At 62.2% G+C, this 57,233-nt stretch carries 51 protein-coding genes and 4 pseudogenes (2 of these 55 cut by a window edge); 30 read left to right on the forward strand and 25 right to left on the reverse strand.

Features of this window, described 5'->3' with window-relative positions; genetic code table 11:
• The 3 genes in view from AB3X96_RS13105 to rhaM are tightly spaced (at most 48 nt apart) and all read right to left on the reverse strand, a layout consistent with a single transcriptional unit that may run on beyond the window.
• Positions 1-1,008: the 5' portion of a sugar ABC transporter ATP-binding protein gene (locus tag AB3X96_RS13105; RefSeq protein WP_368590064.1), read on the reverse strand. The gene continues 522 nt to the left of window position 1, outside the view; the window shows 1,008 of its 1,530 coding nt (coding positions 1-1,008); its start codon is at positions 1,006-1,008; the stop codon falls past the left edge of the window.
• Between the two features lie 48 nt (positions 1,009-1,056).
• Positions 1,057-1,950, reverse strand: a complete 894-nt coding sequence (locus tag AB3X96_RS13110) for an amidohydrolase (protein WP_176106218.1) — start codon at positions 1,948-1,950, stop codon at positions 1,057-1,059.
• An 8-nt stretch (positions 1,951-1,958) separates the two neighbouring features.
• On the reverse strand, positions 1,959-2,276 hold the full coding sequence (gene rhaM / locus AB3X96_RS13115; RefSeq protein ID WP_368590065.1) for an L-rhamnose mutarotase: 318 nt from the start codon (positions 2,274-2,276) through the stop codon (positions 1,959-1,961).
• A 121-nt stretch (positions 2,277-2,397) separates the two neighbouring features.
• Between rhaM and AB3X96_RS13120 the strand changes: the two genes are divergently transcribed.
• Positions 2,398-3,393 (forward strand): LysR family transcriptional regulator, encoded by a 996-nt coding sequence (locus AB3X96_RS13120; protein WP_368590066.1) that lies wholly within the window; start codon positions 2,398-2,400, stop codon positions 3,391-3,393.
• A gap of 19 nt (positions 3,394-3,412) precedes the next feature.
• Here AB3X96_RS13120 and AB3X96_RS13125 read toward each other — a convergent pair whose 3' ends face one another.
• The 5 genes from AB3X96_RS13125 to AB3X96_RS13145 form a co-directional block, all read right to left on the reverse strand.
• A complete protein-coding gene (locus tag AB3X96_RS13125) occupies positions 3,413-4,195 on the reverse strand; it encodes an SDR family NAD(P)-dependent oxidoreductase (RefSeq protein WP_368590067.1) in 783 nt (260 codons plus the stop codon).
• A gap of 57 nt (positions 4,196-4,252) precedes the next feature.
• Positions 4,253-5,431 (reverse strand): L-rhamnonate dehydratase, encoded by a 1,179-nt coding sequence (gene rhmD, locus AB3X96_RS13130; RefSeq protein ID WP_368590068.1) that lies wholly within the window; start codon positions 5,429-5,431, stop codon positions 4,253-4,255.
• Between the two features lie 78 nt (positions 5,432-5,509).
• The gene (locus tag AB3X96_RS13135) at positions 5,510-6,262 is read right to left on the reverse strand and encodes an SDR family NAD(P)-dependent oxidoreductase (RefSeq protein WP_368590069.1); all 753 of its coding nucleotides are present in this window, start codon (positions 6,260-6,262) and stop codon (positions 5,510-5,512) included.
• Between the two features lie 162 nt (positions 6,263-6,424).
• On the reverse strand, positions 6,425-6,658 hold the full coding sequence (locus AB3X96_RS13140) for a hypothetical protein (RefSeq protein ID WP_018434370.1): 234 nt from the start codon (positions 6,656-6,658) through the stop codon (positions 6,425-6,427).
• 143 nt (positions 6,659-6,801) lie between these two features.
• On the reverse strand, positions 6,802-7,416 hold the full coding sequence (locus AB3X96_RS13145; RefSeq protein WP_368590070.1) for a copper-binding protein: 615 nt from the start codon (positions 7,414-7,416) through the stop codon (positions 6,802-6,804).
• 786 nt (positions 7,417-8,202) lie between these two features.
• Between AB3X96_RS13145 and AB3X96_RS13150 the strand changes: the two genes are divergently transcribed.
• Positions 8,203-8,481, forward strand: a complete 279-nt coding sequence (locus AB3X96_RS13150; RefSeq protein WP_368590071.1) for a hypothetical protein — start codon at positions 8,203-8,205, stop codon at positions 8,479-8,481.
• Between the two features lie 129 nt (positions 8,482-8,610).
• Here the strand turns inward: AB3X96_RS13150 and AB3X96_RS13155 are convergent, their stop codons facing one another.
• The gene (locus tag AB3X96_RS13155) at positions 8,611-8,919 is read right to left on the reverse strand and encodes a hypothetical protein (RefSeq protein WP_368590072.1); all 309 of its coding nucleotides are present in this window, start codon (positions 8,917-8,919) and stop codon (positions 8,611-8,613) included.
• Between the two features lie 787 nt (positions 8,920-9,706).
• Between AB3X96_RS13155 and AB3X96_RS13160 the strand changes: the two genes are divergently transcribed.
• A complete protein-coding gene (locus AB3X96_RS13160) occupies positions 9,707-10,045 on the forward strand; it encodes an H-NS family nucleoid-associated regulatory protein (RefSeq protein ID WP_368590073.1) in 339 nt (112 codons plus the stop codon).
• Here AB3X96_RS13160 and AB3X96_RS13165 read toward each other — a convergent pair.
• Together AB3X96_RS13165 and AB3X96_RS13170 are read right to left on the reverse strand one after the other, a co-directional pair.
• Positions 10,042-10,680, reverse strand: a complete 639-nt coding sequence (locus AB3X96_RS13165; RefSeq protein ID WP_368590074.1) for an arsenate reductase ArsC — start codon at positions 10,678-10,680, stop codon at positions 10,042-10,044. The two genes, AB3X96_RS13160 and AB3X96_RS13165, sit on opposite strands and share 4 nt — an antisense overlap.
• 365 nt (positions 10,681-11,045) lie before the next feature.
• A complete protein-coding gene (locus tag AB3X96_RS13170) occupies positions 11,046-11,759 on the reverse strand; it encodes a J domain-containing protein (RefSeq protein ID WP_368590075.1) in 714 nt (237 codons plus the stop codon).
• Positions 11,760-12,256: 497 nt separating this feature from the next.
• Here AB3X96_RS13170 and AB3X96_RS13175 point away from each other — a divergent pair, with 497 nt between their 5' ends.
• The 6 genes from AB3X96_RS13175 to AB3X96_RS13200 all read left to right on the forward strand — a co-directional run bounded on the left by AB3X96_RS13175 (position 12,257) and on the right by AB3X96_RS13200 (position 18,460).
• On the forward strand, positions 12,257-12,961 hold the full coding sequence (locus tag AB3X96_RS13175) for an NADPH-dependent FMN reductase (RefSeq protein WP_368590076.1): 705 nt from the start codon (positions 12,257-12,259) through the stop codon (positions 12,959-12,961).
• Positions 12,962-13,285: 324 nt separating this feature from the next.
• Positions 13,286-13,501 (forward strand): transcriptional regulator, encoded by a 216-nt coding sequence (locus AB3X96_RS13180; RefSeq protein ID WP_176106231.1) that lies wholly within the window; start codon positions 13,286-13,288, stop codon positions 13,499-13,501.
• A 191-nt stretch (positions 13,502-13,692) separates the two neighbouring features.
• Positions 13,693-15,147 carry an indoleacetamide hydrolase gene (gene iaaH / locus AB3X96_RS13185; RefSeq protein ID WP_368590077.1) on the forward strand — a complete coding sequence of 485 codons (1,455 nt, stop codon included), beginning with the start codon at positions 13,693-13,695 and terminating at the stop codon, positions 15,145-15,147.
• Between the two features lie 102 nt (positions 15,148-15,249).
• On the forward strand, positions 15,250-16,038 hold the full coding sequence (locus AB3X96_RS13190; RefSeq protein WP_368590078.1) for a CDP-diacylglycerol diphosphatase: 789 nt from the start codon (positions 15,250-15,252) through the stop codon (positions 16,036-16,038).
• A 159-nt stretch (positions 16,039-16,197) separates the two neighbouring features.
• Positions 16,198-17,286 (forward strand): fatty acid desaturase, encoded by a 1,089-nt coding sequence (locus AB3X96_RS13195; protein ID WP_368590079.1) that lies wholly within the window; start codon positions 16,198-16,200, stop codon positions 17,284-17,286.
• A gap of 19 nt (positions 17,287-17,305) precedes the next feature.
• A complete protein-coding gene (locus AB3X96_RS13200; RefSeq protein WP_368590080.1) occupies positions 17,306-18,460 on the forward strand; it encodes a tyrosine-type recombinase/integrase in 1,155 nt (384 codons plus the stop codon).
• A 612-nt stretch (positions 18,461-19,072) separates the two neighbouring features.
• On the opposite strand, the gene AB3X96_RS13205 is transcribed toward AB3X96_RS13200, so the two are convergent.
• Positions 19,073-20,005, reverse strand: coding sequence for a LysR family transcriptional regulator (locus tag AB3X96_RS13205; RefSeq protein WP_368590081.1), 933 nt, complete (start codon positions 20,003-20,005; stop codon positions 19,073-19,075).
• A 234-nt stretch (positions 20,006-20,239) separates the two neighbouring features.
• Here AB3X96_RS13205 and AB3X96_RS13210 point away from each other — a divergent pair.
• The 3 genes and pseudogenes from AB3X96_RS13210 to AB3X96_RS13220 form a co-directional block, all read left to right on the forward strand.
• A pseudogene (locus tag AB3X96_RS13210) lies at positions 20,240-21,016 on the forward strand (putative hydro-lyase); the annotation flags it as partial.
• A gap of 161 nt (positions 21,017-21,177) precedes the next feature.
• Positions 21,178-22,485 carry an MFS transporter gene (locus AB3X96_RS13215; protein ID WP_368590082.1) on the forward strand — a complete coding sequence of 436 codons (1,308 nt, stop codon included), beginning with the start codon at positions 21,178-21,180 and terminating at the stop codon, positions 22,483-22,485.
• Between the two features lie 50 nt (positions 22,486-22,535).
• A complete protein-coding gene (locus AB3X96_RS13220) occupies positions 22,536-26,168 on the forward strand; it encodes a hydantoinase B/oxoprolinase family protein (protein WP_368590083.1) in 3,633 nt (1,210 codons plus the stop codon).
• 298 nt (positions 26,169-26,466) lie between these two features.
• Here the strand turns inward: AB3X96_RS13220 and AB3X96_RS13225 are convergent.
• Positions 26,467-26,804: pseudogene (locus AB3X96_RS13225) on the reverse strand (transposase); the annotation flags it as partial.
• Positions 26,805-26,932: 128 nt separating this feature from the next.
• Between AB3X96_RS13225 and AB3X96_RS13230 the strand changes: the two are divergent.
• Complete coding sequence (locus tag AB3X96_RS13230; protein WP_368590084.1) at positions 26,933-27,415, forward strand: cupin domain-containing protein; 483 nt, start codon at positions 26,933-26,935, stop codon at positions 27,413-27,415.
• Between the two features lie 292 nt (positions 27,416-27,707).
• On the opposite strand, the gene AB3X96_RS13235 is transcribed toward AB3X96_RS13230, so the two are convergent.
• Positions 27,708-29,438 (reverse strand): alpha-keto acid decarboxylase family protein, encoded by a 1,731-nt coding sequence (locus tag AB3X96_RS13235; RefSeq protein WP_368590085.1) that lies wholly within the window; start codon positions 29,436-29,438, stop codon positions 27,708-27,710.
• A gap of 277 nt (positions 29,439-29,715) precedes the next feature.
• Between AB3X96_RS13235 and AB3X96_RS13240 the strand changes: the two are divergent.
• Both AB3X96_RS13240 and AB3X96_RS13245 read left to right on the forward strand, forming a co-directional pair.
• A pseudogene (locus AB3X96_RS13240) lies at positions 29,716-30,039 on the forward strand (cyclic nucleotide-binding domain-containing protein); the annotation flags it as partial.
• A gap of 64 nt (positions 30,040-30,103) precedes the next feature.
• Positions 30,104-30,505, forward strand: a pseudogene (locus AB3X96_RS13245) (NAD(P)/FAD-dependent oxidoreductase); the annotation flags it as partial.
• 20 nt (positions 30,506-30,525) lie between these two features.
• On the opposite strand, the gene AB3X96_RS13250 reads toward AB3X96_RS13245, so the two are convergent.
• The 6 genes from AB3X96_RS13250 to AB3X96_RS13275 all read right to left on the reverse strand — a co-directional run bounded on the left by AB3X96_RS13250 (position 30,526) and on the right by AB3X96_RS13275 (position 36,618).
• The gene (locus AB3X96_RS13250) at positions 30,526-31,236 is read right to left on the reverse strand and encodes a haloacid dehalogenase type II (RefSeq protein ID WP_368590086.1); all 711 of its coding nucleotides are present in this window, start codon (positions 31,234-31,236) and stop codon (positions 30,526-30,528) included.
• A 106-nt stretch (positions 31,237-31,342) separates the two neighbouring features.
• Complete coding sequence (locus AB3X96_RS13255; RefSeq protein ID WP_368590087.1) at positions 31,343-32,188, reverse strand: class II aldolase/adducin family protein; 846 nt, start codon at positions 32,186-32,188, stop codon at positions 31,343-31,345.
• Between the two features lie 12 nt (positions 32,189-32,200).
• Positions 32,201-34,189, reverse strand: a complete 1,989-nt coding sequence (locus AB3X96_RS13260; protein ID WP_368590088.1) for an acyl-CoA synthetase — start codon at positions 34,187-34,189, stop codon at positions 32,201-32,203.
• 141 nt (positions 34,190-34,330) lie between these two features.
• A complete protein-coding gene (locus AB3X96_RS13265) occupies positions 34,331-35,194 on the reverse strand; it encodes an SDR family NAD(P)-dependent oxidoreductase (RefSeq protein ID WP_368590089.1) in 864 nt (287 codons plus the stop codon).
• Positions 35,195-35,256: 62 nt separating this feature from the next.
• On the reverse strand, positions 35,257-36,012 hold the full coding sequence (locus tag AB3X96_RS13270; protein ID WP_368590090.1) for a class II aldolase/adducin family protein: 756 nt from the start codon (positions 36,010-36,012) through the stop codon (positions 35,257-35,259).
• 30 nt (positions 36,013-36,042) lie between these two features.
• Positions 36,043-36,618, reverse strand: coding sequence for an HD domain-containing protein (locus AB3X96_RS13275; protein ID WP_368590091.1), 576 nt, complete (start codon positions 36,616-36,618; stop codon positions 36,043-36,045).
• 132 nt (positions 36,619-36,750) lie between these two features.
• On the opposite strand from AB3X96_RS13275, the gene AB3X96_RS13280 reads away from it, so the two are divergent.
• Entirely contained in the window at positions 36,751-37,437 is a 687-nt protein-coding gene (locus tag AB3X96_RS13280) for a Crp/Fnr family transcriptional regulator (RefSeq protein WP_368590092.1), read from the forward strand.
• A 122-nt stretch (positions 37,438-37,559) separates the two neighbouring features.
• Here the strand turns inward: AB3X96_RS13280 and AB3X96_RS13285 are convergent, their stop codons facing one another.
• The 4 genes from AB3X96_RS13285 to AB3X96_RS13300 form a co-directional block, all read right to left on the reverse strand.
• Positions 37,560-38,696: a porin gene (locus AB3X96_RS13285; protein WP_368590155.1), complete on the reverse strand. Its 1,137-nt coding sequence runs from the start codon at positions 38,694-38,696 to the stop codon at positions 37,560-37,562.
• Positions 38,697-38,743: 47 nt separating this feature from the next.
• The gene (locus tag AB3X96_RS13290; protein WP_368590093.1) at positions 38,744-39,952 is read right to left on the reverse strand and encodes a CaiB/BaiF CoA transferase family protein; all 1,209 of its coding nucleotides are present in this window, start codon (positions 39,950-39,952) and stop codon (positions 38,744-38,746) included.
• Positions 39,953-39,962: 10 nt separating this feature from the next.
• Entirely contained in the window at positions 39,963-40,796 is an 834-nt protein-coding gene (locus AB3X96_RS13295) for an enoyl-CoA hydratase/isomerase family protein (RefSeq protein WP_368590094.1), read from the reverse strand.
• Positions 40,797-40,872: 76 nt separating this feature from the next.
• Positions 40,873-42,255, reverse strand: a complete 1,383-nt coding sequence (locus AB3X96_RS13300) for an MFS transporter (RefSeq protein ID WP_368590095.1) — start codon at positions 42,253-42,255, stop codon at positions 40,873-40,875.
• A 287-nt stretch (positions 42,256-42,542) separates the two neighbouring features.
• Here AB3X96_RS13300 and AB3X96_RS13305 point away from each other — a divergent pair, with 287 nt between their 5' ends.
• On the forward strand, positions 42,543-42,830 hold the full coding sequence (locus AB3X96_RS13305; RefSeq protein WP_368590096.1) for a hypothetical protein: 288 nt from the start codon (positions 42,543-42,545) through the stop codon (positions 42,828-42,830).
• 133 nt (positions 42,831-42,963) lie between these two features.
• Here the strand turns inward: AB3X96_RS13305 and AB3X96_RS13310 are convergent, their stop codons facing one another.
• Positions 42,964-43,926, reverse strand: a complete 963-nt coding sequence (locus tag AB3X96_RS13310; RefSeq protein WP_368590097.1) for a cyclase family protein — start codon at positions 43,924-43,926, stop codon at positions 42,964-42,966.
• Between the two features lie 135 nt (positions 43,927-44,061).
• Between AB3X96_RS13310 and AB3X96_RS13315 the strand changes: the two genes are divergently transcribed.
• From AB3X96_RS13315 to AB3X96_RS13375, 13 genes are all read left to right on the forward strand, one after another.
• Entirely contained in the window at positions 44,062-45,033 is a 972-nt protein-coding gene (locus AB3X96_RS13315; RefSeq protein ID WP_368590098.1) for a LysR family transcriptional regulator, read from the forward strand.
• Between the two features lie 154 nt (positions 45,034-45,187).
• Positions 45,188-45,904, forward strand: a complete 717-nt coding sequence (locus AB3X96_RS13320) for a histidine phosphatase family protein (RefSeq protein WP_368590099.1) — start codon at positions 45,188-45,190, stop codon at positions 45,902-45,904.
• Between the two features lie 65 nt (positions 45,905-45,969).
• Positions 45,970-46,737 (forward strand): SDR family oxidoreductase, encoded by a 768-nt coding sequence (locus tag AB3X96_RS13325; protein WP_368590100.1) that lies wholly within the window; start codon positions 45,970-45,972, stop codon positions 46,735-46,737.
• Between the two features lie 15 nt (positions 46,738-46,752).
• Complete coding sequence (locus tag AB3X96_RS13330; RefSeq protein ID WP_368590101.1) at positions 46,753-47,814, forward strand: phosphotransferase; 1,062 nt, start codon at positions 46,753-46,755, stop codon at positions 47,812-47,814.
• Between the two features lie 31 nt (positions 47,815-47,845).
• The gene (locus AB3X96_RS13335; RefSeq protein ID WP_368590102.1) at positions 47,846-49,048 is read left to right on the forward strand and encodes an acyl-CoA dehydrogenase family protein; all 1,203 of its coding nucleotides are present in this window, start codon (positions 47,846-47,848) and stop codon (positions 49,046-49,048) included.
• A gap of 25 nt (positions 49,049-49,073) precedes the next feature.
• Positions 49,074-50,771, forward strand: a complete 1,698-nt coding sequence (locus AB3X96_RS13340; protein ID WP_368590103.1) for a long-chain fatty acid--CoA ligase — start codon at positions 49,074-49,076, stop codon at positions 50,769-50,771.
• Between the two features lie 196 nt (positions 50,772-50,967).
• Positions 50,968-51,834, forward strand: a complete 867-nt coding sequence (locus tag AB3X96_RS13345; protein ID WP_368590104.1) for a LysR family transcriptional regulator — start codon at positions 50,968-50,970, stop codon at positions 51,832-51,834.
• 263 nt (positions 51,835-52,097) lie between these two features.
• The gene (locus AB3X96_RS13350; RefSeq protein ID WP_368590105.1) at positions 52,098-53,114 is read left to right on the forward strand and encodes an NAD(P)H-quinone oxidoreductase; all 1,017 of its coding nucleotides are present in this window, start codon (positions 52,098-52,100) and stop codon (positions 53,112-53,114) included.
• 36 nt (positions 53,115-53,150) lie between these two features.
• Positions 53,151-53,789 carry a flavin reductase family protein gene (locus tag AB3X96_RS13355; protein ID WP_368590106.1) on the forward strand — a complete coding sequence of 213 codons (639 nt, stop codon included), beginning with the start codon at positions 53,151-53,153 and terminating at the stop codon, positions 53,787-53,789.
• 157 nt (positions 53,790-53,946) lie between these two features.
• Positions 53,947-54,384, forward strand: coding sequence for a MarR family winged helix-turn-helix transcriptional regulator (locus AB3X96_RS13360; protein ID WP_368590107.1), 438 nt, complete (start codon positions 53,947-53,949; stop codon positions 54,382-54,384).
• 70 nt (positions 54,385-54,454) lie between these two features.
• On the forward strand, positions 54,455-54,781 hold the full coding sequence (locus tag AB3X96_RS13365) for a YtcA family lipoprotein (RefSeq protein ID WP_368590108.1): 327 nt from the start codon (positions 54,455-54,457) through the stop codon (positions 54,779-54,781).
• A gap of 22 nt (positions 54,782-54,803) precedes the next feature.
• Entirely contained in the window at positions 54,804-55,841 is a 1,038-nt protein-coding gene (gene mdtN / locus AB3X96_RS13370; protein WP_368590109.1) for a multidrug transporter subunit MdtN, read from the forward strand.
• A 42-nt stretch (positions 55,842-55,883) separates the two neighbouring features.
• Positions 55,884-57,233, forward strand: the 5' portion of a protein-coding gene (locus AB3X96_RS13375) for an FUSC family protein (RefSeq protein WP_368590110.1). The gene runs 774 nt beyond the window's last position; the window shows 1,350 of its 2,124 coding nt (coding positions 1-1,350); the start codon lies at positions 55,884-55,886; its stop codon lies beyond the right edge, outside the window.

Here is a 57,233-nt window from a genome sequence, read left to right on the forward strand (position 1 = left end):
GAGCCCGGCACGCACCGCGGCCGCGGGCTTGCCGGTGTCGAGCCGCTTGCCGGACAGCCACACTTCGCCCGCATCGAGCGGATCGATACCGAAGATCGCGCGCGCGACCTCACTGCGCCCCGCGCCGACCAGACCCGCGAGCGCGACGATCTCGCCGGCGCGCACGTCGAACGAGACGTCCTTGAACACGCCGATGCGCGTCAAGCCGCGCACCGACAGACGCACTTCACCAGGCGTGCAATCGGCCTTCGGATAGAACGTTTCCAGATCGCGGCCGACCATCTTTGCGACGATCGCGTCGGTGCTCAGATCGGCGGTCAGTGCGTCGAACACTTTCGCGCCGTCGCGCATGATCGTCACGCGCTGCGTCAGCGCGAACACTTCGTCGAGCCGGTGCGTGATGAACAGAATCGCGACGTCCCGTTCGCGCAGCTTGCGCACGATCGCGAACAGCCGCTCGACTTCGGGCAGCGACAACGCGGCCGTCGGTTCATCCATGATCAGCACGCTCGCGTTCAGCGACAACGCCTTGGCGATTTCGATCACCTGCTGATCCGCGATCGACAGACCGCGCACCGGTTGATCCGCGCGCAGTTCGACGCCGAGCGACGCAAGCAGTCCGTCCACTTCGCGATGCATCGCGTCGTACTGGATGCGGCCGAAACGATCGACCGGCTGCCGGCCCATGAAGATGTTCTCCGCGATCGACAGATCGAAGAACAACGTCGGCTCCTGATAGATGACCGCGAGTCCGGCGTCACGGGCTTCGGCGGGCGTCGCGAAGCGGCGCGGCTCGCCGTTCACCAGCAATTCGCCGGCATCGGGCTGATGCACGCCGGCGAGAATTTTCACGACTGTCGATTTGCCCGCGCCGTTCTCGCCGAGCAGCGCATGCACCTCGCCGGGCCACAGCACGAGGTCGCCGTCGGACAGCGCGCGCACCCGGCCGAAGGATTTGCTCGCGTGCCGCAATTCGAGTCGCGGCACCGCGGAAGGGGATGGCTGCACTGCGTGTCTCCTTTTTTTCGGCTGTGTTCTGCTCGACGCGGCGGCGCGTCAAATCCGGTAATACCGTTCGGCGTTACGCCGAAACAGCGCGTCTTTCTCAGCCTCGCTCGCATCGCCAACGATCGACGCATACGCGTGCCACAAATCCGTGTACGAACCGAACAGCCGGTCGACCGGAAAGTTCGACGCGAACATCGCGCGTTCGACGCCGAACGTATCGATCGTTTCGAGCACATACGGGCGCAGGCTTTCGACGGTCCAGTGATGATCGAACATCGCGAGTCCGCTGATCTTCACCGCGATGTTCGGACAGGCCGCCAGCAAGCGCATGCCATCGCGCCACGCGCGATAACCGGCCACGCTATTGCGATCGACGAACATGCCCGCATGATTGACGATCAACAGCGTGTCCGCATGCGCACGCGCGAGCGCGGCCGCCTCTTCCATCTGCGATGGATAGATTTGCAGGTCGAACGACAGATCGAACCGGCGCAGCAATGCGAAATGCTCGCGCCACTGCGGCTCGCGCATATAGTGACGGCCGACGTAATCGAACAGCTTGTTGTCGTGCACGTTGAGAATCTGCCGGATGCCGCGCGTATTCGCGAACGACGCATGCGCTTCGAGCAACGCCGGTGCGTTCTGCGCGGACAGATCGACAGCGGCCACGATCGCATTCGGCATGCCGCGCGACGCGTCGCGATCCGCGATCGACTGCAACCAGCGCGTTTCTTCGACGGGATCGGCCGGATCGTGATTCGCTTCGACGTGCACGAGCTTCAGCACGTCAATGTCGCCCGCTTCACCGAGCAGATGCTCGAGCAGATAGTCATGCTTCAGCTCCCGCGCATCGCCGACGAACGACACGCCCGGATTCTCCAGCCACGGATAGCGATGCGTTTTCAGATCCCACAGATGGATATGCGAATCGACAACCTGCATGCGGCACCTCAATGATTGAGATGAAAGACCGGTTCGAGCGTCTGCGACAGCGGCGTGTGATCGGGCGCGGTCTGCATGATGTCGGCCATGTAATCCCACCATTTGCGCATCACGTCGAGTTGCGGCAACTGATCCATCGTGTGATCGCTGGTGCGCGAAAGCACCGCGAAAAGATGATGCGTGTCGGGGTCGAAGAAAATGCGGTAGTCGCGCACGCCGGCGTTGTGCAACGCGTCAACGAGCTCGGGCCAGATCTCCGTATGACGCCGTTCATATTCTTCGCGCATGCCGGGGTTCAGTACCATCCGGAAAGCGATCGTCTCCATTGCGGCCTGTCTCCTGTCGACTTCTTCGAACGACTATAATTCCTGCATCGATAGCCTCTCAATCCGTTGTTGGGATTGGGCGATCCATAAACCGAATCGCACGGGCACCTCTACTGGCACCATGAGCCAACATTCAGCCGCCGTCGCACTGGTCAATCGTCTAAAGTTCAAGCATCTCGCCCTGCTCGTCGCGCTCGACGACACCCGCAACCTGCATCAGGCCGCCGAGGCCGTCAACGTCGCGCAACCGAGCGCGAGCCGCATGCTCGGCGATATCGAGGAAGCGTTCGGCTTTCTGCTGTTCGAGCGCAACGCCCGCGGCATGACGCCGACGCCGCTCGGCGTCGTCACGCTCGCTTACGCGCGCCGCGCGCTTGCCGAACTCACACGCTTCGCCGAAGACCTCGATGTCAAACGCCGCGGCGGTCACGGGCAATTGACCGTCGGCGCGATCATGGGCGCCGCGCCCGATCTGCTGGCGATGTCGGTCGCCGTGCTGAAGACCGAAAGCCCGCTGCTCAACGTGCGCATCCTCGGCGAAACGAGCGACCAGGTCGTGCAATTGCTGCATCGCCGCGAGGTCGATCTCGCGCTGGGGCGCCTGACCAATCCCTTGCAGCACAACGACTTCAGTTTCGAGCCGCTCGCGCGCGAAACGCTGCTGCTCGTCGTGCGCGCCGTGCATCCGCTCGCGCGGCGCACGCGCATCACGTTGCGCGAACTGATTGCGTGGCCGTGGGTGGCGCAGCCGATCACGAGTCCGGCACGCGTGCTGTTCGAGGAAGAACTCGCGCGCGCGGGGCTCGCCACGCCAGTCAATCTGACCGAATGCGCGTCGATCTTCGCGACGCTGCAATTGCTCGAAAACTACGATGCGGTCGCGATGCTGCCGGAATCGGTCGTGCGCGATCATGTGCGCGGCGGGCTGCTCGTCTCGCTGCCGCTGGAAATTGGCAAGAGCCTCGCGGGTTTCGGCATTCTGACGCGCAAGGAAGAGCCGCTCGCCGAGCCGGCGCTGCGCTTGATCGATCTGCTGCGCGGCTTCTCGCGCAACCTCGCGCGCGACAATCCCGCCATCGCACCCGGCACGCTGAGTGCGCCCGCCACGGTCAATTGACGCCCGCATCGCGCGTCGCTTATTGCAGGTTCACGAACAGGCCGCCGTCGACGAGCAGCGCAGCGCCCGTCACATAGCGCGCGCGGTCCGACGCGAGAAACACGACGCAATCGGCGACGTCGTCGGGATGCCCGAGGCGGCCGAGCGGAATGCGCTTCTCGAAGTAGGCCTTCTTCGCTTCGTCGGCGAGATCTTCGGCGTTAAGATCGGTCGCGATCGTGCCCGGCATCACCGAGTTGCAGCGGATGCCGTACGGCCCCAACGCAATCGCGCACGACTGCATCAGCGAATGCACGCCGGCCTTGGTCGGCGTGTAATGCGTCTGCATGCCGCCGCCCACCAACGCGCTGATCGAACTCGTCGCGACGATAGCGCCGCCGGTGCCCTGCTTTTTCATCTGCTGCGCGGCCGCTTGCGTGACGAAGAACGCGCCGTTCAGATTGACCGCGACCGTCGATTCGAGCACATCGGCCGGCATGTCGAGAAACCCGTGGAACGGGCAGATGCCGGCATTGCTCGCGAGCACGTCGACCTTGCCGAACGCGTCGACCGTACGGCGCACCAGCTCCTGACCAGTATCGCGCGCTGCGACGTTGCCTTCCACCGCGATCACGCGCCGTCCCAAAGCCTCGATTTCGCCGACCACTTCCTCGACCGCCGAGCGGCGGCCATACGATGCGTCGTTGTCACCCCAGTAGTTGATCGCCACGTCCGCGCCTTCGCGGGCGCAGGCCACCGCGATTGCGCGTCCGATGCCACGCGAGCCGCCGGTGACGATCGCGACTTTGTCCTTGAGCAGCACCTTAGTCTCCTTTGCCAGGGTTCGCTGTTCGGCATACGTTCAAAGCATTCAACTCGTTCAATGCTGATAAGGCCGCACCAGCGCGCATTCCGGATTGAGCCGCACGCCAAAGCCCGGCGTATCCGGCACCTTCATGCGCCCGTTCACCGGCACAGGCTCGTCGAGCAGCAGCGGGTTGAACATCGGCACGACTTCGTCGGCTTTCGGCGCCATCATCAGAAACTCGGAGAACGGCGAGTTATGGCGCGTGACGACGAAGTGATAGCTGTACACCGACGAACCGTGCGGCACCACCATCACGTTGTGCGCATCGGCGAGCGCGGAAATCTTGATTAGCTCAGTGATGCCGCCGCACCAGCCGACGTCGGGCTGGATCAGATCGCAGCACTGCATCTCCAGCAGCATCCGGAAGCCCCAGCGCGTCGCCTCGTGCTCGCCGGTCGACACCATCATGCCGCTTGGCACGTTGCGGCGCAGTTCGGCGTAACCCCAGTAATCGTCGGGAGGAAGACATTCCTCGAGCCATTTGAGGCCGTATTCGTGCGCGCCTTGCGCGAGCCGCGTCGCGTAGCGCACGTCGAGGCTCATCCAGCAGTCGTACATCAGCCAGAAGTCGTCGCCGACGCGCGAACGCATGTCGGCGAGCTTCTCGAGGTTCTGCCTGAGTCCGTCTTCGCCTTCCGCGGGACCGTGCTGCAACGGCAGCTTGCCGCCGATGAAGCCCATCTCCTTCGCGAGATCGGGCCGCGCGCCGGTCGCATAGAACACCAGCTCGTCGCGCACCGGGCCGCCCAATAGTTGATACACGGGCTCCTTGCGAACCTTCGCGAGCAGATCCCACAGCGCGAGATCGACGCCGGAAATCGTATTGAGCACGATGCCCTTGCGCCCGTAGTACAGCGTCGCGAAGTACATCTGGTCCCACATCTTCTCGATGTCGGTGACGAGCTGCCCTTCGAGAAAACGCGCGAGATGCTTCTCGACGATGAACGCGCCGATCTCGCCGCCGGTCGTCACCGCGAAGCCCACGGTGCCGTCGCTCGCCTCGATCTCGACGACCAGCGTGCCGAGTACGTTGATGCCGAATGACTGGCGGCTCTGACGGTACTCGGGATAACGCGCCATCGGCGTCGCGATGTGATCGTCGATCCAGTGCCCGCCGGCCTGGTCGTGATAGTCCGCGCCGCCGCCGCGAACGATGAAGGCACGCACGTGCCGGATGGTAGGCATGGCCATGAAAGGACTCCGTGAGAGAGGCGTCGAAGCGGCTCGACAACGCGCGTTCGACGCGTATGCAATGCTCGAGCAGCGCGATTAATAAGTGGCGCGGCCGCCGGACAGATCGAACACCGAACCGGTGCTGAACGCGCAGTCTTCGGAAGACAGCCACAGGATCAGCGACGCCGCTTCTTCCGGCAGCAGGAAACGATTCATCGGAATCTTCGACAGCATGTAGTCGATGTGCTGCTGCGACATCGAATCGAAGATCTCGGTCTTGGCCGCGGCCGGCGTGACCGCATTGACGAGGATGTTTCTGGTCGCAAGTTCCTTGCCGAGCGACTTGGTGAGCCCGATCAAGCCCGCCTTCGACGCGCTGTAGTGCGAAGCATTCGGATTGCCCTCCTTGCCCGCCACCGACGCGATATTGACGATGCGGCCATAGCCCTGCTTCAGCATCTGCGGCACGACCGCGCGGCAGGTCAGGTACGGGCCGATCAGATTCACGTCGATCACGCGGCGCCACAGGTCCGGCTCGAGCTCCCACGTCGTGCCATTGCCGCCGGTGATGCCCGCGCAGTTGATCAGCACGTCGATCGAGCGGTGCTCGGCGACCGTTTGCGCGGTGGCTTGCTGGACCGCGGCTTCGTCGGTCAGCTCGACCATGACGGCGCTGACCTTGCCGAGTTCGCTCAGCTCGCGCTGGCTGCGCGCGAGGCGTTCGCTATCAACGTCCCACAACGCCACCGACGCGCCCGACTGCAACGCCCGCTGCGCGACCGCGTAGCCGATGCCGCGCGCGCCGCCGGTGATGACGACCGCGCGCCCCTCCAGATCGATCCGATTCATTGCTGTGCTCCTGTGGGCCGCCGTGCGGCGCGCCGTCGAGTTGTTGTATATCGCTGCAGTCAATATACGGGCGGTGCGATGCACCAACAATTCGACTATCGGAGGGGGCGATAGCAAAAGTGAATCGGCAGCGGGATCGAGCGCTAATGGGAAGCGAAGATGCTAGTCATCGGCAGCGACGAAAAGCATCGACACATACAGAATGGTCGACACGACGATGATGCCGACGCCGACCAGCACCTTGGTCCGGTCGAAGTTGATGCCGCCGATGATCGCTATGCCGATCCCGAACACCGACGACAACGTGCCGACCGCCGCGAGGCCCACGTGGATCTTGCTGCGGACGAGCCTTTTGCGCTCCGATTCGGCAGTGGTTTCCGTTTCGCTCTGTTCCATTTCCCGCTCCTCGCGCGACGCGATGACCCTGGTGAAACTTGAGCCGCGATGGCCGGCGCGCGCCATCGAACCACCGGTTGCGGTTCGACGCCGCGCGCCTCGATACGCTTCAGCGTAGTTTATTTAAGCCTTCCCGAGCGCCGTTATTTGACGTCCGCGCCGTTGCGCGACACCGACGCCGCGATAGCCGACACGAACACCGCGCGCACCGAATCGCCGACCTTCAGTTTATCGAGCGGAATGTCCGGCGCCACGTCGAGCGTTTCGGTGCGCGACGGCCCGCGCAGCGTGATCGTGCGCTGCTTGCGATCAATCTTGCGCACCGTCGCCACGACTTCGACGCGCCGCGCCGATGCAACCACACCGTTGGCCGCGGGCTGCGTGACTTCGGTATCGATGCGCTGGCGAATTCCGCTCGGCGCGAGTTTGTCGACGCCGACCAGTAGCGCCTTTTTGTACGCAATCGTCACCATGTCGCCGATATGCAGTTTGCTGACGTCGGCGGCTTGCGGATTCACGTCGAAGGTTTCGTCGCCGCCGTGGGGGCCGCGCAGCGTCACGCTGTTCGCCGCGGGATCGATCGCGACGACGCGCGCCTGAACGTGCAACAGCGCGGCAGCGCCGATTGCCCGCTGTTCCGGCGCGGACGCCGCGTTGTCCTGCGCGAACGCCGAACCCGCCGCCGCAACCAGAACCGCTAACGCAACCGTGATCGCCTTCGCCCGCATGAGCCCAAAGCCCGTTGTATTGGAAGCCATGAAATGCTCCTTTTGATTGCGTCGTTTTTACGGCAAATGGTTTGTCGCAGATCGCGTACTACGCGCAGCAGCGACAACTGCGGTCGCTTCGATTAAAAACGAAAACGGACTATTAATTTCTTTTATCAGACGGGGTACGCATTTTTTGAAACCAATAACGGTTCGTTTTCTGATGCGCCGATTTGTCTCGCAGAACTGCGCGTGAAAAGCGCGTGGTGGCGGGTGACCGCGCAGAGAGCCGCGCGGCTTTGCGCACGCGTTCGCGGAGCGTCAGCGGAGGGGTTGAGAGCTAGCCATAACAGATGCCTCGCAACGAGATGGACCACCGGGCGACCCAATGTAAGCGGGTCCGGAAATTGCCGTACGTTATGACTATTTCAAACTGTCTCGGGGATGCTAGCAAACGGGTAAAGGAATGGCAAGATAAGGGATCGTGCATCGCTATTCCGGATTAATCGGGCTTGCTGCGTCAAATCTTTTATGACGAGTGGCGATTCATTTGCCTTAAACATATGATGCTCGTCGTTTCGACTGTGGACGAATTGGCAATCGGCGAACGACTCAGCATAAACCCTTAATGGATGACACTGACGCGATTGCGCATCACTTCGCGACGAATACAAAAAAATGTCGTCAATCATGGGAATACTGCGCACACGGCCGGATCGATCGAGCGAATTTTGCCGTCGAGGTCACAGTCATGTGGCATCGCAGGCACAGCGTTTGCTGTAGCTCGCGTCGGCGTTTAACGCACAAACATTGGAATATCGAAAGGACACCACCCACATGGTCACGACTCGCCCCTGCACCGCCGCCTGCGTCATCGACGGCCGTCTCGTCACGCTCACTTTCTATCCGGACAACGGCGTATTGCGTATTGCCGATCCGACCGGCGTCTGTCTACGCGAAACGCGCTGGCATGGGTCATGGCGCGCTCTGCTGGAAGTGTTCCGCGGTTACTACGATCCGGCGGAAAACCGCGCCACGGCACGCGGCGTCGACGATATCGTCGCGCGCCTCGGCGAGCGCAGCGCTGATGTTCCGCGGGAATTGGCATTCTCGTGAAATGGCATGCGCTTGCGGTCAAGCGCATGCACTGCCGCCGCCGCGCGCGGCGCCAGTTCGCTGCCTGGAAACCCCGCGCCACTGCGGGTGCCCCTCATCCGGCGCGCCCTGCTGCCGCTCGCAGATCGGTCATTGACCAAAATAGGTTTTGCACTCAGTGCTGAACGAGCAGGACTGGCTGCGCCGGCCACCCGCTTGCGACTCGCCCGCCGCAACACCGCCATACGACGCGTTGCGCACGCCCTGCTCGCGCGGGTCCCAGCTCCGACCGTAGGACATGTCGGTCGTCGCCTGCGCCGATTCGTTCGCATTGAACTGCATCGTCGCGCGACCTGACATGCCGGGGTCCGCCTGGCCGCTCAGTTCCTCCGCGGCGGCTGTTCCCGGTACCAGAAACAGGACGGCGGTCGCGGCAATCATCAATATACGTGCTCTCATTTCCGGACTCCTCGATCCGGCGCAGCAGTGTTCGTCCTCCACAAGAATTGATCCGCGAACAGCCAGTCTGCCCAATGGGGCCGAGGAACGGGTCGATGCCAATGCGCTACTGCTGCGACGGGTCACCGAACTAAACAGATGAAGAATGACCGCGCTGGCAACCGAGGCTCGACGCGTTCCCGGAGCGTCGGCGGAATCGGTGTGCATAAGGCGGTTGTAAGTCTGCGTTGCGCAGCTTTTCGTCTTTCTTTTATAGGTCGCGCCCCCCGGAATTCAATCCAGGAGCTTCCAGCAGAGTAACCGATTGTCCGCACCGTTCGATAAACCGCATTCACTGACAAATTCAATGTGAACTAAGCGTGCTTTGCTCGCGCATTGCGTTATGATGTTGCTACAAAGCACAAAAAGCGAACCCGCACATCGACGAAAGTCCAGTGAAAGACGGACAGCGTGGAGTGACTCCATCCATTCGCAATCATTGCATCGAGACTCAGAGTTTTCATAGCGAACGTCAGGCTTACCGGACTCGTTCGCCGCGCTGCGACATGCTGAAATATTTGCTGATCGAGACTCTCAGTTCGAGGGTCGGTTGTTCCAGCGGCCGTCTTTGTCCGAGGCCGTATTGCAATTCGGGGAGCAACGTTTTTTAACCCGGCACATGGCATCTCCGTCAATCGACAACCCCACCGCGGGGCGGCCCCATCCAGTCGGGCTCGACGCTTCGCAGCTTTTTCCCCGCAATCTGTCTTCGACAGTACGCTGCACGTTTTAGAAGGACAAATATCCTATGGACGAAAGGAAGCGAGATAGCATGATTGCGTATCTCCGCCATCGCATGGAAGAGTTTGGTATCAGGCCAGAAGACCTCGCCGCGGCGCTGGCAACCGAGTCATTGGCCAAAAAAGCTGAGCGCTATCGCAATGCGACCGGAGACAGTTGGGATGGCAATGGCGAAATGCCGCAATGGTTGAAGCAAGCCATTAGTGCCGGCCAGAGCATTGAGCATTTCGAATTGGCCGCAAAGCCGGCGCCCGCCCCCCCACCAAAAACCCAACCGAAAAAACAGGTGGACTGGTCGAATGACCCGTTCGCCGGCACGCGGCTCGCGCGCCCGAATAACCGCTAGGTGCAGGCCGCCGCGCTTGAAGGCGCGGACACCATGGCTGCGGATTCGAAACGAACCGCCGTGCCACGCACCGGTTTTGCGCCACCGCCTGGCATATTCACGGTATTCGCGGCATTCACCGTATTCCCCGCATTGATGGCATTCGCCGGATCGGCGATATTCGCGTGATTCGCGTGATTCGATGCAGGCTGCGCATATTGCGGCAGCTCGATAAACGCGCTGACCTGGCGCACGATCTGCCAGAAGGTCTTGTCGAAAAGACGGGCCTGCTCGTCAGCGAACCCGTGGCCGCCCGCGAGCGGATCGGCAATGGTCCAGTAGACGAACGCCGGCGCGCCGGGAAATACCGGCGCATGCAGTCCGCCGACGAATTCGTCGAGCGCGATCACGATATCCATGCGCGGCGCCCATTCACCGGTGAATTCCAGCCAGCTTTTGGGGCTCAGCACCGCGCGCCCCGAAATGCCAGGCTGCAATTGCGCGACCGCAAGTGGATGAAGGCGCGCGGCCGGTTCAGGGCCCGCGCTGAACGCCTCGAACCGGTGCCCCGCCAGTTCGCGAAGTAAAGCTTCTGCAATGATGCTGCGGATCGAATTATCGCGGCAGAGAAACAACACCTTATATTTTCTGGACACGCTTACCCCGTACCGATGTTTTTTTATTTAGCCTCTGGGCGGAATTGTGCCGCTCCAGTCTTGCGCCCCCGTGACACTACTGCGTCTTTTTTATTTGCGCCACGGGATTCGCGCCAGCTATCTCGAGTCCCGGGCACAGAGCACAACTTTGCGAACGATGGGCAGTGTACCAGTGTCCTGCCCCCAGTTTCAGCACCCTTTTTGAATATTTGCCAGATCAAGCGATGCTGCCGCCGTACCGGCGATTAGGCGCGCTCGGCTTGTCCGGTCGAAGTCGGCAGCGCGCGGACCTGGGCGTAGGGGTATACGCGGCAGGCGTCGCCTCGAATGAGATTGCCGCGGGCGACCCGGGTCGTCGCGACACGTCAGAATTTCAGGCTGTTGAGGAACTGGAACCACAGATTGCCGAGCGCGCCGGCCGGATGGATGTCGCTCGCGGTTTCGTCGCGCTTCGCGTGATTCGCGCGTTTGACATGCGGCGTGTCGTGAGAAGCGGTTTCTGAAGCCGTGCCGGTATCGTGCGCGGTTTTCGCCAGTTCGGGCTCGGCCGCCTCAGCTTGCGCCGCTTCCGCGCCCTTCGCCGCCTTCCCTGCGCGTCGGGCATTTTGCGAGGCGTCCGCCTCATCACGGCGGGCCGCCTGCAACGCCGCGACGCTGTCGGCGATCTGCGCGGCGCGCTGGGGTTCGCATTGCCGTCCGAGCAGCACGCCGAACAGCACGTCGCGATTGTGGCCCTGGTCGGCGAAGCGGATCGCGATCGACACCATCTCCGCGTACGCGGCTTCGTCGGCTGCGCGCGCCGCCGCCTCACGCTTCGCCTGCGCGCGTTGCCGACGCGTGTGCTGCGCCTCCCACTCGCGCATCTGCTCAGCGTAGACAGTGTCGTAGACCTTGCGCTGCTCGGCATCCGACAGGATCGCGTACGCGTCCTTGATTTCCTGGAACGCCGCGCGCGCCACGTCCTCGGCACCGTGATTACGATCCGGATGCCACTTCATCGCGGCCTTGCGGTAAGCCCGCTTGATTTCGTCGTCGGTGGCGTGCGCGGGCACGCCGAGCGTGTCATACAGGGTTGCCATGCTGGGCTCGATCTCGCGGAAAATCACTGCGGGCATCGTAGCATGCAAAAAGCAGCGTCATCGTGAAGCGGCTACCACGCACGCGCATGCAATCGGCATTGCCGCAATGGCACATCGTCCGCCGGCGACCCACGAAAAAAAGGCCCCACCACTTCCGTAGCGAGGCCGAGTCCCATGTCTAAGGAGATTTATGGAGGAGACGAGTCCATCTTAGGGTCTTGCCCGCACGCGCCCAACCAACGATTCGCCATATGCTTATCGGCCGCGTGCTCAGGTGCAATGCAGAGCGACTCGGCGAGCTGTGGCCGCATGGTTATATCGTTAGAACAAAAAGTCGCTTAGCCGCGCGGCGCTCGCTCATTAAGATGACACTTCAAAGTCCGGTTCGCTCCGGCCGGTCCGTTTACGGCCGTGCACGTGCGTTGCTGACGCTGCATGAGTCCCGCATCGACCGCGCCGTCAACCGCAGCGTGAACCGCAATCGAAGGAGCATTTCGTTGAGCAGATCCGATCATTCCCGCCCGCCGCTCATCGTCGGTATTGGCGGTACGACGCGCGCGGCCTCGTCGACCGAGCGCGCGCTGGCCTTTGCGTTGCGCGGCGCCGAAGCCGCCGGCGCGCAAACCCGCCTGTTCGGCGGCAGTTTCCTGCATAGCCTGCCGCACTACGCGCCGGAACAGCCGGCCCGCACAGACGAACAGCTCGAGCTGATCGACGCTGTGCGTCGCGCGGACGCGGTGATCATCGCGACACCCGGCTATCACGGCGGCGTATCCGGGCTCGTGAAAAACGCGCTCGACACGCTCGAGGAATTGCGCGCCGACGAGCGCCCCTATCTGGATGGCCGCGCGGTGGGCTGCATCGTCACCGCCTACGGCTGGCAGGCGGCGGGCTCCGTACTGACGTCGCTGCGCTCGATCGTGCATGCGCTGCGTGGCTGGCCTACGCCGTTCGGTGCCGGCATCAATACGCTGGAGACGCGCTTCGATAGCGTCGACAGCTGTTCCGATCCGAAAGTGATCGAGCAACTCTCGACCGTCGGCCAGCAAGCCGCGCAGTTCGCGCTCGCGTTCAATGCACAGCGTGCGCACGGCGCACCCACCGCGTCCAGCCATTCGGCCGCGAGCCGGGCATCCGCACAAGGCACCACCACCCCGATCGCCGCGGACAGCCGTTCCGCGCGCGTCCTGCACGCGGTCTGAAACACTCTCCCGGGCACCGTGACGCCGCCGCCATCGCGCACGGCGCCACGCTTTGCGCCGAGCGACCGTGCGCCACATAACAGACATCGCGACCCCGCGCGAATAGAGTCACCGAACACAGCGACTTTGATCCGATCCGGGCTTCTGCTTACCACTCCCGCCCCGCGCTGATTTGCTTCCGACGAAAGATTGGTTCACCCGCTGCGCAGCGCGCCCTACGCTTGACCCTGCCCGCCGCTTCACACACCTTCGGCAACGACAGGGCCGCGCCGCACGCATTGGTATTCCGCACGACACGCGCGGACACACAGACAAGTCAAGATCATGAACTCACACATCCGCTACAAGGGCTACGAGGTCGAAGCGGCAACGCAACTGCTCCCCAACGGATTATTCGCCGCCAATCTGACGATCGAGCAGCGCGACGAGAATACGCGCAAAGCTTATTCGTTCGACGCGCTCGACTACTTCTTCGACGAAGAGCATGCGCTCGCCTATGCGTCCGACTGGGGGCGCATGTGGATCGACAATCACCGGTAAGCGCATCGATATCGATGGCAGCGAGCGCGACGCGCGTTGTGCATCGCCCGGCATCGACCTTCAGGCGGATGTGCCAGAATAGCTGAACCCTTGCGTTCGCTGTCTGCCCGCGTGACCTGTCCGCTTCTTCGACGGATGCAGTCGAACTTCGCGCCGCCCGCGACGCATCCATCGATACGGAGACGCCCGTAATGACATGGACCGTCGATGCACAACTCGCGCTCAGCGCGGCACAAGCGGTCGAGGCGCTGCAATCCGGCCGGCTCAAAACCGCCGACTATGTCGCCACCCTGCTCGCGCGCGCCGCCGCGCTCACTCAGCTGAACGCGCTCACCACGCTCGACTTCCACGGCGCGCTCGCCGCCGCGCAGCGCATCGACGCATTGACGCCAGCGGAGCGGGCGCGTTTGCCGCTTTGCGGCCTCGCAATAGTCGTCAAGGACAACATCAACACCGCCGGCCTGCCGACGACGGCCGGCACGCCCGCGCTCGCCGGCTTCGTGCCGAACACCAACGCGCCATCGGTGCAACGCCTCGTCGACGCGGGTGCGATCGTGCTCGGCAAGGCCAATATGCACGAGCTCGCGTTCGGCATCACGAGCACCAACCTGTCCGCGCACGCGGGGCCGGTGCGCAACCCGTACGATCCGTCGCTGATGCCAGGCGGCTCGTCGGGCGGCACCGCGGTGGCGATCGCCGCGCGCATCGCGCCCGCCGGACTCGGCACCGACACCGGCGGCTCGACCCGCATCCCGGCCGCGCTGACCGGCACCGCGGGCTTTCGTCCTTCGGTCGGCAACGGCGGCGCAGAGCGGCGCTATCACGACCCGAATGCGGTCGTACCGATCAGCCATACGCGCGACACCGTGGGCCCGATGGCGCGCAGCGTCGCTGATCTGGCGCTGCTCGACGGCGTGATCACCGGCGACGGCGCGTTGCCTGCGATTGCGCTCGAAGGCTTGCGCATCGGCTTGCCCGCGCCGCTGTGGGACGCTCTCGAACGACAGGTCGAAGACGTCGCGCGCGCAGCGCTGCAAAAGCTCGAAGCCGCGGGTGTCACATTCGTGCCGGTCGCGATGACCGAGTTGGAGCATCTGAACGGCATGGTCGGCGGTCCGCTCGCCATTCACGAAGCGCGCGACGACGTGCTCGCGTGGCTCGTCGCGAATCAGGCGCCGGTGCAGACCGTCGCCGAACTGGCCGTGCGCATCGCGAGCCCGGACGTGCGCGCGATCTACGACGACGTGCTCGCCGACGTGCTCGGCTCGCACTATTCGGCGGCGCTCAATTACTGGCGGCCGCGGCTGCAGAACTACGTCGCGGCGACGTTCGCGAATGCCGGTCTCGATGCTTTTCTGTTTCCGACGACGCGGCTCGTCGCGGTGCCGATCGACGATCTGAACGGCTCGTCGACGGTCACGATCGACGGCGGTCCGCCGATCGATACGATGGAGGCGTTCCTGCGTAATACCGACCCGGCCAGCACATCCGGCATTCCAGGGCTGTCACTGCCGGCGGGCATCAGCGCGAGCGGGCTGCCGGTCGGCCTCGAACTCGATGGACCGCTCGGCTCGGACAGGCGGCTGCTGGCCATCGGTGTCGCGATCGAACAGGTACTGGGAGCGTTGCCGGCGCCGGTGCTGTGAAGCCCGTGTTTCACGTCGGCGCCATGTGGTTTGTGTTTTAATGCCTGCGCATTACAGCCCGCATTCCAACGCTTTCCCCGCCCGAACCCCACCTAAGCGACGATGACGAACCTCGCCACCGCCCTCTCATCTCGCGGCCTCGCGCGCCGCATCGTTCATTCGACCGCCGTGCTCGCGGTCGCTCTCGCCGCCAGCGCCTGCGCGCGCGTCGCGACGGTCGACTCCAACGCGCTGTGGAAAATCGTCGACATCCGCTGCGTGCCGTCGCAGCAGGCCACCGGCACGCCGGGGCAATGCTCGCTCGTCGATCTCGACAAACGCTATGTCGTCCTGAAGGACATTCTGGGCCGCTCGCAGTTTCTGCTGATGCCGACCGATCGCATCACCGGCATCGAAAGTCCGCTGATCCTCGCGCCCGATGCGAAAGACTACTGGAGCGACGCGTGGGATTCGCGCCATTTCGTGCAGCAAGCGGTCAAACGCGAATTGCCCGACGATCAGCTCGGCCTCGAAATCAACTCCGAATACCGTCGCTCGCAAAACCAGCTGCATATCCACATCGATTGCATGCGGCGCGAAGTCAGCGCCGTGCTCGCCGGTCACGCTCACGACGCGCCCGGCGAATGGCGCTGGGCGACGCTCGATGGCGAGCGCTACAGGATCATGCGCGTGAGCTCGCTGGGCGGCGCCGACGACCCGTTCAGGATCGTCGCACGCGACAATCCCGATCCGGCGACGATGGCCACGCAAACCATCCTCGTGACCGGCGCGGGACCGTCCGCGGCTCGGGATGGCTGGCTGATCGTCAACAGCGGTATCGACATCGATGGCGGCAGCGGCACGGCCGAAGGGCTGCTCGATCACGCGTGCCGCTTCGCTGACGATCATTGAACGCTTACCGGATACACGCTATCCGCGCCCGCTTTTCCACGATTGAGCAGATGCATTGCTCAATAAAATGGTTCGGGCGCACAGCGTCGCCCCGTACGATCGGTCTGGACCTGCGAATTACAGCCGCGGGTTCGAATATGCACTCGGACCGATTCAACGATGGCGACCTATCTCGACGACACCCAGCGCAACGATATCGACCGTCTGGCCGCAAGCCGGACCTGGCGCACGCAATGGCCGACGTGGGCGCTGATCGTCGCGATCTACGGTGGCTGGTTCGGCGTCGCCGCGCACGCGCGTCTGCTGGGTCTGCCACTGACGGCCGCGCTGCTGGCCATTTTCGGCGCGTGGTTCATGTCGTTGCAGCACGAGCTGCTGCACGGTCATCCGACGCGCTCGCAATTCGTCAACGCGCTGCTCGGTTTTGCGCCGCTCGCGGTGTGGTTCCCATATCACGTATATCGCGAGTCGCATCTGCGCCATCACGACGATGCGCGCTTGACCGAGCCCGGCAGCGATCCGGAAAGCTATTTCGTTAGCGCAGCGGAGTGGCAACGTGCGGGCATCGCGATGCGTGCGTTGCTGGTTTTCCGCAATACGTTGACGGGTCGCTTGCTGGTCGGGCCGGCGTTTGCGATTGCCGCGACCGGTGCGCAGGCACTCGACAAGATTCGCGACGGCGATTGGCGCGACCTGCCCGCATGGCTCGCGCATCTCGCCGCGCTGGTTGCACTCACAGTGTGCTTGCAGCAGATGTGCGGGATACCGGCGTGGGTGTTTATCGTCGGTGCTGGGTACGGCTCGCTCGCGCTTGCATCGGTGCGTTCGTTTCATGAGCATCGGATTGCGCAGGAGCCCGCGCATCGCACGGTCATCAACGAAGCGGGATGGCTTTGGCGGTTGCTGTTTCTGAACAACAACTATCATCTGGTTCACCATGACCTGCCGCAGGTGCCGTGGTTTGCGCTTCGGACGGTCTATGAAACGTCCCGCCAGCAGTACATAGAACGCTCCGGGGCCTTTCTGGTCAAGGGTTACAGCGAATGGGTCAGACGCTATGGATTCGCTTCGGTGGCGCATCCGGTGGCGAGCGGCACGTCCGACTCAGGCCGACGAAATCCGCCTGCTTCCGCCGGTTTTGCGGGTAGATTGCGGGTAAAATTTATGGTAGTTGTCCGCCAAGGAGAACTCCATGAGGCTCACCTAGCCGCTCCTGCAGAACGCCAAACCGCAGAGCAAGCCCTATAAACTTCGTGATCGCGATTCCATGTATTTGCGGGTCTCGGTCTCGGGTTCGAAAGTCTGGAAATTTGACTACCGGTTGGATGGCAAGGACTGCAGTTACACTCTCGGCCGATTCCCCGATCTTTCGATAACGGACGCTCGTCAACGTCGCAGCGCTGCAGCCAAGCTGGTCGCATCTGGCATCCATCCGAAGGCATACGAGAAGCAACTACAACAGCAGACTGTTGCCCATCAGAAGAACACGCTCTGGCCCGTGTGCGAGGAATGGCTGGAGGACAATCGGGGAAAATGGACCCCCTACTATCACGCTCAAGCCACGCGTTTCCTTGCGCGCTACGTGAAAGGTTCACCTCTCGGCACTATGCCGGTCCGCGACATCAAGGCGTCGCATGTGCACGATCTGCTGCAATCGATTGCAAAACGCAAAGCTCTTGCAGACGATGAACGCAAGGCAGAAGGCGCACCACATATCGCCATACGGGTTCTCCAACACCTCGACGCTATATTCAGACGCGCGATCGTCAGCGGGCGCGTGGACGCGAACCCCGTTGCAGCGCTTAAGGCATCCGATGTGGTGACGCTCCCGCCTACGCGCCACAACCGGGCGCTCGAGGTTCATGAACTCAAGCACCTACTGGCTACTTTTTCGGTCACCGGAACTCAGCGCACACACCTAGCGATGCGCTTACTGCTACTAACCTCGCTGCGCAGCGTCGAGCTGCGAGGTGCAAGGTGGCGGGAGATTGACTTGCAATCTGCGATATGGGCTATCCCCGAAGAGCGCATGAAGATGGAGCGTCCGCATGTGGTGCCGCTCAGCAGGCAGGCAATTGAGATTTTGGAAAAGATCCGGGAAATTAATCGACCTAAGAGCGCTGACGACTACCTCTTTCCAAACGTCAGAGATGAATCGCGGCCGATGGCAGCCACCACCATTGATGCAGCCTTGGTCCGAAGTGGATTCAATCACGAACGCCTTTTCAGGGCACACGGCGCACGCGGTACGTTCAGCACATGGGCACATGAACAGGGGTTCACGCCGCTCGCGATCGAACGTCAGTTGGCCCACGTCGAAAAAAATCGGGTGAGCCGCGCGTATAACAAGGCCGAGTTTCTTTCTGAGAGACAGAAGATGATGCAGGATTGGGGAGACTATGTGCAGAGGCTGAGCGATTAGTCTTCGGTCTGCGTCCCTCGTCGCACGCTCACTACAAGCAGTCTCGCAGTACCGACGAAGCAGTGCGATGCGTTTCTGAGTCGAGCTGGCCGACAATTCCCACTCAATTGGCAACCACCTGCCGCAAACCCAACGCTGGGCCTGACTCGGGTCCCCTAGCGCCCGCCGATACCGTCAGCGATACCGGCATTCCCGCCCGGCACTCAACGGCCTTAGGTGGGCCGGATCGGAAAATCAGCGCCGCCTGCTTAAGAAAGATCGTCTAAGCCCTGCATCTCCAGATGACTTCGGAGGTTGATACCGTCCGTGATAACGTCAGGTCACAGCCGCCTAACTGAGCCGGCCGGCGGCTGGTCGGCCACGGCTGACGTTCGTGTCTCGATGCTGACATGCCGGCGGTCGCTCAGTTCAACGAATGCGTACTTTCGACCCGCTGCTGCCATTCGCGCCGTTCGCGTCCAAGGGCAGATATCTGAGCGAAGCGGTCGTATGAATGACACTAATCCTGCGATGGCGAGCGGCGCTCGTTGGCGCATGGCGCCGTATTTGACGCACTGATCCGCAGGGTCATACCATCGCATATCCTCAACGGATGTCAGCAACGCGCCGGCTTTACAAGCGTTCAATCAAGCGCCGATCTGCCAATTCGCAATACCCATGACATGCCGCACGCGCCGCGTTCGCCGCGCCGTGTACGAGCAGCGGCGCATCCGCGCGGCGTGACATCGACACCACGATGGACGGCGGCGAGGGCTGCAACGGCAATTCCACCACCTCGCCGCGGGCGATCAGATCGTCGACAAATAGACGCGGAATCGCCGCCACGCCAAATCCATCGCGCACGAGTTGCACGATCACCGAAATCGACGGCGAGCCTGTGATGCGCGTATCCGCGAGCGGCACGCCATTGGCGAGCGCCAGCTTGCCGACGATGTCCTCCAGCGCGCGATGCGGCGCCGTTCCGCGCCCGAACGTCAGGATCGGATGACGCAGTACGCGTTTCGCGAGCCCGCTGCGCGAAAGCGGCAACAGACCCGCGCGCGCGATCCAGTGCACCGGATAGTTCGCAAGCGCGTCGCACACCACAGATTCCTCGTCGCTGCCTTCCACGCGAATGATGAGATCGAGTTCGCCCGCCATCAGCCGCCGCTGCAAAACAACGCTCACGTCCACCGTCAGCTCGACTTCGAGTTGCGGGAAGTCGTCCGCGAGACGCCGCATGTAATCGGCGAGCCAGCTATGCACGACCGTCTCGATCACGCCGAGCCGCAGCTTGCCGCGCATCGCGCCTTCATGCGACGCGGCGGCCTGCAACTGGCGCGTCGCTTCCACCACGGCCTTCGCATAGCCCAGCAGATATTCGCCGTTCGCCGTGAGCCGGAAATCACGGCTCTCGCGATCGACGAGCGTGGTCTGCAATTCGTCTTCCAACGCTTTCAGACGCTGCGAGATCGCCGCGGGCGTGGCGTGCAAAGCCGTCGCCGTGGTGCGAAAACTGCGCAGCTTCGCCAGCGTGACGAAGGTTTCGAGAAAGCGCGTGTTCATAGGCCGAGGTGGCAAAAGCGACGGGGAGAATTGCTCCAAAAAACTCATCGTGGCTCGGGAAAACCCGCGATTCCGTTAAGAAATTCTATCCACGTGTCGCAAATAAAACTAGTTGGCGTCATATTTTCTTCTTTTCTATGCTTTGTCTGAGCGCACAAACATCGCTTCGCGCATCTCACCTGTACGCAGACGACGACAAAGACGAACCAGTGCAAACCCCACGAGCACGCTGACACCATGACGCCATTCGAATTCCGCAGAGCCGTACGACATCGCGACTTCCGCGGCCCGACCGCCGGCCATTGCGGCGACTACGCGCAAGCCAATCTTGCGATCCTGCCCGCCGCGTACGCGCACGATTTCCTGCGCTTCTGTCATGCGAATCCGAAGCCGTGTCCGCTGCTCGGCGTGGGTGAGCCCGGCGACTTTCGCGTGCCGGTGCTTGGGCGCGACATCGATATCCGCACCGATGTTCCGGCCTACAACGTCTACCGCGATGGCGAGTTGAGCGAATGCGTCGAATCGATCGAAGCGCACTGGCAGGACGATTTCGTCGTGTTCGCAATCGGCTGCTCGTTCTCGTTCGAACACATGCTCGCGAAGGAAGGCATCGGACTGCGCCACGTCGAAGAAGGCCGAAACGTGCCGATGTATCGCACGGACATTCCGAACCAGCGCGCCGGTGTGTTTGGCGGCGAACTCGTTGTATCGATGCGCCCGCTACGCGGCGCCGACGCAGTCCGCGCCGTGCAGATCACGAGCCGTTTTCCAGGCGTACACGGCGCACCCGTGCATATCGGCGACCCGGCGGAACTCGGTATCGCCGATCTCGCGCGCCCCGAGTTCGGCGATGCGGTGACGATCCACCCGGGCGAACTGCCGGTCTACTGGGCGTGCGGTGTGACGCCGCAAACCGCGTTGATGGCCGCGAAGCTCCCGCTCGCCATCGCCCACGCGCCGGGACATATGCTGATGACGGACATTACCAACGCATCGCTGGCCATCTTCTGACCGTTTCTTCGGCGCGCGTGGCCTGACACCGCGCCGCCGAGCCACAACCCAAACACAGCATCCCGAAGCCATCCGGCCGACCGGCCCGAAGGGAATGACGCATCCCTACGCTCTTGCGTGGCTTCGCTCGTTACTCATGCGTCTATCCACAGGAGCAGCAGATGGACAGCAAGACACTCACGGCAAGCGTCGACGATGTCGCCGACATGAAGGCAACGGCAGGCAGCCCGCAGCTTTCCTGGTACGCGGAAGCCGGTCCGCACGCACGCCGCGCGTTCTGGAGCTGCAAGGTCGGCTATATGCTTGACGGCATGGACACGCAGATGCTGTCCTTCGTCATTCCGACGCTCGTGGCCACGTGGGGCATCTCGCTTGGCGACGCCGGCTTCATCGGCACTATGACGCTGCTTTCGTCCGCGCTTGGCGGCTGGATCGCGGGGATACTATCCGATCGTATCGGCCGCGTACGCGCGTTGCAACTCACCGTGCTCTGGTTCGCGGTGTTCACCGCGTTGTGCGGTCTCGCGCAAAACTACGGCCAGCTGCTCGCCGCTCGCGCGCTCATGGGCTTCGGCTTCGGCGGCGAATGGACGGCGGGCGCCGTGCTGATCGGCGAAGTGATCCGCGCACGCGATCGCGGCAAGGCGGTCGGTCTGGTGCAATCCGGCTGGGCGCTCGGCTGGGGCATGGCCGCGCTGCTCTATGCCGTGCTGTTCTCCGTGATGGCGCCTGAAATCGCGTGGCGCGCGTTGTTCCTGATCGGGCTCGTGCCGGCGCTCCTCGTGCTCTTCATTCGCCGCTACGTGAAAGAACCCGAAGTGTTCGAGCAAGCCAGGGTTGCGCAGCGGGACGCGCAGGACACACCACGTTTCACCGAAATCTTCGCACCCCGGCTGCTTTCGACGACGCTGCGCGCCGCACTCCTCACCACCGGCGCACAGGGCGGCTACTACGCGATCACGACATGGCTGCCGACGTTCCTCAAGACCGAACGTCATCTCACGGTGCTGGGCACCGGCGGCTATCTCGCGATGATCATCGCCGGTTCGTATGTGGGTTATCTATGCAGTGCGTGGCTCACGGACCGCATCGGCCGCAAGCCGAATTTCATCCTGTTCGCGCTCGGCTCGATGGCGATTGCTTTCGCGTACACCTCGTTGCCCCTCACGAATGCGTCGATGCTGTGGCTCGGCTTTCCGCTTGGCTTCTTTGCGTCGGGCATTTTCTCCGGCATGGGCGCATTCCTCACCGAACTCTTTCCGACCCGCGTACGCGGCTCCGGCCAGGGCTTTTGCTACAACGTCGGCCGCGCGATCGGGGCGCTGTTCCCCGTGCTGATCGGCGCACTGTCGAGCCGGTTTGGCCTTGGCACGAGCATCGGGATATTCGCGGTGGCTGCATACGGCGTGCTGATCGTCGCCGCGCTCACATTGCCCGAAACGCGCGGCCGCGAACTCGAATCCGCCTGATTAGCCTCTCTCGCATCTCTTACATATTTCGCATCAAAGACCTCGACACCATGAAGCACGATCACAGCTCCGATTCTTGTACACCGTCCCGCTGGCAGTTCTGGATCGACCGCGGAGGCACCTTCACCGATATCGTCGCGCGCCGCCCGGACGGCACGCTCACCACGCACAAGCTGCTTTCTGAAAACCCTGAGCAGTATGGCGACGCGGCCGTCGCAGGGATTCGTCATCTGCTCGGATTGCAAGCCGGCGAAGCGATCACCCCGCACGACGTCGAAATGGTCAAGATGGGTACAACGGTCGCGACTAATGCCTTGCTCGAACGCAAGGGCGAACCGGTTGCGCTCGTCACCACACGCGGCTTTCGCGATGTGTTGCGAATCGCGTATCAGAACCGCCCGCGCCTGTTCGATCTCGACATCGCGTTACCGGAAGCGCTCTATGAGCGCGTAGTCGAAATCGACGAACGCGTAAGCGCGCAAGGCGAAGTCGTCGCGCCGCTCGATCGCGTTGCGGCGGAACGCGCACTGCACGAGGTTTACGACGCGGGCATTCGCGCGCTCGCCATCGTGCTGATTCACGGCTATCGCCACACGTCGCATGAACGTGAACTGGCAGAACTGGCACGGCGTATCGGCTTCACGCAGATCTCCGTGTCGCACGAAGTTTCGCCGCTGATGAAAATGGTCCCGCGCGGTGATACGACCGTCGTGGACGCGTATCTGTCGCCGATCCTGCGCCGTTACGTCGATCAGGTCGCGCACGAAATGCCCGGCGTGAACCTGCAGTTCATGCAGAGTAGCGGCGGACTGACACGCGCCGATGTGTTCCAGGGCAAGGACGCGATCCTTTCCGGTCCGGCGGGCGGCATCGTCGGTATGGTGCGCGCGGCCCAGGCGGCGGGCTTCGAGCGCGTGATCGGCTTCGACATGGGCGGCACGTCGACGGACGTCTCGCACTTCAACGGCGAGTTCGAGCGCGTGTTCGAAACACAGGTAGCAGGCGTGCGCATGCGCGCGCCGATGATGAGCATTCACACGGTAGCGGCTGGCGGCGGCTCGGTGCTCGGCTTCGACGGTGCGCGGCTTCGTGTCGGCCCCGACTCAGCCGGCGCGAATCCCGGCCCCGCCGCGTACCGTCGCGGCGGCCCGCTCGCAGTCACCGACTGCAACGTGATGCTCGGCAAGATCCAGCCGGACTATTTTCCGCGCGTGTTCGGTCCGCATGCGAACGAGCCGCTGGATCGCGATGTCGTCACGCAACGCTTTCAGGCGCTCGCCGACAAAATCTTCGCGGCGAACGGACGACGCCGCACGCCCGAAGAACTCGCGGAAGGCTATCTGGAGATCGCCATCGGCAGCATGGCGAACGCGATCAAGAAAATTTCCGTGCAGCGCGGCCATGACGTCTCGCAGTACGTGCTGACGACGTTCGGCGGCGCAGGCGGTCAGCACGCATGCGGGGTGGCCGACGCGCTCGGCATGACGCGCGTGTTCGCGCACCCGCTCGCAGGCGTGCTCTCCGCGTACGGCATGGGTCTCGCGGATCAAACCGCCATGCGCGAACGGGCGCTGGAAATCACGCTCGACGCAGCCTCGCTGCTAACGCTCGAAGCCACACTCGATGCCCTCGCGGACGACGCAACCCGCGCCCTGCTCGAACAGAGCGTCGACGCGGCGCGCATCACGACCGAGCGGCGTGTGCATCTGCGTTATCAAGGCACCGATTCGTCGCTTGCCGTGCCCGCGGGCAGCGTCGACGCAATGCGCACCGCGTTCGAAGCGGCCTATCGCCAACGCTACGCGTTCCTGATGGCGGATACGCCGCTCATCGCGGAACTTGCGTCCGTCGAAGCCATTGGTCATTCCGATGCGCCCGTCGATGCCGGCAACCTGGCGCCGCGCGCGGCAGACGACGCGCTTCGCGCGCAGACGGTCGTACGCATGTATTCGGGTGGCGCGTGGCACGACGCGTCGCTCTACCAGCGCGACACGCTGTGCGCTGGCGACACGCTCGATGGCCCGGCGATCATCGCTGAAAAGAACGGCACCACCGTGGTCGAGCCGGGCTGGCAAGCCGTTCTGACCACACAAGGCAACGTGGTGATGACGCGTGTACAACCGCTGCCCACTCGCCGCTCGATCGGCACCGAGGCCGACCCCGTGCGCCTCGAAATCTTCAACAACCTGTTTATGTCGATTGCCGAGCAGATGGGTTTGCGCCTGCAGAACACGGCGTATTCGGTCAACATCAAGGAGCGTCTCGACTTCTCGTGCGCGATCTTTGACGACGCAGGTAACCTGATCGCCAACGCGCCGCACATGCCGGTGCATCTCGGCTCGATGGGCGAGAGCATCAAGACGGTGATCGAGCGCAATCGCGGCGCGATGCGCGACGGCGACGTGTTCATGCTGAATGACCCGTATCACGGCGGCACGCACTTGCCCGATGTGACCGTCATCACGCCCGTGTTCGCCGACGGTTCGGCCGAACCGCTGTTTTATGTGGGCTCGCGCGGTCATCATGCGGATATCGGCGGCATTACGCCGGGCTCGATGCCGGCGGCCTCCTCGCATATCGAAGAAGAAGGCGTGCTGATCGACAACTGGCAGCTCGTCTCGGCGGCGGTGCTGCGCGATGCCGAAACGCGCGCGCTGCTCGCGTCGGGTCGCTATCCCGCGCGCAACATCGCGCAGAACATGGCTGATCTGCGCGCACAGATCGCAGCGAACCAGAAAGGCGTGGACGAGTTGCGCCGCATGGTCGCGCAATTCGGCCGCGACGTTGTGCTCGCCTTCATGCGCCACGTGCAGGACAACGCAGAGGAAGCGGTGCGCCGCGTGATCGGCGCGCTCAAGGACGGCAGCTATCGCTACGAACTCGACAACGGCGCGGTGATCGAGGTCGCGATTCGTGTCGATGCCGCGACGCGCAGCGCCACGGTCGATTTCAGCGGCACGTCTGGGCAGTTGCCCAACAATTTTAACGCGCCGAAGGCGGTCTGCATGGCGGCGGTGCTCTATGTGTTCCGCACGCTCGTTGGCGACGATATCCCGCTCAACGCAGGTTGCCTGAGGCCGCTGTCGGTAATCGTTCCCGACCGCTCGATGCTCAATCCGGTGTATCCGGCGGCGGTGGTATCGGGTAACGTGGAGACGTCGTCCGCAATCACCAATGCGCTGTATGGGGCGCTCGGTATCGTGGCATCGAGCCAAGGGACGATGAACAACTTCACCTTCGGCGATGCCCGCTACCAGTACTACGAAACGATTGCGGGCGGCAGCGGAGCGGGCAACGGTTTCAGCGGCGTCGATGCCGTGCAGACACACATGACCAACTCGCGCCTGACCGATCCCGAGGTGCTCGAATGGCGCTACCCGGTTAGGCTCGAATCGCATATGATCCGTGCGGAATCGGGTGGCGCGGGACGTTGGCACGGAGGTAACGGTGCGATCCGGCGCATTCGCTTTCTCACGCCGATGACGGCATCGATTTTGTCGAATAACCGCATTCATGCGCCTTTCGGCGGGGGTGGCGGACGGGCGGGAAGACGCGGCAGCAATCGCGTCGAGCGCGCGAATGGTCAGATCGTCGCTTTAGGTCATATTGCGAGCGTCGAGATGGAGGCGGGAGATGTGTTCGTGGTGGAAACGCCGGGGGGCGGTGGTTTCGGGGAAGTCTAATTCCCGTACAGCGGGGCTTGCGTCCGGCCTGGGCTCGTCGTGCCACACTGGCATGGTTGACCGACCAGCCGTGGGTAGGACGCCTCTCAGAGTAAGGCAGCCGTTCGGGGGTCCCGGGCGCCCCCAGTGCGAACGGCCGATACTGGCCGAACGCGGAAATCCATTGGCAGAAGATGCGCGGCGCGTCGCCCTGATCGGCGAACTTCCGCAGCCGACCCGTTGGAGACGGTCAAGCCGCCGAGCTTCCAAGGGCGGGAACCGGATGCAGAGCGCTCATTCCGTGCGGTCAATCGAGGACAACCGCGCGAATCGAGGACGAATCCACGATCACTCGCGAGAAGTCGATCTTGTCCATCGCTCACAACCTCGCCAGAAGCGTTGCGTGCAATCGATCCAACACGCCGGCTTGTTGCCAATCGCGTAGCCTTCGCCAGCAACTGACGCCCGAGCCGCATCCCATCTCTGCCGGCAAATCTCGCCACCGGATACCGGTCTTCAGCACGAACAGGATGCCGGTCAGCGCTGCGCAATCCGGACAGGCTTGCGGCACGGATACTTGAAGCGGCGTGACTTCGCTGGTGGTCGCAGTGGCTCGATCAGTACCCACAGTTCGTCGTCGATGATTGGTTTGCCCAACTCCTCGATCCTGTTGTCACGACGATCGAGGTTATCAGGTTGTGTTATGGGTTAACAGCCCCTACGAAGCCTTTTTGAAACCATTTCTAAACCGCTATCATCGATGTTGCCCTAAAGGAGAACAACCGATGAGCCGACCAGATTTCATCAAACACTGGACTGAACTCGAAGAACCGGATGCGCATTCCTATCGCGGCGATACCGAGCCAATGGCGCTAGACGCGCCGCTTTCCGCCGCACTCGGCATTACGCGTATTGGCATTCATCATGTGAGGCTTCTGCCCGGCCGGCGAACGTCATATCCGCACGCCGAAAGTACCGAGCAGGAGTTTGTGTACGTGCTCGAGGGCAAGCCCGACGTCTGGATCGACGGCGTGCTGCATCCCATTGCTGAAGGCGATTCGGTCGCGTTTCCGGCAGGCACCGGAATCTGCCACACCTTCATCAACAATACGAACGGCGAAGTCAGGCTGATGGTGATCGGCGAACGTCCGCGCGACGACAACCGTATTCGTTACCCGCTCAACGAAGCGTACGAACTTACCCGCGAGGATCGCTGGGTGGACTGGCCCGCTAGACCACTCGGCGAGCACAACGGGATGCCGGACTGAGGCTTACGCGGATGACCGCAATGGCGGTGAAGCATGATTCGTCCTCGCGAATTCAATGGCCGCTTGCTGCGTGGATCCGACATCTGACCGTCCGCGCAACGGTGCGGGCGAATGACGCTTCATGGCCGACTACCGCCCCACACGATCGGCCATAGACATTCATGGCGGCGTGGCCCGCTATCGATCCGCCCCTCGCTGACAGCAATTCGAAACAAACACAGCTTCGCCCCGGGGCGATCGTAATCGCGAGGCGGGGCGAACCGGGTACGGTGCCTAACCGCAGCACCGCTATTTACGCAGTGTCGGGCCGGAGCTGCAGGTTGTCGCGGTGCTGCGGGCCGCGAGGCCCGTAGTCGAGCTCGGCCCCGAGATTGCTGCTCCGGGTGATCAGGGCGGGTGCGTCGCAGGGATCCATGATCGACTCGACGAAAAGCAGCATGTCATTCGGCGCCGCGAGCGCATCTTGCAAGTCGCCGCAGGTCCTGACCACGAACGAGCGCGCCGAGGCGCCCGGGTGGAGCACTTTCGGCAGATCGGCATAGGCCCAGTTGGCGACGTCGTTGTACGGCTCGCTCTTGCCGATGTAGCCGCGTTCGATGGTGTATCCGCCGTTGTTGATCAGCAGGATCGCTGGCTTGTGATCGTGCCGCAGAATGGTCGACAGTTCCTGCGCCGTGACCTGGAAGGAGCCATCGCCCACGAGCAGCACGTGACGACGGTCCGGTGCCGCAGTCAGCGCGCCAAGCAGCGCTCCGACCGAGAAGCCGATGGATCCCCAGTTGATCGAGCCGATGAAGGTGCACTTCGGCGGCAGCTTCAGGCCGAGGATGGAGAAGGATGTGCCGTTGTCGACGTACACGACGTCACCTTCGCGCAGGTAGCCCTGGATGGCCTGCCAGTAGTCCGCCTGCGTCAGCCTCGCGGAAGCGTCGGCTTGCTTGCCCGGTACCGCTGCGGCAGCAACAGGGCGCGGAGCGCGGTTCGTGACCTGCGGAACCGCTTCAATGACGCCGCGGAGCACTTCCTTGAGCGTGACGGCCTGATAGTTGTCTTCGCCGACGTCTACTGCGTGACCGCGGGCGTGGATCGTGCCGGCGGGGAGCGTTGCCGTGAAGTCGCCCGTGGTCACTTCGATCGGCCGATAGCCTATGGCGAGCAGGCAGTCACTGTTCTCGATCGTCTCCTGGACCCCAGGCTCGCTGCCCTTGCCGTTGTAGATGCCAACGTAATGCGGGAACGACTCGTCGATCACGCTCTTGGCTGCGTTGATCACGGCCACCGGTGCGCGCATCTTCTGTGCCAGCTCCATGAGGTCGGGGGCGACGCCGAACCGGGCGGCGTCCGCATCCACGAGGATCGCGGGCTTGGTGGCGGCGGACAGCCGCTGCGCGACCGCGGCGATACAGGAGCGCAGCCGCTCCGGATCACTGGGTGCGTCGGCGAGGACCAGCGCAGCCGCGGGCACCTCGATCTCGAGATACGCGACATCGGACGGGAACTCCATGTACACCGGGAGCTTCTCCCGCCAGGCGGTGAGAATCAGGCGGTCGATCTCTGCGGCCGCGTTGCGCGGGGTGATCCGGGCCTGCGCCGCGGTCACCGGCGCGTAGGCGCGCAGGAAATGGTCATAGTTCCCGTCGGCCATGGTGTGGTGCATCCCCAGGCCGCGATCGATGGACCGCAGCGGTATCGAACCGCAGATGCAGATGGTCGGGACGTGTTCGGCGTAGGAGCCGGCGATACCGTTGAGCGCGCTCAGGGCGCCCACCCCGTTCGTCACGAGCAGCGCGCCGAGGCCCTTCAGCCGGGCATAGCCGTCCGCCGCATAGGAGGAGGTCAGCTCGCCGGTATTGCCGACCCATTGCAGCGTGGCGCGATCGTGGAGCTGCTGCAACAGCGGGAGATTGTAGTCACCGGGGACACCGAACAGATGCCTGATGCCAGCTTCCTCGAGACGGCGAAGCAGGAAGTCGCCGATCGTCATTCTTTGGGTGAGGCTGGCCGTCTGTTGCTTGATTTCCATAAAAGACTCCTGATCTGATTCATCAAAGGGATGAGCGCTACCGTGCGCGATCGAACTCCGCGGAGCTGGGTATCGGTTTTGGACGGCCACACCGTAGTGTTCGTCAGCCTTTTCGATTGCTTACAAACCGGATGCTTTTTCGACACATCGGCTTCTTGCGGAATAACGACATGCTACGATCGTGCGTGTTCGCAGGTCTGTCAGATCTCTGGCTTTTCGATGTTTTCTGAAGCAATTTCCGACGTGGTCTCCGCTATGGGACTAAGCGCCTCTGTAGTTGAAAGATATCCACCAAGCCCTGGTTTTCTTCGCTGCCGTTAGCAGAACAAAGCCGCCTAGCAGCGGAAGCACGCTGATTTGCATCGACGCCGATCAACCACTGTGCCGGCGCGGCGATCAGCCGGATGGCTTTTACGGAATCGTCGAAGGACGCTTAAAAGCGTCGAACGTGCGCAGCAACGGCAAAGAAGCCATCCTGTCGATCCTGGAGCCCGGCAACTGGTTCGGACAGATGTCCGCCATTACCGGATGGCCGTATGCTCACGACTTCATTGCGCTAGAGACCGCGCAGATTGTGAGGCTGCCGCTGGAGGCGTTTCACTCGCGCATGCAGAGCGCGGCATTTGCGAAGCCCCTCATTCGCCAAACTGTGACCGAGCACGAAGCGCTCGTGGCAAAGCGGCGGAGGCAGCCTGCTCGTCGGCGACGCGACGACGCTGCACGCGGAAAACGATGCGTGGACCGTGCAAACGAGCGCGGGCCGAATCAGTGCGAAAGACGTCGTCGTCGCGCTCGGGCCGTGGTCCGACACGGTGTTCGCGCCGCTCGGCTACCGCATTGCGCTGCGTGCCAAACGCGGCTATCACATGCATTACGCGCCGGCGCGCGGACCATTACGCCTCACGACGGGAGTCGAAATCGCGAAGCGCAACGCTGCGCCGACCGGCGTCCAGATCGAGCGCGCCGAGCGGCTCGCCAAGCCGCTCTTCGGGCTCGGCGAGCGCCTCGATCCTCAGCCGTGGCTCGGCATGCGCCCATGCACGCCGGACATGCGGCCCCTCATCGGCCAGGCGCTATTGAGCGCGAACTAGCACGCCAGCGCACTAGCCAATTCGTCCAGGCCCGCAACCATCAGGTCGAAACGCCCAAGCTCCGGTGTCGCCTCGATCACGCGGCCCGCCCCATATTCCAGCGGCCGCGATACGTAACACGTCCGCAGCCCGCACTTCGCCGCCGCATCCAGATCGGACGGATGCGAGGCCACCAGCATGACTTCGTGCGGCTGACAGCCGAGCAAGCCCGCTGCACCGAGATAGATCTCCGGATCCGGCTTGTAGTGACGAAAAACGTCCGCACCAAATATCGCATCCCACGGTAGACCGACCGTTTTCGCCATCCGCACGAGCAGCGCGACGTGCCCGTTGGAAAGCGGCGCGATGACATATCGAGTGCGCAGTCTGTGCAATCCCGCGACGGAATCAGGCCAGGCCGGCAGCTCATGCCACATGCGAACCATTTCATCGACAGCCGCGTCGTCCAATTGCGTGATGCCAAGCTCCCGCTCCAGCTTCAGCAGCGACTCCCGCTGCAGCACATCCAAAACGGCCCAATCCCGCTCGCCCGTTCGCACACGCCGCATCGACGGCGGATAGGCCATCCGCCACGCATCCACAAGCTTCGGCCAGTCCGCCGCGATCCCACGCGATCGTCCCCATTCATCGAGGCGGGAAATCAAGCCTCCCCGCCAATCCACCACGGTCCCGAAGGTATCGAACAGCAGCGCTCGTACAGCGATCATGGTCAGTGGTCCTTCTTGCAGGTTTGCAAATCAAGTCGATGTTTCAAAGCGCATCGCGTCAGCGTCAGTGCAACGATGCGTCATGCCGGTGAACGTGGCCATGAGTTCACTCCAGCAGGTCGGGTTGTTCCTTGACGATGCGGGCGTAGAGCAGCTGGAACTGGAACCAGCCCGCCTGCGCGGCACCGACGATGGAATGCGCCTGGCGCGCGGCGGTGTCGGAAATCATCTTCAGCGGCGCGCCGGTACGCGCCGCCGCAGCTTCCGCCAGCAACTGCACCTGGCAGGAACGCTCCATCGTGATGAACCACCATGCGGCCTCGTCCACGGTCTTGCCGACCGTCAGCAATCCGTGGCTCTGCAGGATCGCCGCCTTGTACGGCCCGAGTGCGTTGGCGATGCGCTGGCCTTCATCCAGTTCCACCGCCACGCCGCCGAACTCGTCGTAGACGGCGTGATCCTGGTAGAAGGCGCAGACGTCCTGCGTGATCGGATCAAGCGGACGACCCAGCGTCGACCACGCCCTGCCGTAGGTGCTGTGCGAATGCGCGGCCGCCACCGCGTCGGCCCGCGTCTGGTGCACGCGGGAATGGATCGCAAAGGCTGCGGCGTTGACCGGGTAGTCGCCCTCCACCACATCGCCATGGTGGTCGCAGCGAATCAGGTTGGACACTTTCACCTGGCTGAAATGCACGCCGAACGGGTTGACCCAGAAGGTGTCGGTGAACTCCGGGTCGCGCGCCGTGATGTGGCCGGCCGCGCCTTCGTCAAAGCCGAACTTCGAGAACAGCCGGAACGCGGCCGCCAGGCGCTCTTTGCGGTGCAGGCGCTCCTGCGTCGGGGTATCGAACCGAGGGGGACGCGGGAGGTTGCGGTATCGCGCCTTGACCTCTTCGGACAGACCCGCGCCGATTTCGTCGTCGGGCGCGGCTTGCGATTGCGAGGCATTCATGGTTGTCTCCTTTCAGGTGTTCCGTGTGACCGACTCCTGCTGTCTTGGGGGCGTCGCAACCGAGATCGCAAATTCGAACGGGAAGCGTCCGAGCACGGCAATCGCCGCGGGTTCGAATGCGGGATCGGGAAGCGCGACGGAAAGCGACATCCCACGAGCTCCGTCCGAGTCTACGCTGACCAACGCGCCGTCGATCCCCGCCTCGACGAGCGCATGGCGTAGCGCGTCGGCCGTCTCGCGCCGCTTCAGCTCCGGCTTGAAAATCTTGCCGACGCCGGTAAGCGGCATCGCATCCACGATTCTGATCAGTTTGGGCAGCGCGGCACGCTCGCCGATCTCGTCGCGCACGAACGCTGCGAGATCGGCCTCGGTCGCGCTCGCGCCTGGCTTGAGCTGGACGTAGGCGACCGGCAACTCCCCGGCATGCGCATCCGGACGACCGACCGCCGCGGCGATCTGAACCGCCGGGTGGCGATGAAGCGGCTCCTCGATCGCCGCGGGATCGATGTTGTGACCGCCCCGAATGATCAGGTCTTTCTTGCGCCCGGTCAGCCAGAAATAGCCGTCGGCGTCGCTTCGCCCCAGGTCGCCGGTGTTGAACCAGCGCTTTCCATCGCCGAGCTCAAGCCAAATCCCTTCATTTTGTTCGGAGTGCGTATAGCCGACGAAAACGTTTGCTCCGGCGATGACGATCAGGCCCACTTCATCGGCCGCGCAATCGCGCACATATTGGCCGGCTTCGTCGACGACGACCGCTTTCATTGCCTGGCCTGGGAGACGCAGCCCGATCGATCCCAGCCTGCGCTCGCCGAGCAGCGGATTCGCGCTGCTCACGCAGGTTCCCTCGGTCAGGCCGTAGCCCTCGAGAATCCGGATGCTCGTCCGTTCCTGGAAAGCGCGGAAGACCTCGACTGGCATCGGCGCAGCGCCACATAGGCCGTACTCGAGCGAACTGACATCGTGCGCGCCGACGGGAACGCCGAGCAGTGAAGCGTAGAGCGTGGGAACCCCACTGAAGATGTTGATGCGATGGTGCGCGACGATTTCCCAGAACCGTTTGGCGACCCCGTCACCGCGATAGCCTTGTGGCGTGCCGAGCACCACGTGGGCGCCTCTGGAGAAAGGCAGCAGGCCTGTCGCCATGACGGCATTGACATGGAAGAGCGGCAGTCCGCAAAAGATCGTCTTGCCCGGACCAATGCTGTCGCCGAAGAACCGGCCTGCGCTCCAGGCGTTGGCGACTTCGTTGCCATGGCGGCGCATGGCGATTTTTGGCAGACCTGTCGTGCCGCCCGTGCAAAAGTAGGACGACAGGTCGTCGGCGCTGAAGCGGCGAGCGCTATCGAGCGTCGTTCCGGATTCACGCGCGATGGCGCTGCCGAAGTCGTGTATCTGGATATGCGCAGGCACCGCGCCGAGCAACCCGTCGTCGCCACCCGGCTTCGAACGCTCGGCGCGCTCGGGCATTCGGGTCGCGAACGGCCGCGGAGCCTGCAGACGGTCGGCCAGATTCACGAGCACGAGATGCCGCAACGACTCGATCTTGTGCAGGACCGGCTGCACCTTTTGCCAGAGCTCGACGCCGGGGGAAGGCGCCAGCGTCACGAGCACGTCGGCGCCCGACGCGTTGAGCAGTTCGGCTATCGCCTCGCCCTCGAGTAGCGGATTGATAGCACAGACGATGCCCGCCGTTTCCCCGCCCCAGATCACGAAATGCGTTTCGGGCAGATTAGGCAGAACGTACGCGACCACGGAACTCGTGCCACAGCCGAGCCTCGTGAACAGATTGGCCGTGCGTGTGATGTCGCGAACCAGTTCGCCATAGGTCCAGCACTCGGCATCACGGTATCGGTCGGCCGTGAGAAAAAACGAGAGCGCGGGCGCCGACGGATCGATGGCCGCCCCGCGGCGGATCATCTCGTAGGTGCTGACCGGAAGGTCCGCCGGCAGCCCTTGCGATTCGATCGCAAGGACGTCGTTCTGGTTTGCGATGCCTGTCATGCTGTTTCTTTCGTTGTCTACCACGGGGTTGCGCTGTACGAGCTCAGATGTCTCCGATCTCCGCAATGAAGCGTCAGCGTGTTCGAGAAGAAGGAATGGGACAGCGACGGCTGGAAGCCGCCGCAGTGGCCATCATCGGCCTCAAGCCGGCTCGAAGCGGCTATGGTCCGGGTCCAGCGAGCGGCCGGAGCCCGCATCGTTGCGCATGCTCGCAAGGCGGGCTCCTTCCCGGCTGGCCATTTCGTAGAGCTTCTCAGGGTCGTCCCGCATGAGCTGCAATACGGCAGCTTCGATTCCTTCCGCCACCACCACGTCCCTCCTTTTCTCGGCGATGCCGTCGAGGATCGTGCTTGCGGCAACGTTCACATCGATGCCACGCTCGATGTTCGGATCCGAGCGTCCGCGCCGCGAACCGTCGCCCTCGACGGCATTGACGGCGATCGGTGTATTCACGGAGCCGGGCAGAACCATGGTGACGGCGATGCCGTACGCTGCCTCGATTTCCGCGCGCAGCGCGGCAAAGTAGCCGACGACCGCGTGCTTGGCGCCTGAGTAGCCGGTCCTCAGTGGAACCCCCACCTTTCCGGCCACGGAGCTGACCGCTGCGATATGGCCGGTGCGTCGCTCGATCATGCGGGGAACGACAAGCTGAGTGAGCGCGACCGGCGCCAGGTAATCGATTTCCATCAGCATCCGGTACACCTCGAGCTCGGTGTCGATGGCGAGGCTGCGCTGGCTAATGCCTGCATTGTTGATGAGGACGTCGATCTGCCCACGCCACTTCCACGCGCTGTCCACCACGTCGGCCAGTGCGTCCCAATTCGTGGCCTCGAACGGGAGGACGAGCGCTCGTTGCGCGGCCCTTGCCGCGACGCGCTCGAGCGCGTCGGCCCGTCTCCCCGACAAGATGACGGATGCCCCGCGATCGAGCAATTGGAGCGACAACGCTTCCCCGATACCCGAAGACGCGCCGGTCACCCATACGACTTTTCCTTCAAACGACATTGCATTTCTCCTTTTGACTGCCCGGGTGCCGTGGCAATCGCATTTCGCACGTTCGTGATTGACTACTGCCGATAGCTGGCGTCGATGCGATCCAATTTGCGCAACAACGCGGGCCAGACAAATGCGCCGCCAAACCCTTGGGTCTGGACTCGGGCGGCTTCCTGAGCGCCCGAAACAATGGCCGCATCGATGAACTCCAGCTCGTCGCCGGTCTGCGCCGCGAGCTGCACCTGGCAGGTCGTCTCGAAGATGTACATGGCGAGAAATGCATCTGCGATGGTGGCGCCGACGGTCAGCAGCCCGTGATTCCGAAGCATGAGGAAGGTGGCATCTCCAAGATCCGCCTGAAGTCGCGGCTTTTCCTCGTCGCGCAACGCGACGCCTTCATAGGCGTGGTAGCCCAACGACCCGAGCACGAACGTCGCCTGCTGGGAAATCGGCAAGATTCCGCGCTTCTGCGCACTGACGGCAACGCCGGCACGCGTGTGCGTGTGGATCACGCATTGCACGTCGCTGCGTGCGGCGTGGACCGCGCTGTGAATGACGAAACCCGCGCGATTGACGTCGAATTGCGAATCACGCATTTTGCGGCCTTCGCCATCAACGAGCACAAGCGACGAGGCCGTGACTTCGTCGAACAGCAGGCCGTAGGGGTTGATCAGGAAATGATGATCGGGGCCTGGCAGCCGCGCGCTGATGTGAGTGAACACGAGATCGGACCAGCCATACTGGGCAATCAAGCGATAGCAGGCAGCGAGGTCGCAACGCAGCGCCCATTCTTCCGCGCTGACGACGTCCTTGAGAGAGGGAATTTTCATGTCAGTGTCTATCGGTGAACGTGAGCCGTTTCAGCAGGCCGCATCTGCGTAGATGCTCGTGCGCGGCCGGGCCATCAAGCGTCGAAGCATCGGCTCGAACTCGCTGATGGGCAACGTCTCCGCGTGCGGATCGAAAGCAGGCGCGTCATACAGTTCGCAGAACTCAGCGGTCCGGTCATAGTGCGGGTGGCTCTTGAACTGGTCGCGCATGTCGCGGTCCATGCCCAGATGGTGGAAGAAATAGTGACCCTGAAAGATCCCGTGGTTCTGCACCATCCAAAGATTGGCCTCACTGACGAACGGCTTCAGGATGGCCGCCGCGATGTCCGGATGATTGAACGCACCGAGCGTATCCCCGATGTCGTGAAGCAGCGCCACCAGCACGTATTCTTCATCACGCCCGTCACGCCACGCGCGCGTGGCGGTCTGGAGGCTATGTGTGTAACGGTCCACGGGGAAGCCGCCATAGTCCCCCTCGAGGAGCTTGAGATGCGCGATCACCCGATCCGGCAACGCGCGTGCGAAAGCGGGAAATTCCGCACCAATGCGCTCCCAGTCCTCCCGGGAGCTGTCTTTCATGTCGATGAAGGTGGCTCGAGAAGTCACTTTACTGTCCTCAGTCTGATCGAAACGGCTAACCATGCGGCTTGACCCCATGCTACGATCGCTACTTGCCGCCGGTCTGTAATTTCTCTTGCATTTCCGGGTTCTCCCCAGCCATTTCGATGCAGCGCCACCATGGAATTCAGCGCCCCCCTCGTTGAGAAGATGTCGGCCAACCCTTGGTTTTCCTCGCTGCCCTTGGCTGAACGAGAGAGCCTGGTGGCCAGCAGCACCCGGCTTCGCATCGACAGCGGATCGCCGCTGTTTCGGCGCGGCGATCCGCCGGATGGGTTTTACGGGCTCGTCGAGGGACGCTTGAAAGCGTCGAACGTCCGCAGCGACGGCAAGGAAGGCATTCTCGTCATCCTGGAGCCCGGCAACTGGTTCGCGCAGATGTCCGCCGTCACGGGATGGCCGTATGCTTACAGCGTGACCGCGCTCGAAACCGCACACCTTCTCAGGCTTCCGCTCGAGGCATTCAACTCATTTATGCAGCGCGCCGCGTTCGCCAAGGCGATAGCCGAGCTGCAATGTCAACACACCGCCCTTCTCTATCAGATGCTCGACGACGCAACGCTGCATGCCACGCGCACGCGAATTGCCCGTCGTCTGATGCGGCTCGCTCGCGGTGACGCCACCCAGGCTGCCGAGAATCGGTCGGACATCCCGGTCTCGCAGGAAACGCTCGCGATGATGCTTGGGCTTTCGCGTCAGACACTCGCGCTCGAACTCAAGGAGATGGCCGCGCAGGGTGCTGTCGCGTTGCGCTACGGCCATGTCGAAATCATCTCCATGGACGTCCTCAAGTCGTTCGACGACTAGTTCGAGGCAAGCGCGGCAGTGCCCTGGTGCGGACCCTGCTCGATGTTTCCATCGCTGGGCGTTCGCCCAGCGATGGGATTCCCGAAGCGGCACCGCGGCTGGTTCAGCGCCCGAGCGCCACGTCAGAAGCGGTGCGTGACGCCAACAGCGACCAGCGTCTGCGACGCGCCAAAATCAGGTGCGCCCGTGGACGCGACAACCCGTATCCCGGGCCAACTCGTCGTTGCGGTACCGTTGTTCTTCATGTAGGCCGCCCGCACGTACAGGCTTGTACGCTTCGAAAGCAAGTGGTCGCAGCCGAGTTCGATGCCGGGCGTGTTGTCGTGCGATCCGCGCACGTTGCGTTCAAGCCCTGAGATCTCGATCACGTCTTGCGGCGTTGCCTGTATCGTTGCGCCGATTTGAGCAACGCTTACGGGATGTGCAGCCCCGATGAGCGCCGCTGCCGAACCGCGCGCGGCGTCTTTCGGCCGCGCGTACGAATAGAGGAGCTGAACGTTTACAACCCCCAGGTGGTAGGCGAGTGCGCCGGTGAAGTGTTCGGTTGCGACGAGGTTCAACGAAGAAAACGGCCCCAGGGCTATCGTCTCCGTTCCCGGATGCTGAACCTGGTAAGCGACACCCGCATACAGCCCGTATCCTGAGTAGGTTGCGGCCAAATCAAGGACGTTCCCCGTAGTGGCTGGCACAGGTTGCGTGACCGTCGCGGCGAACGCGTACATCGCGTAAAGCCGCGCGCCAGCCAGGTCAGGCGACTGATAGAGCATGGCATTGCTCGTGCGCCCGGTGATGTTCTGTGTCGCGAGCGTGTTCCGGTCCACGGCGAGGATGTTCGCCGTAACCGGCGACAGAACCTCGTTCAGACGAAAGGGATCCGCGCTGTAGGCGACGGTGAAGGTCGGCTGATACTGGCGTCCGAACGTCAGCGAACCGTATTTCTGATCGAACAGCCCGACCCATGCCTGACGATAGAACAAGGTCGTCGTGTCGGCGAACAGCGTCCCGTTGTTAACGTTGTAGCCCGTTTCAATGTCGAACCTTGCCTGCAGCCCTCCGCCCAGGTCCTCTCGCCCGGTCAGCCCGAACAGCGACCCTGTCGCGCCGCCGCTTCGCTGCGAAATGGAAGCCGATCCGCCATTGTTCAGGTATTGCACGAATGCATCGACCACGCCATATATCGTGACGCTCGATTGCGCGGCCGCCCCTCCGGCCGCGAGCAGCAACGTAGCGCCGCAGAGGGTCTTTGCGGAAAACTGCATGTGTGTCTCCTTTCTTGTGGTTGATGACAAAGATCTTCTGAAACGGCCTAGGACTCCGAAATGACCTTGGCGTCGCGAAGCGAAGCGATCTCCGAATCGGCGAATCCGCATTCCGACAACACCTCATGCGAATGCTGACCGACGTACGGCGCGGCTGAGCGCGCATAAGGAGCCACGCCGTCGAAGTGGATCGGCAGGCCCAGTGAGCGAGTCGTCCCGCCATCGGCACGGTCGACGTCGACCACCATGGAGATGGCCTGCGACTGTTCGTGCTCCATTGCCTCCTTCACGTCGTGCACCGGTCCGACGGGAACGCCCGCAAGATCGAATTTTTCGACCCAGTAGGTGGCCGTTTGTCGGCTTAACGCGGCATTCACCAATTCTTCCAACGCACGACGATTGGCCACTCGGGATCGCGCATCGCGAAAGCGTTCATCCTGAAGCCACTCGGGCTGCCCGAGCACCTCGACGATCCGCAGCCAATTGGCCTGATTCGCGCCGCCGAGCGCGATGGCGCCGTCTTTGCAGCGGAAGACCTGGTACGGGGCAATGAGAGGATGCGCGGTGCCCATGGGGGCGGCAACTTCGCCGCTGGAAAAATAGCTCGCCGCAAACCAGTACATCTGCTGAAGCGACGCTTGCAGCAGTGACGTCTCGACCTTGCTTCCCACGCCGGTGCGCAAGCGCTTGACGTAGGCCGTGACGCAGCCGAGCGCGGCCAGGATGCCCGCATTGATGTCAGCGATCGAACTGCCTGGCTTGGCCAGTTCACCGTCGATCGATCCCGTTATGCTGACAAGGCCCGAAAACGCCTGCAACACGAGGTCAAAGCCGCCCTTGTCGCTCAACGGTCCATTGGGACCGTAGCCGCTGATGGAGCAGTAAATCAGTTGCGGATTGATCTGGCGCAGATGCTCATAGCCCAGCCCCAGCGCTTCCATCTTTCCGCGGCGATAGTTCTCGGTGACGATATCGCAACTGGCCGCAATGCGTCTGATGACTTCTCGCCCCGCAGGCTGACGGATATCGACCGCAACCGACCGCTTGCCTCGGTTGAGCATCATGAAACCGGGCGCCAGCGCGGGTTGCCCAGGCCGGGCATAGCCCCTCGAATCGTCCCCGCCGGGAAACTTCTCGATCTTGATGACGTCCGCGCCCATGTCGGCCAGCATGAGCCCGCAGATCGGGCCGGCCATGATCTGGCACATCTCCAGAACGCGCACGGATGCGAGCGGAAGTTCGCTTCTCTCGGTCATGACGAAACCCTCATTCGCCCTTGAAAGCCGGACTGCGATGCTCTGCGAAAGCCGTCAGGGCCTCCGCGATATCGCGTGTGCCCAGGCTGCGCTCGAATGCGGCCACGGCGAGCGCTTCGTCGTATTCGTATCGTGCAGTTTCGTTGAGCGTCGCCTTCATTGAAGCCAAGGGAATCGGCGCCATCGAGAGAAGATCGTGAACCCACGCTTCCACTTCCGCGTCGATCTTGTCGTACGCGACGAGCGAATCGAGATAGCCGATGCGCAGCATCTCCTCGGCCTCGATCGTGCGGGAAGTCAGGAACAGTTTTTTTGCGGGACCGATGCCGAGCCGCGACACCCAGCGGCGGATGCCATGGCCGTAATAGTGCAATCCGAGGCGGGCCGCGGGCATGAACATCCGCATGCCCTGCACGCCGATGCGGAAATCGCAGGACAACGCGAGATCGGTCGCGCCCCCGTATACCGGAGCATGAAGTTTGGCGATCGTGACTGCACGAGCATTCTCGATCTCGTCGCAAAGCGACTCGAAGCGATTGTCGGATGCCTTGGCCGCGGCTTCGGCGGACTTGCCTAGACGGGTGAGATCGAAGCCCGAGCTGAAGCTCTTGCCGCTGCTCGCGAAAACGATCACGCGAACCTCCGGACTGTGATTCAGCCTCGTCAGATAGCGCTGAATGATGAGGACGTCGTCGGGCTCGATGCGATTGTGCGTGTCGGGGCGATGAAGCGCGATGGTGGCCATGGCGCCATCGATTGCGAGTGAAGGCGGTGCGGAACCCGGGCATCCCGGCGCGAATGTCAGCGCCTTAGCACCATTCGCGTCTTCACACATGTCGCTCATATGACGACCCCTTGAACTAGATGGTTGGCAACGAATTCGATGACAAAGGCGGGAATTGTTCGAGAACTTTTCCCGCTCACTCCAGGACAGCGGCCGGGGATGCGCGAACCGAAAGATGACGGTGTCGCCACATGACAATCCCACCCGAGAGCAGCAGCGCCGCGACGAAATACAGCCCGATCGCCGTGCTTCCTGCATACGTCTTCAGTACGCCTATCAATGATGGGCAAATCGCCCCCGCCAGCCCCGATGCCATTGTGATCGTGGCGATCCCCGCTGGCGCGGCATCCTGCGGCAGCATGCTTGTCGCCACTGCCCAGAACACCGGCAACGCCGATATGAGGCCTGCCGCCCCTGCCGAAATCAGCGCCATCGATGTCCATAGGCTGCCCGGCGTGAAGGTCGTAGCGGCAAGCCCGAGCGCCCCCACGCAAGCGGCTGCGGCAACGTTTCTCCGATGATCGCCGCGCGCATCCGACCGACGTGCCAGCCAGAACATGACCAGCATGCCAATCGAATACGGGATGAGCGAATAGAAGCCCACTGCCTGTATGCTCGAAACGCCCCACCCATGGATCATCGAAGGCAACCAGAAGCTGAGCGTGTAGATTCCGCAGTTCAGTGCGAAGTACAGATAGGCAAGCACATAGAGCGATGGAATTCGCCACGCGGCTTGCAGCGCGCCGCGCGCGGAAGCGACTTCCCGCTGCCGCGCAGGCTCGAGATGCGAAGCCACCAGTTCGCGCTGCCTTTTGCTCAGCCACTTCGCCTGCTCTGGACGGTCCGTCAAGTAGCAGTAGGCGATGATGCCCAGCAGGGAACTAGGCAATCCCTGCAATACGTACATCCATTGCCATCCCTTCAGGCCGTAAAGACCATTGAGGTGCTGAATGATCCACCCCGACAGCGGTCCGGCGACGATCCCGGCGGTGACGCCGGCCGACATGAAGATCGCGACGATTCTGGCGCGTCGTTCAGCCGGATACCAGAACGTGAGGTAGAGCACGATGCCAGGAAAGAACCCTGCCTCGAAGACACCCAGTAAGAACCGAACCACATAGAACTCCAACGGAGTTCGGATAAACATGGTCGAGGCCGACGTCAGCCCCCAAAGAAGCATGATTCGCAAGAGAGTCTTGCGAGCGCCGATCCTCTGCATCGCAAGATTGCTCGGTATCTCGAACAGGAGGTAGCCGACATAGAAGATGCTGGCCCCGATGCCATAAATCGCGTCCGTGAAGCCGAGGTCCGGCTTCATTTGCAGTTGCGCGTATCCGATGTTGATCCGGTCGATATAGTTGAATACAAAGCAGATAAAGAGCAATGGCATTAATCGACGCGTGATCCCCCGGTATGCCTCATCGATATCCTTCTCGGCGGCTACGCAGTTGTCGCCCGGTAAAGCATCGCCGTCGGCCTTGCGCAACGCGTCCGCATGTATTCCTACAGGATTTTTCATCACTGCTTCTCCGCATGCCGTGGTTTGAAGCGCGCGCATGTGCGCGATTCGATTAGCGGATGGTAGACAAGAGGCGGTGTTTCAAAAGTTAAGCAACTTACAATCCTAGGGATAACGCTGTGCGGCGCCTTCGCATCGGTTGCTGGACCAATGGGCCACATTGCCTGAGCCACGACGGCGAGGCCGACCGGTGCGATCCAGCCCAAAACCGATACCAACGTATATTGACTGTCCGTTCGCAAGCGGCGATTGCTGTTCCTTCATGGAGCGCTGCTGGAAGGGACGCGATGGAGCTAGCCGCAGCCGCGGAAACGGACGAAGCCCTCTGTTACCTCGGTCTGGCCTCGTACAACGAGGAAATGAATGCGGAGGCGCTGACCTATATGCGGCAGACGCTGGACTATCCACTGCATGCCCCTCTCTCGATGTCGCCGCTCGCGCCCCTCGCCGACGCGAAGGATCTGCCGATCGGCGGCGAAACGCCACCCACTTCCGCCGTTATACCCCACGTTGCTTCAAGGGCAGCCTTCGAATCTACAACGACCGTTCGCAATGTCGTCTCGGCTTCCGAGTAGTCTCAAGGAAGAACCACCTTTCTATCAGCAGGAGTTCCCTTGCATCACTCGACGATCTTCGAACTGAACGACTTACCGGCGTCGTAACGAAAGCGACAAGAAGACCGCGCGGCGCGGGCGTGGAGCCGTTCAGCTATTTGATGACCACTGGATTGACGGGCGCACCGCTGCCGTTGACTACCTTGAGTGGCGCCGCCGTGTAGAGAAACGACCATTGCGCGTCGTTAGCACAGTCAGCAGCAAGGGGGTCGAGTTGAGCGATTTCCGTTAGCGTCACGCCGAGATTGCGCATCAACGCGTTGTGCAGCGGTAGCGCTACACCTGATTCCGGGTCGACTGTAACTTCGTTCGCGATGGTGTCAGTCACCAGGTTGGGAATCTCCATCCTTTGGAACCATTCGACAAGCCCCGGGCTATAGGTGAGGCCTGGTTCCGCAAAGGTTCGGTAAAAATCAGCCCGGTCGCGTTCGTAGAATGAGCCGATCCACCCGGTCCGAATAACGAGGATGTCGCGCTTCTCGATTCTTACGCCTTGCGCTTCGGCCGCGTCCAGAAGGTCGAGATGGGTGAAGGTTTCACCCGGATCAAGTACTGCCTTGCCGCGATGGCGCGCCATGTCGATCAGCACGCCGCGCCCGGCCACGCCGCGCTCTGCGATGGGTAGCACACTGGCCTTCTCGAGTCCGCCAATGGTCGACTTCGCATCGTAGCCGTTCCACAGTTTGTCGTCGTACCACACGTGTCCCAAAGCGTCGTATTGGGTCGAGCCTTGCAGATACATGATCATCATGTCGTCCGCATATTCTGCGAGCCCGGGAAAGAGCGGGCCTTTACCGCAAAGATAGTGGCCTTTGTCCATCACGTTGATACGTTGCGACTGGGAGCGTCCCGGCCAGACGGGATCACCCTTGGGATTGCCCATCTGAATCTGTAACGTGAAGATCTTGCCGGATCGGACCGCCGCAACCCCTCGCAATACTTCGGCCTCGGTCAGGTAGTTGAGCGCCCCGACTTCGTCGTCGGCTCCCCACTTTCCCCAGTTCTTCGGCGCGTCGCGCAAAAGCTCTGCCACGAGCGGAACGTTCTTCGATTCCATGAATTGTCTCCCAAGCAATCAGCTATCGAGGTTGACCAACATCGACGTGAATCACAATTCGCGTACCTGCCGTCAGAGTACGCATGCATATACAATGCGACAAATGAATAATGTGAATCAGTACTTAATCATTCCATGCATATATCAAGAATCGATCTGAACCTCTTCGTCGTGTTCGAATGTATCTACACACAGGGAGGCATAACGCGCGCTGCGGAGCAACTGAATCTGAGTCAGCCTGCGATCAGTCATGCCCTGAACCGCCTGCGGGTACTCCTTGGCGACCCGCTTTTCGAACGGCATGGTCACGCAATGGTGCCCACGCCATTTACGCGCTCCATCATCGAGCGAGTGCGCGACGCGCTGCGAACTTTTGAACTGACGCTCCACGAAACTAACCTGTTCGACGTCGAGCGGACATCTAAGCGGTTCACGCTCGGCGTACGTGACGTCCTCGAGTCAGTCGTGCTGCCCCCTGTGATGAGCCATGTGGTCAAAAACGCACCCTCAGTCGATATAGCTACGGTGCTCCACGACCGGCGCACCCTGGAAGCGGACTTGCTCTCAGGCGCGCTGGACGCGGTCATCGACATCCTGCTGCCGATTCCCCAAGCCGTGCGCGCCATCAGGCTGGCCTCGGACGAACTGATTGTTATGAGCCGGCGCGGCCACCCCAGGATCGGCCGACGTCTTGATCTCGATACGTATGTGGCAGAACAACACGTGCTGGTAACCGGTCGGCGCCGAGGTCTCGGCATTGAAGACATGGAACTTGTCAAACTTGGCTTGCAGCGCCGTGTTCGGCTGCGTTGCCAGGACTACTCGGCAGCATGTCGGGTAGTGAGCCAAACCGACCTTCTGCTCACGATGCCGGGGCGGTACGCGAAGCTGCTCAACGAACACTTCGGCAATCAGATGCATGTTTGTCCGCTGGACGAAGTGTCGGTGGATGCCTATCTGTATTGGCACGCGCATTCGGACGTCGACCCGGCAAATATGTGGTTCCGGCAGCATTTGATTGACACATTCCCGTCCGCTGCGACGAAGCCGCGTCGAACTCGACCAAGCGCCGCTTCGTTGGCCGGCGGCCGCGGCAGAAAAGCATAGTTTCCTGACACACCGCTAGCGCTGCGGCTACCTCAACACGCCGCACGCGCTAAAGCTCGTCCAATATATGCACGGTATGAATCTGCCGTAATTCCATCTATTCATTTGAATTATCTTGATCGCCTCCGTAATCTGCCGGAATGGAGGTGATGGTATGGGGCAGATCTATCTGATACGTCATGCTCAAGCCTGGTTCGGCACCGACGACTACGACCGGTTATCCGAACTAGGTTTCCGGCAGGCAAGACTGCTGGGTCGTTGGTTCGGCTCATGCGACGCGTCAATGGACCGGGTTGTCGCGGGGGCGATGCGCCGGCATCTTGAGTCGGCAAGCAGTTGCCTGGACGCGGTCAGTGCCACGAGTGCACCATATGCGTGCGATGTGCAAGTGGATGAACTCCTGAACGAATTTGACCACGACGGAGTACTGGACGCATTCCGCGAATCCGATCACGAAGCCGCCAGGCACCTCGACTCGCATATCGGCGATGACCCTGTCACTTCGTCCGCGATGCTGCAGAGGTACTTTGCGTTGGCAATGGAGAGGTGGATGAGCGGACAGCACGACGGCGACTACGGCGAGTCGTGGCACCAGTTCCGCGAGCGCAGCATTGAAGGATTCGAAAGGATTGCTACTGGAGCCAGCCCCGCAAAGCGAATCGCTGTGTTTACCTCAGGTGGTGTGATCGCAGCAATTTGCCAACACCTTTTGGATCTGTCGAATAAGGCGACGCGGGATCTCAACTGGTCGCTAGCCAATACCGGAGTCACTCGAGTCTTGTCCACAAAAGGACGGCGCGGGCTCGACTATCTCAACAGCACGGCCCACTTCGAATGGGCCTGTTCTCCACAGATGCTGACCTACCGCTAGGGCAGATCGGCTTCAAGCATTTTATCAGCAATAGGCCGCGTATCCCGCGGCGAAAAGGACATCGCATGGACGACAAAGTATTCGACCTCGCAGGTAGGGTCGCGCTCGTTACGGGCGCAAGCCGTGGCATTGGTGAACAGATTGCGCGAAAGCTCGCGGCTTATGGAGCACACGTCGTGCTTAGCAGCAGGAAGGCAGCGGCGTGTGAAGAAGTGGCTTCGGCCATACGAGGCGCGGGCGGTAAAACTGATGTCTTTCCCTGCCATATCGGCGATATGGATCAGATCACCGCGTTGTTCGACTTTCTCTCCAGCAAGAACCTGGAACTGGACATATTGGTCAACAACGCTGCCGCTAACCCTTACTACGGGCCTGTTGTCGACACCGACCTCGATGCGTTCACGAAGACCGTCGATGTGAACATCCGCGGCTATTTCTTCATGACTGCTCGGGCGGCGAAGCAAATGGCGGCGCGAGGCAAAGGAAGCATCATCAATGTGGCATCTGTAGCCGGCGTGGTTCCCGCACCTTCCATCGGTATCTATTCGATCACCAAGGCAGCCGTTATCTCGATGACTCGTACCTTCGCCGCAGAGTGTGGGACAAATGGAGTACGCGTGAACGCCCTGTTACCGGGCACGACCGAGACTCGCTTCGCGGCGGCGCTCGTCGATAACCCGGAAGTGCGTGATCAGTTTCTCCAAAGGGTCCCGCTGGGTCGTGTTGCAGCACCGGAGGAAATGGCAGCCACAGTGCTCTATCTCGCGTCGGATGCCTCCAGCTACACGACTGGCGCATGTATCAATGTGGATGGCGGATTTTTGACGAATTAAGGGGACATGCCGTCAATGAATTCTACCCATACGACGATTTTGAGTTTCGGTGCCGATATTTCCCGACTTGGCCGGTGGCTATGCGATCACGTTGTCGGGTTTTCCGGACCGCTACAGATTGCCCAGTTCCCAGGAGGACAATCGAATCCGACATATCTGCTGACAACGCCATCCAGACGCTACGTTCTACGTCGCAAACCAGGGGGGGCCCTGCTGCGATCAGCACATGCAATTGACCGCGAATTTCGTCTACTGAAGGCTCTGCAGGGGTCTTCAGTACCGGTTGCCGAAGTTTTTTGCTATTGCGATGACACGTCGGTCTTCGGAACGGAGTTCTATGTCATGTCCTACGTCGAGGGACGCGTGCTATGGGAGAGCAGCTTGCCCGGCTTCGCGCCCGGCGATCGACGCGCCATCTTTGACGAGATGAATCGGGTCATCGCGGCCCTGCACAGCCTGGATATTGATGCACTCGGGCTGCGGGACTACGGCAAGACCGGCAGCTATTTCGAGCGCCAGGTGTCGCGCTGGATCGGCCAATACCGCGCTTCAGAAACATATCGTATCGATTCTATTGAGCGGCTCATCGAATGGTTGCCGCAACACCTGCCGGCTATTCAGACGACGTCGCTTGTGCATGGCGACTTCCGCATTGACAACCTGATCTTCCACAGCACTGAGCCTCGTGTCGTCGCGGTACTTGATTGGGAACTATCGACGTTGGGGGACCCGTTCGCGGACTTCTCGTATCTATGTCTTGCATGGCATCTACCGGTTAATGGATTTCGGGGCCTGGGCGGACTTGACGAGGATCAGTTGAAGGCTTTGGAGATTCCGCTCGAGCGCGATTTCGTCGCTCAATATTGCAAGCGAACTGGCAAGGAGGAAGTCACCGCACGTGAATGGAACTTCTACCTCGCCTACAACCTGTTCCGGGGTGCGTGCATCCTGCAAGGCATCATGAAGCGTGCTCTCGACGGCAATGCGAGCAGCAGTCAGGCCTTTGAATACGGCCAGCGCGCAAGATTGTTGGGGGACATCGGTTGGTCGTGCGCTGAGCGCGCGATGGCAGCGTGAGTTCTTTTCGTTAATCACAAGCGAGTTGATCATGATCATCGAAATTTCTGAGAGAGCCCGCGAGCTCCGACGACGCGTTTCCGCGTTCATGGACGAGTATGTCTATCCGAACGAGGAACGCTATCACCGCGAGGTCGCGGAGGGCGATCGCTGGCAGCCTGTTGCGCTCATCGAAGAGCTGAAAGCGCGCTCGCAGACCTTGGGCCTATGGAACCTCTTTCTGCCCGACTCGGAACGCGGTGCGGGACTATCCAATATCGAGTACGCACCGCTGTGCGAGACGATGGGGCGGGTCCATTGGGCGTCGGAGGTATTCAATTGCTCAGCGCCTGACACCGGCAACATGGAAGTGCTGGTGCGCTATGGCACCCCAGAACAGAGGAAGGAATGGCTTGAGCCGCTATTGCGGGGGGAAATCCGCTCCGCGTTTGCCATGACCGAACCGCTCGTCGCGTCGTCGGACGCAACGAACATCGAGAGTTCGATTGTGCGGGATGGCAACGAATACGTAATCAACGGACGCAAATGGTGGACGTCGGGGGCGAACGATCCACGTTGCAAGGTATTCGTCTTCATGGGGAAGACCGACACGAATACGGCCGACCGTCACCGTCAGCAATCGATGATCCTGGTGCCGCGCGATGCGCAAGGCATCACAGTAGTGCGTCATCTGCCAGTGCTCGGTTTCGACGACGCCCCGCATGGACACGCGGAGGTGTTGTTCGACAATGTTCGTGTGCCGGTCACGAACATACTACTCGGAGAAGGGCGTGGCTTCGAGATTGCGCAAGGTCGTCTCGGACCAGGCCGCATCCACCACTGCATGCGACTGATCGGTCTGGCGGAGCGGGCACTCGAAGTAATGTGCCAGCGCGGCCTGTCTCGTGTCGCGTTTAGGAGTCCCGTCGCGCATCAATCCGTCACTCGCGAGCGGATCGCCGAAGCCCGGATCGCAATCGAGCAGACGCGCTTGCTGGTGCTCAAGGCCGCACACATGATGGATACCGTAGGGAACAAGGTCGCGGCGCGCGAGATCGCGATGATCAAGGTGGCCGCGCCGAATATGGCTTGCAAGGTAATTGACTCGGCCATTCAGGCATGCGGGGGCTATGGCATGCAGGACCCGTTTCTGGCTCATGCATACGCGGAGGCGCGCTCGCTGCGGATCGCCGATGGACCCGACGAAGTTCATCGTAATGCCATTGCGAAGATGGAACTCGCCGCTTACATGTAACGTCACCGAAAATCGGAGCAAAGATATGCCCTATTCAAGGTCGCCCCACTGGCCCGCGCAGTTGTCCACCGATCTGACCGTGCCAGCGACAAACCTGTTCTATAACGTGGAAGTGTCAGCGGAACGCTTTCCCCACAAGCCGTTCATTGTCTTCTACGACACAACTGTCACGTTCGCTGAGTTCAAGGATGAAGTCGAACGCATCGCCGGTTTCCTTCAGCGTGAATGCGGCGTGAAAGCAGGCGACCGCGTGCTGATATGCATGCAGAACAGTCCGCAATGGCTCATCGCCTTCTATGCGATCCTGCGTGCCAATGCGGTCGTGGTGCCGGTCAACCCGATGAACAGGACTGAGGAGCTGCGCCATTACATCGAAGATAGCGACGCCAGCACCGTGTTCGTCGCGCAGGATCTCTATCCGCGCATCCAACCATTGCTAGGCGACGCTGGCGGCATAGGTCTCGAGCATGCTGTCGTTGTCACGTACAGCGACTATCTGAAGTACCCTGCCGGGATTACGCCTCCTGATTTCGTCGCCGTACCGCGCCACATCGTGAATGGACCGGGCGTCAGCTACTGGGCTGACGCCCTCGAGGCGGGACACATGCCCGGTTCATTGGCCGCCGGTCCGAATGACCTGTGTGTGATGCCATATACGTCGGGCACCACCGGCAAGCCCAAGGGATGCATGCATACGCACCACAACGTGATGCGCACGGCCGTCGGAAGTGTTCAATGGTTCGGGGGCACGCAGGACTCTATCCAGCTATCCGTCCTTCCGCTGTTTCATGTTACTGGCATGCAGCTCGGCATGAACGCTCCGCTGTTTAGCGGAGCGACGGTCGTCATGCTGTCACGCTGGGACCGCGACGTTGCCGCCCGCGCGATCGAGCGGTACGGCATTACCGGCTGGCAGTCCATATCGACGATGGTTGTCGACTTCCTGTCCAATCCGAAACTCGGCGATTACGACCTGACGAGCCTGCAGTGGATGCGGGGCGGAGGCGCGGCCATGCCTCGCGCCGTGGTAAAGAAGCTCAGGGAGAGCGTCGGCGTGGAGTATGTGGAAGGTTACGGCATGTCGGAAACGATCGCTGCAACCCACATCAATCCGCCGCATCGACCGAAGCCGCAATGCCTTGGCATTCCAACTTTCGATGTCGACGCGCGCGTCATTGATCCCGTCAACCTGAAGGAGTTGCCGCAGGGGCAAACGGGTGAGATTGTCGTGCATGGCCCGCAGGTCATGCAGGGGTACTGGCGAAATGACAGCGCCACGCGTGACGCATTCATCGAGATCGATGGCAAGCGCTTCTTGCGCACCGGCGACTTGGGGTGGGTGGATGATGAGGGCTACTACTTCATGGTGGATCGTCTGAAGCGCATGATCAATGCGTCAGGCTACAAAGTTTGGCCGGCGGAAGTGGAAACGCTGATGTACCAACATCCCGCGATCAAGGAGGTTTGCGTGCTTGGTACGTTTGACGCGCACCGCGGCGAGACTGTAAAGGCCCTCGTCGTGCCGAAGCCTGAGCAGGCGGAGGGCTTGAGCGCGGACGATATCATTGAGTGGGCACGCGAACACATGGCGTCGTACAAGGCGCCCCGGATCGTTGAGTTCGTTGAAGCGCTGCCGAAATCAGGCAGCGGAAAAATCCTATGGCGCGAGTTGCAGCAGCGGGAGGCGGCGAACCGCGCTGCACCGGGAGATAGGAACGTATGAAAGCGTTGCTATGCACAGCTTTCGGGCCGATTGATCGACCGTGGATCGACGACGTGCCATCACCCAGTCCCGCGTAGGGCCAGGTGAGCCAGCCCGAAGAATGATGGGTTGCAGAAAGTGCAGCGGCGCCCTCCGCGCTTGACATGCAGCGAATTGCCGATCGTATGATGCAATTTTGCGTCATGCAGGAGGTGACATGAACTGGAACGACGCGCGCATCTTCGTTGCGCTCCATCGGGAGAGGACCTTGCGCGCCGCCGCACGCGCGCTCGAAATCGATCAGGCTACGGTGGGCCGCAGGCTTGCCGCGCTCGAGCACGCACTCGGCGCGACGCTGTTCCTGCGTACGTCGGACGGCTATGAGCTCACGCAGGTTGGCAGAGTCGCGATCCTGGCAGCCGAGGCTATGGAGCAGTCCGCACATGATCTCGTGCGCCACACGCAAGGCGTAGACAAGCGGCTCGCCGGTGAGGTGAAGCTCTCGACGACGGATGCGCTTGGCCAGGAGTTCGTGATACCGGCGATCGAGCGCCTGCATGTGAAACATCCCGACGTATCGGTGGTGCTCGACACGACGACGCAGATCGTCAATCTTGCGAAGCGCGAAGCCGACATCGCCATCCGGACCGTCAAGCCGCGCAATCCGGACCTGCTCGCCCGCCGCCTTGCGCGCTGGGAAGTGGGGCTGTTCTCCTCGCCCGAGTATGTACGGCGCCATGGCGAACCGGTGCCAGGCGACCGGTTCGCCGGGCATGATCTCGTCGTCTACCAGCCGCATTTCGCCAGGGCGCGACTGCCTGCGTTCGTCGGGGAACCGCTGACGGACGGCCGCGTGGTCGCACGGGTGAACACGAACCTGACGTTGCGGGCGGCGCTCAAGGCCGGGCTTGGCATCAGCGAGATACCGGTGCCAATGGGAGAACGAGACGGTCTCGTGCGAATCTGGCCAGACCGTAAGAACGACGCGCAGTATGAGATTTGGCTGGTCACGCATCGGGATCTGCGGCACACCGCGCGCATCCGCGTGACGATCGACGAGATTGTCTTTGCGTTCGGCGCATAGCAGCGATTGCGCTTGCTCGTTCGCAACGGCTCTCACTTCCACTGGCTATCACTTTGGCGGCCAGTGCACGGCTGAGTCTGGCTTCCTTGATTGATTCCTCGCGCGAATGCCGCTTGCCGCGGCCGATGCAAAACTGCATCGGCCGGTGGGAAATTCGCTGCATGTCAGGCACCGGCACCGCCACTACACTATTTTCAACCGATGCAGCGGTCGGGCGGTTGCCCGGATCCGCGGCGCATCCAGCATGTTGAAAGGATAAAGTCGTGTCACATGAAACGAAAGGCGTTCCCGCGTCGATGACCGCGGTTGAGGTCACGAGGCCGGGCGGCCCCGATGTACTGGTATCCGTGCAGCGCCCCGTTCCCGCGCCGGCGGACGACGAAGTGCTGATCCGCACTCATGCGGCCGGCGTGAATGGTCCCGATGTGTTCCAGCGCAAGGGGTTATACGATCCGCCGCCGGGCGCGTCGCACATTCCGGGGCTCGAAGTCGCGGGCGAAATCGTGTCCGTCGGGCGCGACGTGACCCGGTTTGCAGTTGGCGATATGGTCTGCGCGCTGGTCCCGGGCGGCGGCTATGCGGAGTACACGGTCGCACACGAGCGCAGCACTCTCGCGGTTCCCGACGGTCTCTCGATGATCGAGGCGGCTGCGATGCCGGAAACCTTTCTGACGGTATGGCTGAACCTGTTCCAGCGCGGCAGGTTTGCAGCTGGCGAGAGCGTCCTGATCCACGGCGGTGCATCGGGGATCGGCACCGCGGCGACGATGCTCGCGAAGGCGTTCGGCGCTTCGAAGATCATCACGACGGTTAGCTCCGATGTGCAGCGCACCGCAAGCATCGCACTTGGTGCCGATGTCGCGATTGATTACCGCAAGGAGGATTTCGTGAAGGCGGTCATGGAGGCGACGGATGGACGCGGCGTCGACGTGGTCGTCGATATCGTCGCCGGTGATTACGTCGCGCGGAATTACGCGGCGGCCGCAATGGACGGCCGCATCGTGCAGATCGGCGTGATCAAGGGGCCCGCTCAGGCACTCGACCTGTTCCCAATGCTCGCGAAGCGCCTCATGCACATCGGCTCGACGCTGCGCTCGCGCACGCACGAGGAAAAGGCGGAACTGATCGAGGATCTCAAGCGATCGGTGTGGCCTCATATCCGGCGCGGTGCGGTGAAGCCCGCCATCTTTCAAACCTTCGATCTCGACGATGCGCGCGGCGCCCATGCGCTGATGGACTCGGGATTGCACATCGGCAAGATCGTGCTGACGTGCCGCTGACTTGCCATGATCCACACCCCGGACCCTCATCTTCCCATGACTGAAACGCACTACTACTACGAACCGTCGCAAGGCCACGGATTGCCGCATGACCCGCTGAATGCGATCGTCGGCCCCCGACCCATCGGCTGGATTTCCACGCGGGGTAGCAACGGCATGCTCAACCTCGCGCCGTACAGCTTTTTCAACGCCTTTAACTACCATCCGCCGATCATCGGCTTCTCGAGCATCAACGCGAAGGACAGCCTGCGCAACGTACGGGAAACCGGGGAGTTTGTGTGGAATCTCACCACGCGCGAGCTCGCCGAAAAGATGAATGCGACATGCGCTATGGCGCCCTATGAGGTCGACGAATTCGAACTGGCCGGGCTGACCACCGCTCCGTCGCGGCAAGTCGCCGTTCCGCGTGTGGCGGAGAGTGCGGCCCACTTTGAATGCAGGCTCACGGATGTGATCCAGCTTCGCGATCATCAAGGCACCGCTGTTCCGACGTGGCTTGTGCTGGGAGAAGTCGTGGCTGTTCACATTCGCCAGGACCTGTTGAAGGACGGCATTTTCGACACCTTCGGCGCAGGCATCATCCTGCGCGCAGGTGGTCCGTCGGCCTATGCACTGGTTGGGCCCGAGAGTCGGTTCGATCTTGCGCGCCCGCCAGGCGTGAATCCCCCCAGATGATGACAGCGGGTCCCGGTTGAGGTGCGCGCTACGCTCCTTCGGCCAGGCCACCAGTCACGTTGGATATCGCAATGCACCAGTGCAGGGGCTCCCTGCAAATGGATTGCCCAAGCAATGTCCTATCCAATCCAATGCGAACGATGCCGGCTGCAACGCCATGAATAAAGACGTCACCACCTACGACCAGCGCGCACGCGTCGGCCGGCTGCTCCACCGAAGCGAGAACAGGCTTGTCGTGGCACTCGGCAAGGAACTGGAGCCGTTCGGCGTCACGGCCGCGCAGTATGTGATTCTGGCGGCCCTACGGTATCACCGTGCGGATACCGCAGCCTATTTGTGCAAGGAGTTGTCCTATACCCCGGGGGCGATGACCCGCATGATCGACCGGCTCGAGCAGAAGCTGCTGGTCCGCCGGGTACCCCACCCGGACAGTCGCCGCGCCAACAAGCTGGAGCTGACCGCGCACGGACGCGCGTTGTTTCCCGAGCTGCTCGCGGCGTCGACGGCCATCATCGACCGTTTTTTCGGCGGCTACAGCGCCAGCGAGCTGGCCCTGCTGGAATCGCTGCTTAAAGGCATGCTGTCCCACCAATAATTTTTTTGATCAACATATTGCCTGGGCAATAGTGAGCCAGGGCACATGGCATCCAACGACGCGAACGCCGATGAAAAACCACCTTGTACCCAAGGACACACGTAACGCCCCGCACGCCCGGCAATGGAGCGCGACGGTTGCCCCGGTCACCGCGTCCCTCCTGTGCGTGCTGCTGGGTGGCTGCGCGAGCGCGCCTTCTATCGGCGTGCTGGGTGCCTACTTCCCTGACTGGCTGTTCTGCATTGTCGGAGCCATCGCCGGCACGGCAACGGTCCATGCGACGTTGCGTGCGACGGGGCGCGTGAAGCCGTCCAGCACCCCTTTTCTGCCCCTGGCCTATTGCGCGCTGACAGTGATCCTGGCGCTGACCGGGTGGTTGATCTTTTTCCAGAACTGATTCAAGCGTACGGAGCCAGGCGATGCCTGAAGACACTGCAAACCGAGTCCGCCATGGCCGTGCCCTGGCGATATTACTGACGCTGGCGGCCATCACCCTGGCGGTCGTGGTCGTATGGCGGCTCGACACCGCGCCGCGCACCGACGACGCCTATGCCTACGCAGACACCATCAACGTGGCGCCGGAAGTCAGCGGCCGTATCGTCGAACTCGATGTCAAGGACAACCAGGCGGTGAAGCGCGGCGACGTGCTGTTCCGGCTCGACCCGCGCCCGTTCGAGGCGCAACTGGAAAAGGCGCGTGCCACGCTGACCGCGCTCGACCGCGAGATCGAACTGACGCAGCGGTCCGTCGATGCGCAGAAGTTGGGTGCGGCCTCTGCCACCGCCAGTGTCGAGCGCGCACGGGCAGCCGCCGAGCAGGCGAAGGACACGCTGGCGCGCATGGAACCGCTGCTGGGCAGCGAATACGTGGCGGCCGAACAGGTCGACCAGGCACGCACCGCCTGGCGCTCCGCGCAGGCGCAACTGAATGCCGCCGTGCTGGATGCGCAGCGCGCCACCGCCGGCATCAGCGGCGTCGACGCGCTGGTCGCGAAGCGCGACGTGGTCAGGGCGGAAATCGCGCTCGCCGAACTCAATCTGGAATACGCGACCGTGCGCGCGCCATTCGACGGGATCGTGGTCAACCTCAAGACCTCAGCCGGGCAATTCGCCGGGGCGGGCCATCCGGTTTTCACGCTGGCCAACACGACGCGCTGGTATGTGGTGGCAAATTTCCGCGAATCCGATCTGGCGAATATCCGGCCGGGCGAGAAGACGCAGGTCTACGTCCTCGGCGAGGCGGACAAACGCTTTCGCGGCGTGGTGGAATCGGTCGGCTATGGCGTCTTCCCGGACGACGGCGGCGCCGATGCCGGCGGCCTGCCGCACGTGCCCCGCTCGATCAACTGGGTGCGCGTGGCGCAGCGCTTCCCGGTCCGCATCCTGGTCGAAAAACCCGACCCCGCCGTGTTTCGCATCGGCGCATCGGCCGTGGCGATCCTGTTGCCGAACGCCTGATTCTTTCGCTATCTCCAGATTTTCCCGTCACGAGGCGATGTCATGAGTACGCTACAAGTCGATCAGGAGCGCGACGCCCCTGCCTTGGCGCTTGCTTGGGTGCCCGCATGGATTCGTGCCGAACTGGCGCCGTTTCCGGGGCGCGTAGAAGCGTTATGGCGCTTCCTGCTAAGCACAACGCTGGTCGTCGTGATCTCGATGGCGCTGCAGGTGCCATTCCTGCCGCTCTCCTTGATCATCGTTTTCTTCACCGCGCAGGAGAACACGGTCCTGACCCGGCTGTCCGGCATCGTTATGGTGATCGGCACGACCATCGCCGTGATTTCGGGCCTGCTGCTGTTGAAGTTCACCATCAACTATCCGCTGCTGCGCATTCTTGCCGCTTGCGCGATGGCGTTCTGCGGCATGTATTTCATGCGCGTCAGCAAACTGGGAGCGATCGGCTACCTGCTTGCCCTGTTCGTCTTTTACGTCCAGAGTTTCGTGGATCAGGCGATAGGTCCCGAGGCGCTGGTCCGGGCACTGCTGTGGGTGTGGGTCGCGATCACGTACCCGATCGTTCTGACGATCACGGTCAACCTGCTGTTCCTGCCGAGCCGCCCGGGCCGCCTGCTGACCGACGAGATGCGTCGGCAGGTCGATCACGTGCTGGCGCAGCTTGAGGCGCACCGCAGCCAGACGGCCGCCCGGCCGCACAGTGCGGAGTCGGTCGCACGCAGCGCGCTGGTCCTGCACCGTCACCTGGCCTTCGCCGCCCAGGATGATGCCGCGTGGCGGAGCAATCGTGCATACCATCTGGCGCGTGTCGCAGCCATCGACCGGCTGCACATCGCGGCCTCGCAACTGTCACGGCTGCCGTTGACCGCCCTGTCGCCAGTGCAAGCCGAACAGGTCCTCGCACTGCAGTCGCACTGCCGCGGGCTGCGCACGTCGCTCGTTGATGGCACGCCGTTCACCTGCGACCCCAACCTCGCTGGAACCCGGCCCGTCGCCGGCCCGTTCGACACCGTGCTGCGCGAAATGGGACATGCGCTGCAGGCGATCGGCGAAGCTGAAACGCTGCCCGCACCGTCGGCACAGAAGCGCGAAGGACTGGTTGCCGCCGACGCATTCAGCAACGCGGCCTATGGTCGCTTTGCCCTCAAGACCGTGCTGGCGGCCACGCTTTGCTACGTGTTCTATACGGCCGTTCAATGGCCGGGTATCCATACCGCGATGCTGACCTGCTTCATCCTCGCGCTGCCGAGTCTCGGTGCGACGTCGCATAAGGGGCTTACGCGCGTGGTCGGCTGCGCGCTGGGCAGCGTCGTGGCCCTGGCAGCGGCTGTCTTCATCATGCCGCACCTCGATACCATCACCGGGCTGCTCGCGATTACGCTGCCGGTCGTGGCG

The sequence above is a fragment of the Paraburkholderia sp. BR13439 genome (assembly GCF_040948805.1).
GTDB classification, from domain to species: Bacteria; Pseudomonadota; Gammaproteobacteria; order Burkholderiales; family Burkholderiaceae; genus Paraburkholderia; species Paraburkholderia youngii.

What these genes read in the sequence shown, in the direction of transcription:
- AB3X96_RS13205 (WP_368590081.1), bottom strand. Translation starts at nt 20,005, where the DNA reads ATGAACACGCGCTTTCTCGAAACCTTCGTCACGCTGGCGAAGCTGCGC.
- AB3X96_RS13145 (WP_368590070.1), bottom strand. Translation starts at nt 7,416, where the DNA reads ATGGCTTCCAATACAACGGGCTTTGGGCTCATGCGGGCGAAGGCGATC.
- mdtN (WP_368590109.1), top strand. Translation starts at nt 54,804, where the DNA reads ATGCCTGAAGACACTGCAAACCGAGTCCGCCATGGCCGTGCCCTGGCG.
- AB3X96_RS13335 (WP_368590102.1), top strand. Translation starts at nt 47,846, where the DNA reads ATGATCATCGAAATTTCTGAGAGAGCCCGCGAGCTCCGACGACGCGTT.
- AB3X96_RS13110 (WP_176106218.1), bottom strand. Translation starts at nt 1,950, where the DNA reads ATGCAGGTTGTCGATTCGCATATCCATCTGTGGGATCTGAAAACGCAT.
- AB3X96_RS13140 (WP_018434370.1), bottom strand. Translation starts at nt 6,658, where the DNA reads ATGGAACAGAGCGAAACGGAAACCACTGCCGAATCGGAGCGCAAAAGG.
- AB3X96_RS13305 (WP_368590096.1), top strand. Translation starts at nt 42,543, where the DNA reads ATGGAGCTAGCCGCAGCCGCGGAAACGGACGAAGCCCTCTGTTACCTC.
- AB3X96_RS13295 (WP_368590094.1), bottom strand. Translation starts at nt 40,796, where the DNA reads ATGAGCGACATGTGTGAAGACGCGAATGGTGCTAAGGCGCTGACATTC.
- AB3X96_RS13325 (WP_368590100.1), top strand. Translation starts at nt 45,970, where the DNA reads ATGGACGACAAAGTATTCGACCTCGCAGGTAGGGTCGCGCTCGTTACG.
- AB3X96_RS13155 (WP_368590072.1), bottom strand. Translation starts at nt 8,919, where the DNA reads ATGAGAGCACGTATATTGATGATTGCCGCGACCGCCGTCCTGTTTCTG.
- AB3X96_RS13195 (WP_368590079.1), top strand. Translation starts at nt 16,198, where the DNA reads ATGGCGACCTATCTCGACGACACCCAGCGCAACGATATCGACCGTCTG.
- AB3X96_RS13260 (WP_368590088.1), bottom strand. Translation starts at nt 34,189, where the DNA reads ATGACAGGCATCGCAAACCAGAACGACGTCCTTGCGATCGAATCGCAA.
- AB3X96_RS13315 (WP_368590098.1), top strand. Translation starts at nt 44,062, where the DNA reads ATGCATATATCAAGAATCGATCTGAACCTCTTCGTCGTGTTCGAATGT.
- AB3X96_RS13270 (WP_368590090.1), bottom strand. Translation starts at nt 36,012, where the DNA reads ATGAAAATTCCCTCTCTCAAGGACGTCGTCAGCGCGGAAGAATGGGCG.
- AB3X96_RS13255 (WP_368590087.1), bottom strand. Translation starts at nt 32,188, where the DNA reads ATGAATGCCTCGCAATCGCAAGCCGCGCCCGACGACGAAATCGGCGCG.
- AB3X96_RS13200 (WP_368590080.1), top strand. Translation starts at nt 17,306, where the DNA reads ATGTATTTGCGGGTCTCGGTCTCGGGTTCGAAAGTCTGGAAATTTGAC.
- AB3X96_RS13150 (WP_368590071.1), top strand. Translation starts at nt 8,203, where the DNA reads ATGGTCACGACTCGCCCCTGCACCGCCGCCTGCGTCATCGACGGCCGT.
- rhmD (WP_368590068.1), bottom strand. Translation starts at nt 5,431, where the DNA reads ATGGCCATGCCTACCATCCGGCACGTGCGTGCCTTCATCGTTCGCGGC.
- AB3X96_RS13285 (WP_368590155.1), bottom strand. Translation starts at nt 38,696, where the DNA reads ATGCAGTTTTCCGCAAAGACCCTCTGCGGCGCTACGTTGCTGCTCGCG.
- AB3X96_RS13365 (WP_368590108.1), top strand. Translation starts at nt 54,455, where the DNA reads ATGAAAAACCACCTTGTACCCAAGGACACACGTAACGCCCCGCACGCC.
- AB3X96_RS13310 (WP_368590097.1), bottom strand. Translation starts at nt 43,926, where the DNA reads ATGGAATCGAAGAACGTTCCGCTCGTGGCAGAGCTTTTGCGCGACGCG.
- iaaH (WP_368590077.1), top strand. Translation starts at nt 13,693, where the DNA reads ATGACATGGACCGTCGATGCACAACTCGCGCTCAGCGCGGCACAAGCG.
- AB3X96_RS13170 (WP_368590075.1), bottom strand. Translation starts at nt 11,759, where the DNA reads ATGGCAACCCTGTATGACACGCTCGGCGTGCCCGCGCACGCCACCGAC.
- AB3X96_RS13160 (WP_368590073.1), top strand. Translation starts at nt 9,707, where the DNA reads ATGGACGAAAGGAAGCGAGATAGCATGATTGCGTATCTCCGCCATCGC.
- AB3X96_RS13300 (WP_368590095.1), bottom strand. Translation starts at nt 42,255, where the DNA reads ATGAAAAATCCTGTAGGAATACATGCGGACGCGTTGCGCAAGGCCGAC.
- rhaM (WP_368590065.1), bottom strand. Translation starts at nt 2,276, where the DNA reads ATGGAGACGATCGCTTTCCGGATGGTACTGAACCCCGGCATGCGCGAA.
- AB3X96_RS13190 (WP_368590078.1), top strand. Translation starts at nt 15,250, where the DNA reads ATGACGAACCTCGCCACCGCCCTCTCATCTCGCGGCCTCGCGCGCCGC.
- AB3X96_RS13180 (WP_176106231.1), top strand. Translation starts at nt 13,286, where the DNA reads ATGAACTCACACATCCGCTACAAGGGCTACGAGGTCGAAGCGGCAACG.
- AB3X96_RS13290 (WP_368590093.1), bottom strand. Translation starts at nt 39,952, where the DNA reads ATGACCGAGAGAAGCGAACTTCCGCTCGCATCCGTGCGCGTTCTGGAG.
- AB3X96_RS13120 (WP_368590066.1), top strand. Translation starts at nt 2,398, where the DNA reads ATGAGCCAACATTCAGCCGCCGTCGCACTGGTCAATCGTCTAAAGTTC.
- AB3X96_RS13135 (WP_368590069.1), bottom strand. Translation starts at nt 6,262, where the DNA reads ATGAATCGGATCGATCTGGAGGGGCGCGCGGTCGTCATCACCGGCGGC.
- AB3X96_RS13345 (WP_368590104.1), top strand. Translation starts at nt 50,968, where the DNA reads ATGAACTGGAACGACGCGCGCATCTTCGTTGCGCTCCATCGGGAGAGG.
- AB3X96_RS13280 (WP_368590092.1), top strand. Translation starts at nt 36,751, where the DNA reads ATGGAATTCAGCGCCCCCCTCGTTGAGAAGATGTCGGCCAACCCTTGG.
- AB3X96_RS13220 (WP_368590083.1), top strand. Translation starts at nt 22,536, where the DNA reads ATGAAGCACGATCACAGCTCCGATTCTTGTACACCGTCCCGCTGGCAG.
- AB3X96_RS13360 (WP_368590107.1), top strand. Translation starts at nt 53,947, where the DNA reads ATGAATAAAGACGTCACCACCTACGACCAGCGCGCACGCGTCGGCCGG.
- AB3X96_RS13340 (WP_368590103.1), top strand. Translation starts at nt 49,074, where the DNA reads ATGCCCTATTCAAGGTCGCCCCACTGGCCCGCGCAGTTGTCCACCGAT.
- AB3X96_RS13355 (WP_368590106.1), top strand. Translation starts at nt 53,151, where the DNA reads ATGACTGAAACGCACTACTACTACGAACCGTCGCAAGGCCACGGATTG.
- AB3X96_RS13235 (WP_368590085.1), bottom strand. Translation starts at nt 29,438, where the DNA reads ATGGAAATCAAGCAACAGACGGCCAGCCTCACCCAAAGAATGACGATC.
- AB3X96_RS13215 (WP_368590082.1), top strand. Translation starts at nt 21,178, where the DNA reads ATGGACAGCAAGACACTCACGGCAAGCGTCGACGATGTCGCCGACATG.
- AB3X96_RS13230 (WP_368590084.1), top strand. Translation starts at nt 26,933, where the DNA reads ATGAGCCGACCAGATTTCATCAAACACTGGACTGAACTCGAAGAACCG.
- AB3X96_RS13250 (WP_368590086.1), bottom strand. Translation starts at nt 31,236, where the DNA reads ATGATCGCTGTACGAGCGCTGCTGTTCGATACCTTCGGGACCGTGGTG.
- AB3X96_RS13330 (WP_368590101.1), top strand. Translation starts at nt 46,753, where the DNA reads ATGAATTCTACCCATACGACGATTTTGAGTTTCGGTGCCGATATTTCC.
- AB3X96_RS13265 (WP_368590089.1), bottom strand. Translation starts at nt 35,194, where the DNA reads ATGTCGTTTGAAGGAAAAGTCGTATGGGTGACCGGCGCGTCTTCGGGT.
- AB3X96_RS13320 (WP_368590099.1), top strand. Translation starts at nt 45,188, where the DNA reads ATGGGGCAGATCTATCTGATACGTCATGCTCAAGCCTGGTTCGGCACC.